The sequence below is a fragment of the Salinispora pacifica CNR114 genome, from assembly GCF_000514775.1.
Taxonomy (GTDB): domain Bacteria; phylum Actinomycetota; class Actinomycetes; order Mycobacteriales; family Micromonosporaceae; genus Micromonospora; species Micromonospora pacifica.
The window spans coordinates 1-57,671 of sequence record NZ_AZWO01000014.1 but is presented as its reverse complement, the minus strand read 5'-3'; the positions used below and the strand labels follow the sequence as shown (position 1 = coordinate 57,671).

General features: G+C 69.4%; 47 protein-coding genes, 2 pseudogenes and 1 riboswitch (1 of these 50 running past the window's edge). Of the genes and pseudogenes, 23 read left to right on the top strand and 26 right to left on the bottom strand.

Translation table 11 applies throughout. The features are described from left to right. The 4 genes in view from B118_RS0110380 to pseB are tightly spaced (at most 22 nt apart) and all read right to left on the bottom strand, a layout consistent with a single transcriptional unit that may run on beyond the window. A protein-coding gene (locus B118_RS0110380) for a class I SAM-dependent methyltransferase (RefSeq protein ID WP_043541164.1) crosses the window boundary here: on the bottom strand, positions 1-501 show its beginning. It extends 1,275 nt beyond the left edge of the window; only the first 501 of its 1,776 coding nucleotides appear in the window; the start codon lies at positions 499-501; its stop codon lies beyond the left edge, outside the window. Positions 502-523: 22 nt separating this feature from the next. Next, positions 524-1,381 (bottom strand): hypothetical protein, encoded by an 858-nt coding sequence (locus B118_RS0110375; protein ID WP_018810252.1) that lies wholly within the window; start codon positions 1,379-1,381, stop codon positions 524-526. A gap of 10 nt (positions 1,382-1,391) precedes the next feature. Beyond that, on the bottom strand, positions 1,392-2,540 hold the full coding sequence (locus B118_RS0110370; protein ID WP_196231339.1) for a DegT/DnrJ/EryC1/StrS family aminotransferase: 1,149 nt from the start codon (positions 2,538-2,540) through the stop codon (positions 1,392-1,394). Between the two features lie 5 nt (positions 2,541-2,545). Beyond that, entirely contained in the window at positions 2,546-3,523 is a 978-nt protein-coding gene (pseB, locus tag B118_RS0110365) for a UDP-N-acetylglucosamine 4,6-dehydratase (inverting) (protein WP_018220343.1), read from the bottom strand. Positions 3,524-3,770: 247 nt separating this feature from the next. Here pseB and B118_RS0110360 point away from each other — a divergent pair, with 247 nt between their 5' ends. Genes B118_RS0110360 through B118_RS0110340 form a run of 5 tightly spaced genes read left to right on the top strand, consistent with a single transcriptional unit; the run spans position 3,771 to position 8,403 of the window. Beyond that, a complete protein-coding gene (locus B118_RS0110360) occupies positions 3,771-4,013 on the top strand; it encodes an acyl carrier protein (protein ID WP_018220342.1) in 243 nt (80 codons plus the stop codon). Then, on the top strand, positions 3,994-4,746 hold the full coding sequence (locus B118_RS0110355) for an SDR family NAD(P)-dependent oxidoreductase (RefSeq protein WP_018220341.1): 753 nt from the start codon (positions 3,994-3,996) through the stop codon (positions 4,744-4,746). The genes B118_RS0110360 and B118_RS0110355 overlap by 20 nt, the downstream gene beginning before the upstream one ends. Beyond that, positions 4,743-6,140, top strand: a complete 1,398-nt coding sequence (locus B118_RS0110350; protein ID WP_028187635.1) for an AMP-binding protein — start codon at positions 4,743-4,745, stop codon at positions 6,138-6,140. Before B118_RS0110355 ends, B118_RS0110350 begins: the two co-directional genes overlap by 4 nt. Next, positions 6,134-7,183 carry a LuxE/PaaK family acyltransferase gene (locus tag B118_RS0110345; protein ID WP_028192733.1) on the top strand — a complete coding sequence of 350 codons (1,050 nt, stop codon included), beginning with the start codon at positions 6,134-6,136 and terminating at the stop codon, positions 7,181-7,183. The genes B118_RS0110350 and B118_RS0110345 overlap by 7 nt, the downstream gene beginning before the upstream one ends. Beyond that, a complete protein-coding gene (locus B118_RS0110340) occupies positions 7,180-8,403 on the top strand; it encodes an acyl-CoA reductase (RefSeq protein WP_028192732.1) in 1,224 nt (407 codons plus the stop codon). The genes B118_RS0110345 and B118_RS0110340 overlap by 4 nt, the downstream gene beginning before the upstream one ends. Before the next feature lie 49 nt (positions 8,404-8,452). On the opposite strand, the gene pseI is transcribed toward B118_RS0110340, so the two are convergent. From pseI to B118_RS0110325, 3 genes are read right to left on the bottom strand one after another with little or no spacing between them, the layout of a single operon-like run. Next, positions 8,453-9,505: a pseudaminic acid synthase gene (gene pseI / locus B118_RS0110335; protein ID WP_018810259.1), complete on the bottom strand. Its 1,053-nt coding sequence runs from the start codon at positions 9,503-9,505 to the stop codon at positions 8,453-8,455. Continuing rightward, on the bottom strand, positions 9,502-10,005 hold the full coding sequence (locus tag B118_RS0110330; RefSeq protein WP_018810260.1) for a GNAT family N-acetyltransferase: 504 nt from the start codon (positions 10,003-10,005) through the stop codon (positions 9,502-9,504). Before B118_RS0110330 ends, pseI begins: the two co-directional genes overlap by 4 nt. Then, entirely contained in the window at positions 10,002-11,105 is a 1,104-nt protein-coding gene (locus B118_RS0110325) for a glycosyltransferase family 2 protein (RefSeq protein WP_018810261.1), read from the bottom strand. Before B118_RS0110325 ends, B118_RS0110330 begins: the two co-directional genes overlap by 4 nt. Positions 11,106-11,908: 803 nt before the next feature. Next, positions 11,909-12,043, top strand: a riboswitch (cyclic di-AMP (ydaO/yuaA leader). Positions 12,044-12,265: 222 nt separating this feature from the next. Here B118_RS0110325 and B118_RS0110320 point away from each other — a divergent pair. Next, on the top strand, positions 12,266-13,135 hold the full coding sequence (locus tag B118_RS0110320; RefSeq protein WP_028192731.1) for a C39 family peptidase: 870 nt from the start codon (positions 12,266-12,268) through the stop codon (positions 13,133-13,135). A 373-nt stretch (positions 13,136-13,508) separates the two neighbouring features. Here the strand turns inward: B118_RS0110320 and B118_RS0110315 are convergent, their stop codons facing one another. Together B118_RS0110315 and B118_RS0110310 are read right to left on the bottom strand one after the other, a co-directional pair. Next, positions 13,509-14,312 (bottom strand): ABC transporter ATP-binding protein, encoded by an 804-nt coding sequence (locus B118_RS0110315; protein WP_018826557.1) that lies wholly within the window; start codon positions 14,310-14,312, stop codon positions 13,509-13,511. Continuing rightward, the gene (locus B118_RS0110310; protein ID WP_018826558.1) at positions 14,299-15,201 is read right to left on the bottom strand and encodes an ABC transporter permease; all 903 of its coding nucleotides are present in this window, start codon (positions 15,199-15,201) and stop codon (positions 14,299-14,301) included. The genes B118_RS0110315 and B118_RS0110310 overlap by 14 nt, the downstream gene beginning before the upstream one ends. A gap of 159 nt (positions 15,202-15,360) precedes the next feature. Here B118_RS0110310 and B118_RS0110305 point away from each other — a divergent pair, with 159 nt between their 5' ends. From B118_RS0110305 to B118_RS0110295, 3 genes are all read left to right on the top strand, one after another. Further along, positions 15,361-15,993: a TetR/AcrR family transcriptional regulator gene (locus B118_RS0110305; RefSeq protein WP_028187638.1), complete on the top strand. Its 633-nt coding sequence runs from the start codon at positions 15,361-15,363 to the stop codon at positions 15,991-15,993. A 73-nt stretch (positions 15,994-16,066) separates the two neighbouring features. Beyond that, positions 16,067-16,756 (top strand): response regulator transcription factor, encoded by a 690-nt coding sequence (locus tag B118_RS0110300; RefSeq protein WP_232430465.1) that lies wholly within the window; start codon positions 16,067-16,069, stop codon positions 16,754-16,756. A gap of 6 nt (positions 16,757-16,762) precedes the next feature. Then, positions 16,763-18,187 (top strand): sensor histidine kinase, encoded by a 1,425-nt coding sequence (locus B118_RS0110295; RefSeq protein WP_028192730.1) that lies wholly within the window; start codon positions 16,763-16,765, stop codon positions 18,185-18,187. A gap of 7 nt (positions 18,188-18,194) precedes the next feature. Here the strand turns inward: B118_RS0110295 and B118_RS0110290 are convergent, their stop codons facing one another. From B118_RS0110290 to B118_RS0110280, 3 genes are all read right to left on the bottom strand, one after another. Continuing rightward, on the bottom strand, positions 18,195-19,151 hold the full coding sequence (locus B118_RS0110290) for a TAXI family TRAP transporter solute-binding subunit (RefSeq protein WP_026274059.1): 957 nt from the start codon (positions 19,149-19,151) through the stop codon (positions 18,195-18,197). A gap of 95 nt (positions 19,152-19,246) precedes the next feature. Continuing rightward, positions 19,247-19,906 carry a hypothetical protein gene (locus B118_RS0110285; RefSeq protein ID WP_018220325.1) on the bottom strand — a complete coding sequence of 220 codons (660 nt, stop codon included), beginning with the start codon at positions 19,904-19,906 and terminating at the stop codon, positions 19,247-19,249. Positions 19,907-20,028: 122 nt separating this feature from the next. Next, positions 20,029-21,636 (bottom strand): hypothetical protein, encoded by a 1,608-nt coding sequence (locus B118_RS0110280; RefSeq protein WP_028192729.1) that lies wholly within the window; start codon positions 21,634-21,636, stop codon positions 20,029-20,031. 217 nt (positions 21,637-21,853) lie between these two features. Here B118_RS0110280 and B118_RS0110275 point away from each other — a divergent pair, with 217 nt between their 5' ends. Further along, positions 21,854-22,840, top strand: a complete 987-nt coding sequence (locus B118_RS0110275; RefSeq protein WP_018220323.1) for an App1 family protein — start codon at positions 21,854-21,856, stop codon at positions 22,838-22,840. Between the two features lie 66 nt (positions 22,841-22,906). Further along, positions 22,907-24,565 carry a phosphoglucomutase (alpha-D-glucose-1,6-bisphosphate-dependent) gene (gene pgm / locus B118_RS0110270; RefSeq protein ID WP_018826564.1) on the top strand — a complete coding sequence of 553 codons (1,659 nt, stop codon included), beginning with the start codon at positions 22,907-22,909 and terminating at the stop codon, positions 24,563-24,565. A gap of 1 nt (position 24,566) precedes the next feature. On the opposite strand, the gene B118_RS0110265 is transcribed toward pgm, so the two are convergent. From B118_RS0110265 to B118_RS0110255, 3 genes are all read right to left on the bottom strand, one after another. Then, positions 24,567-25,499 (bottom strand): NAD(+)/NADH kinase, encoded by a 933-nt coding sequence (locus B118_RS0110265; RefSeq protein WP_027646465.1) that lies wholly within the window; start codon positions 25,497-25,499, stop codon positions 24,567-24,569. Positions 25,500-25,636: 137 nt separating this feature from the next. Next, on the bottom strand, positions 25,637-28,741 hold the full coding sequence (locus tag B118_RS0110260) for a M14 family metallopeptidase (protein ID WP_028192728.1): 3,105 nt from the start codon (positions 28,739-28,741) through the stop codon (positions 25,637-25,639). 152 nt (positions 28,742-28,893) lie between these two features. Continuing rightward, positions 28,894-29,313, bottom strand: a complete 420-nt coding sequence (locus B118_RS0110255) for a hypothetical protein (protein WP_018810273.1) — start codon at positions 29,311-29,313, stop codon at positions 28,894-28,896. Positions 29,314-29,395: 82 nt separating this feature from the next. On the opposite strand from B118_RS0110255, the gene B118_RS0110250 reads away from it, so the two are divergent. Continuing rightward, a complete protein-coding gene (locus B118_RS0110250) occupies positions 29,396-29,953 on the top strand; it encodes a dihydrofolate reductase family protein (RefSeq protein ID WP_028192727.1) in 558 nt (185 codons plus the stop codon). A gap of 232 nt (positions 29,954-30,185) precedes the next feature. Here the strand turns inward: B118_RS0110250 and B118_RS0110245 are convergent, their stop codons facing one another. From B118_RS0110245 to B118_RS0110225, 5 genes are all read right to left on the bottom strand, one after another. Further along, entirely contained in the window at positions 30,186-32,600 is a 2,415-nt protein-coding gene (locus tag B118_RS0110245) for a Tex family protein (RefSeq protein WP_028192726.1), read from the bottom strand. Positions 32,601-32,705: 105 nt separating this feature from the next. Then, the gene (locus B118_RS0110240) at positions 32,706-33,881 is read right to left on the bottom strand and encodes an MBL fold metallo-hydrolase (protein ID WP_043541162.1); all 1,176 of its coding nucleotides are present in this window, start codon (positions 33,879-33,881) and stop codon (positions 32,706-32,708) included. 129 nt (positions 33,882-34,010) lie between these two features. Continuing rightward, the gene (locus B118_RS0110235; RefSeq protein WP_018220314.1) at positions 34,011-34,766 is read right to left on the bottom strand and encodes a succinate dehydrogenase/fumarate reductase iron-sulfur subunit; all 756 of its coding nucleotides are present in this window, start codon (positions 34,764-34,766) and stop codon (positions 34,011-34,013) included. Next, complete coding sequence (locus tag B118_RS0110230) at positions 34,763-36,694, bottom strand: fumarate reductase/succinate dehydrogenase flavoprotein subunit (RefSeq protein WP_018220313.1); 1,932 nt, start codon at positions 36,692-36,694, stop codon at positions 34,763-34,765. The genes B118_RS0110235 and B118_RS0110230 overlap by 4 nt, the downstream gene beginning before the upstream one ends. 2 nt (positions 36,695-36,696) lie before the next feature. Then, a complete protein-coding gene (locus B118_RS0110225; protein ID WP_080635124.1) occupies positions 36,697-37,389 on the bottom strand; it encodes a succinate dehydrogenase cytochrome b subunit in 693 nt (230 codons plus the stop codon). Between the two features lie 71 nt (positions 37,390-37,460). On the opposite strand from B118_RS0110225, the gene B118_RS0110220 reads away from it, so the two are divergent. Then, entirely contained in the window at positions 37,461-38,396 is a 936-nt protein-coding gene (locus B118_RS0110220) for a LysR family transcriptional regulator (RefSeq protein WP_018810277.1), read from the top strand. Here the strand turns inward: B118_RS0110220 and hrpA are convergent. Further along, entirely contained in the window at positions 38,393-42,433 is a 4,041-nt protein-coding gene (gene hrpA, locus B118_RS0110215) for an ATP-dependent RNA helicase HrpA (RefSeq protein WP_028192725.1), read from the bottom strand. The genes B118_RS0110220 and hrpA overlap by 4 nt on opposite strands. Positions 42,434-42,625: 192 nt before the next feature. On the opposite strand from hrpA, the gene B118_RS0110210 reads away from it, so the two are divergent. Then, positions 42,626-43,321 carry a type 1 glutamine amidotransferase domain-containing protein gene (locus B118_RS0110210; RefSeq protein ID WP_018220309.1) on the top strand — a complete coding sequence of 232 codons (696 nt, stop codon included), beginning with the start codon at positions 42,626-42,628 and terminating at the stop codon, positions 43,319-43,321. Between the two features lies 1 nt (position 43,322). Further along, on the top strand, positions 43,323-43,895 hold the full coding sequence (locus B118_RS0110205; RefSeq protein ID WP_018220308.1) for a TetR/AcrR family transcriptional regulator: 573 nt from the start codon (positions 43,323-43,325) through the stop codon (positions 43,893-43,895). Positions 43,896-43,997: 102 nt separating this feature from the next. On the opposite strand, the gene B118_RS0110200 is transcribed toward B118_RS0110205, so the two are convergent. Beyond that, complete coding sequence (locus tag B118_RS0110200; protein WP_026274063.1) at positions 43,998-45,152, bottom strand: glycine amidinotransferase; 1,155 nt, start codon at positions 45,150-45,152, stop codon at positions 43,998-44,000. A gap of 521 nt (positions 45,153-45,673) precedes the next feature. On the opposite strand from B118_RS0110200, the gene B118_RS0110190 reads away from it, so the two are divergent. The 5 genes from B118_RS0110190 to B118_RS0110170 all read left to right on the top strand — a co-directional run bounded on the left by B118_RS0110190 (position 45,674) and on the right by B118_RS0110170 (position 50,806). After that, positions 45,674-47,008, top strand: coding sequence for a preATP grasp domain-containing protein (locus B118_RS0110190; RefSeq protein ID WP_026185269.1), 1,335 nt, complete (start codon positions 45,674-45,676; stop codon positions 47,006-47,008). A gap of 100 nt (positions 47,009-47,108) precedes the next feature. Further along, entirely contained in the window at positions 47,109-48,131 is a 1,023-nt protein-coding gene (locus B118_RS0110185; protein ID WP_028187646.1) for a quinone oxidoreductase family protein, read from the top strand. Next, positions 48,131-48,973 carry an HpcH/HpaI aldolase/citrate lyase family protein gene (locus B118_RS0110180; RefSeq protein ID WP_028187647.1) on the top strand — a complete coding sequence of 281 codons (843 nt, stop codon included), beginning with the start codon at positions 48,131-48,133 and terminating at the stop codon, positions 48,971-48,973. Before B118_RS0110185 ends, B118_RS0110180 begins: the two co-directional genes overlap by 1 nt. Positions 48,974-49,020: 47 nt before the next feature. Beyond that, positions 49,021-50,262, top strand: coding sequence for an 8-amino-7-oxononanoate synthase family protein (locus tag B118_RS0110175; RefSeq protein WP_018220303.1), 1,242 nt, complete (start codon positions 49,021-49,023; stop codon positions 50,260-50,262). Beyond that, complete coding sequence (locus B118_RS0110170) at positions 50,252-50,806, top strand: MaoC family dehydratase (protein ID WP_018826576.1); 555 nt, start codon at positions 50,252-50,254, stop codon at positions 50,804-50,806. Before B118_RS0110175 ends, B118_RS0110170 begins: the two co-directional genes overlap by 11 nt. 21 nt (positions 50,807-50,827) lie before the next feature. On the opposite strand, the gene B118_RS0110165 is transcribed toward B118_RS0110170, so the two are convergent. Continuing rightward, positions 50,828-51,475 carry a hypothetical protein gene (locus B118_RS0110165; RefSeq protein WP_026270463.1) on the bottom strand — a complete coding sequence of 216 codons (648 nt, stop codon included), beginning with the start codon at positions 51,473-51,475 and terminating at the stop codon, positions 50,828-50,830. Between the two features lie 133 nt (positions 51,476-51,608). Between B118_RS0110165 and B118_RS28150 the strand changes: the two genes are divergently transcribed. The 3 genes and pseudogenes from B118_RS28150 (at position 51,609) to B118_RS33630 (ending at position 54,304) form a co-directional block, all read left to right on the top strand. Beyond that, positions 51,609-51,899 (top strand): hypothetical protein, encoded by a 291-nt coding sequence (locus B118_RS28150; RefSeq protein WP_018810283.1) that lies wholly within the window; start codon positions 51,609-51,611, stop codon positions 51,897-51,899. A gap of 566 nt (positions 51,900-52,465) precedes the next feature. Then, positions 52,466-52,978: a hypothetical protein gene (locus B118_RS0110155; protein WP_018588865.1), complete on the top strand. Its 513-nt coding sequence runs from the start codon at positions 52,466-52,468 to the stop codon at positions 52,976-52,978. Between the two features lie 349 nt (positions 52,979-53,327). Then, positions 53,328-54,304: pseudogene (locus tag B118_RS33630) on the top strand (phosphotransferase family protein). Between the two features lie 69 nt (positions 54,305-54,373). Here B118_RS33630 and B118_RS0110145 read toward each other — a convergent pair. The 3 genes and pseudogenes from B118_RS0110145 to B118_RS31650 form a co-directional block, all read right to left on the bottom strand. Next, entirely contained in the window at positions 54,374-55,918 is a 1,545-nt protein-coding gene (locus B118_RS0110145; protein ID WP_018810284.1) for an aminotransferase class I/II-fold pyridoxal phosphate-dependent enzyme, read from the bottom strand. Positions 55,919-55,943: 25 nt separating this feature from the next. Then, entirely contained in the window at positions 55,944-57,272 is a 1,329-nt protein-coding gene (locus B118_RS0110140) for an NAD(P)/FAD-dependent oxidoreductase (RefSeq protein WP_028192724.1), read from the bottom strand. A 235-nt stretch (positions 57,273-57,507) separates the two neighbouring features. Then, a pseudogene (locus B118_RS31650) lies at positions 57,508-57,671 on the bottom strand (IS110 family transposase); the annotation flags it as partial.

The following is a 57,671-nucleotide window of genomic DNA, read 5'->3' as shown; positions in this document are numbered from 1 at the left end:
CACCCCCTCCACGGTCCACCGGTTGTCGTCCCGGGCGGCATACCAAGGGGACACGTCAACGATCCGGTGCAGACCGACGGGGTTGTCCATGCGGAGCAGCAGGGTCCCGCCCGGACGCAGCCGGTCGGCCAGCACGGCCAGCACGCCATCCCAACCGAGACGGGCTCCCTCGATGGATTCCACCGAATCCAGTCCGGACATGGCGATAACCACGTCGTACGTCTCGTCGGCGGGCAACCCGGCCGGGCCGCCGACGATCACTCGTACCGGGAGTTCGGCCGCGTGTTCGGCCAGCGCCACCCCGTCCAGGTGGCTGCGGAGCAGACAGGTCACCTCGGCGTGGGCCAGTCGGTCGAGGAAGCCGGGCGCGTGCGGCCCGGCCAGTAGTACCCGGGCACCGGCCGGCACCACCCGGGCGCCGAGGACGCCGAGGGGTCCGCCGTCGGTCGGCTCCTCGGCAGGTAGGTCGGACCACGCCAGCATCTCGCCGCCGGGCAGCATGATCTGCTGGGCTTGGTCAGTGTCAGTCGTCAAGGTCGTTCTCCTGAAGATGCGCCCAGCCGAGCAGCTCGCGTAGCTCGGCCGGGGCGCAGCGATGGTCGGTGCCCAACTCGGCGCGGGCGATTTCGACGGCGGTGGAGAGCCGGACCGACTCGCCGTGAAGTTCCGGCCACTGTCTGCGGATCCGGGCCGTGCCGCCGAAGGTCGGATCCTCGTCGGCAAGCACCATCGGGTCACCGTAGACCGCCGGTTCGCACCCGGCGGCGATGCCGTAGAAGATGGCGCTGGTCAGCCGGTTGGAGGCGACCCGCTGGTGCCGACGCAGTTCGGTGAGTTGCTTGTCGAGGAAGAGTGGGTCGGTGTCCCGCCACCAGTGGCCGCGGTAGCCGTGGCAGATGACCCGGAAGCCGGCCTTCTCGTAGAGTCTACGTACCCGGCGCATGCCGTATTCGTGCCAGTAGAGGCACACCGTCACCGGGCCGGGCTCGGTGTCCCGGATCCGGGCGATCAGTTCCTTGTGGTCGCCCTTGACATGCTGCCCCTCCCAGCCATGGAACGGGTACCAGATGGTGCCCTCCCGTGCCGTCGGCATGGCCTTCGCCAGTGGGGGATCCTGCGGACGCAGCGCGAGCAGGTAGATGAAGGGCGCCCCGACAACGACGACGTTTCGCCGTCCCACCGCCCAGGCCCGGCGACGGGTCTGGGCGGACCAGAGCAGGCTCGGTGTTCGTTCGACGTACGGATGGCCGGGTGCCAGCCCGTCGCCGATGTTCCAGCCGTGCTGGACATAGCCGTTGATCCGGGGCGGGTGCCGATCGCCGAACCCGCAGTATCGGGCGAGCACGTGGGCGTGGCCGTAGAAGTGGTTGGCGTGATGCATCGGTTCCGTCTCAACAAGCAGTGGTCGGCGCCGGCGCCCGCAGCGCGGTGGTGAGGGCGTCAACGACCCGCTCCTGGTCGGTGTCGCTGAGCGTCGGGTACAACGGAAGGGAGAGCTGCTGGTCGTAGAACGCCTCGGCGACCGGACAGGATCCGCGCCGGTAGCCGAGATCGGCGAAGACCGGGTGCAGGTGCGCCGGAAGGTAGTTGACCTGCACGCCGATGCCGGCGGCCCGCATCCGCTCGTAGACTTCGCGCCGCCGTCCGTCAAGCACCCGGATCGGGTACAGGTGCCAGGCTGGGCGGGCCCAGTAGCGGCGGGTCGGAGGCAGCACACCGGGCAGGTCGGCGAGCGCCTCGTCGTACCGTCGGACGAGCCGTTCCCGGGCGGTGCGGAACTCATCGAGTCGGCGCAGCTGGCTGCGGCCCAGCGCACAGAGGACATCGGGTAGTCGATAGTTGAGACCGAACTCGGACACCTCCTGGTGCCAGCCGCCCTCGTCCGGCCAGCGCTGCTCGGCCCGGTCCCGGACCAGGCCGTGGTTGCGGAACCGGCGGGCACGTTCCAGCACGGCTGGGTCGGTGGCCGCGACCGCGCCGCCCTCCGCCGTGGTGAGGTTCTTCGTGGGGAAGAACGAGAAGGTGGTCAGGTCAGCCAGCGAGCCGACCGGTTGCCCGCGGTAGGCGGCACCGATGGAGTGTGCGGCGTCGGCGAGTAGGAGCGCGTCGCTGCCGGACAGGGCGGGACGGAGGGCGTCGTAGTCGGCCGGATGACCGGCGTAGTCCACTGCCGCCACCACCCGGGTCCGGGACGTGACCGCGGCGGCCGCCGCCGCCGGGTCCAGGGTGAAGGTCTCCTCCTCGACATCGGCGAAGACCACCTTGGCGCCGAGGGCCACCGCGGTGCTCGCGGTGGCCACGAAGGTCATCGGCGGCACGACCACCTCGTCTCCGGGACCGACCTCGGCCGCCGCGTAGGCGGTGTGCAGCGCGGCGGTGCCGTTGGCGACCACCGCGCAGCCGACTCCGCCGGTCCAGCGGGCCAGGTCGTCCTCGAACGCCGACACCTGGGGGCCGGTGGTGAGCCAGTCCCCACGGAGGACGGCGGCGACCGCGGTCACGTCGTCCTCGATGATGGACTGCCGGCCGTACGGGAGCATCGTCGTCACGCGGTGATTCCGAGCATGTCGCGCATCTGGTCCGGGGTGAGCCAGAGGTCGTTGCTGTCCGACTGGTAGGCGAATCCGTCTGGTGCCGGCTCACAGTCACTCGGAGGCTGGTAGCCCCAGGTGGCGATGGTCGGCTGCACGATGTACCGGTCGGCGGCGCGCAGCGTGCGGCGGCTGTCGTCCGGCGCGATCATCTCCTCGTGCAGCTTCTCGCCGGGGCGAATGCCGATCTCGTGCGTGGTGGCCTCTGGGGCGACCGCCTCCACCAGGTCGAGGATGCGCATGCTGGGGATGCGGGGCACGAACAGCTCGCCGCCCTGCATCTGCTCAAACGAGTCCAGGACGAACTGGACCGCCTGCTCCAGCGTGATCCAGAACCGGGTCATTCGCTTGTCGGTGACGGGCAGGCTCCTGCCCTCGGCGGCGAGTCGCCGGAACAGCGGCACCACCGAGCCACGGCTGCCCATCACATTGCCGTAGCGGACCACGGCGAAGCGGGTCGGGTGGCCGGCGGCGTAGTGGTTGGCCGAGATGAAGAGCTTGTCGGCGACGAGCTTTGTCGCCCCGTACAGGTTGATCGGGCTGGATGCCTTGTCCGTGGAGAGTGCGATGACCTTCTGCACGCCGGCCTCGATGGCGGCATCAACGACGTGCTGGGAGCCGGTGACGTTGGTAGCGATGAACTCCGAGGGGTTGTACTCGGCGGTATCGACCTGTTTGAGGGCGGCGGCGTGCACCACGAAGTCGATTCCATGCATTGCCCGGGTGAGTCGGTGTCGGTCCCGGATATCGCCGAGGAACCAGCGTAGCCGCGGGTCGTTGCCGAGTTCCCGACGTAATTCGTACTGCTTGAGCTCGTCTCGGGAGAGCACCACCACCCGAGCTGGTGACGCGTGGGTGAGAATATTTCGGAGAAATGCCTTGCCGAAGGAGCCGGTTCCTCCGGTGATCAGAATGGACGAACCGTCTAACACGCTCAACTTTGGTACTCCGTTCCTGCTCATGCGGCTGCCGCGCGTGGGGGTATGTGGTTAGCGCTGGGGCGTGACCGGTCGGGCGCCGTCGCTTCCCGATGCTGCACTTCGCCGTTGGCCGTGCGAATGCTAGCAGCTTTTCGGGCGGTCGCAGCAGTCCAGTTTGGCGCTCACGTTTGACGCAACTCTCTCAGCTACACTCGGCCGTCGACCCGGCCGGGTGCGTCGGGCGGTTAGGAGTGTCGCGGTGGAACTCGAACGGCTTAGAAGCGTCTTTCGGAATTCCCTGGAAATTCCGAATGAATTTCCGGTAGACGACCTGGAATATCGGGGTAACGCGCAGTGGGACTCGCTCGCGCACATGTCCCTGGTCGCCGCGATCGAGGACGAGTTCGGGGTGATGCTCGACACTGACGAGGTGATCGACCTCAGCTCCTTCAACCGCGCGCAGCAGATTCTGGAGAAGCATGGTGTCGTCCTCGCCATCTGAACTGCCGGACCCGCGGTATGCGCTGATCACTGGATCGACCCGGGGGATCGGTCGGGCCATCGCGACCCGCCTGGCCGCGGCGGGCCACGCTGTCGCCGTTCACGGCCGAACCATCGGCGACGCCGAGCAGGTCGCCGCGGCGCTGCCGGGCGGCCCGCATCTGGCGGTGCACGGTGACGTCGCGGACCCGGAGCAGGTCCGCGCGCTGATCCGGCTCGTGTTCCAGCGCTGGCGGCGGCTGGACGCGCTCGTGGTCAACGCCGGCGTGCACGCGGCGGGTCTACTTGGTTCTGTCGCCGATCCGACAATCGAACGGCTCTTCTCGGTCAACGCGGCCGGTGCCGCGCACACCCTCCAGCAGGGCGTTCGGCTGCTGCGGCGGGGGCAGCGCCCCGCGGCGGTGCTGACCGCCTCAGTGGTTGGTACGGCCGGTGCCGCGGGCCAAGCCGTCTACGCCGCCAGCAAGGCCGCGATCGAAGGGCTGACCCGGTCCGCCGCGAAGGAACTCGGCCCGGCGGGGATCCGGGTCAACGCGGTGGCGCCCGGCTTCATCCGTACCGACCTCCTCGCTGACCTGGACGCCGAAGGCCGCGCGGCCCGGGTCGCGGCCACCCCGCTGGGGCGGCTGGGGGAGCCGGAGGAGGTCGCCGAGGTGGTGGCCTTCCTGCTGGATCCGGCGGCGAGCTTCGTGACCGGTCAGGTGGTCGGAGTGGACGGCGGTCTCACCCCGTGACCGGCCTGCTGCACCCCGACGCTCGCCTGGTGGATGCGGCCAACGGTGCCATGCTCGCCGGCGTCGACCTGCAGGACCGGGTTGCCGAGCTGGCCGCCGGGTTGGACCGGGAGCCGCCCGGAACAGTGCTGGCCGCCATGCCCACCACGGTCCCCGCGGTGCTGCGGTTCCTCGCGGCGCTGCACGCGGGTCGCCCGATCGCCCTGGTCGATCCGCGAATCGACGAGGAGCGGCTGGCCGAGTTGGCCGGTCGGTTCCGCCCGGCGGTGCTGTTCAGCGATGCCGAACTGCTGCCCGGGTATCGCCCCGGGCCGGACCAGCGGCTGGGCGGCTACCAGCGCCGCACCGGGGAGGTCGGGCCGGCCCCGCACCCGGAGCTGGCGCTGTTGCTGACCACCTCCGGCTCGACCGGCAGCCCCAAGCTGGTCCGGCTCTCTCAGGCGGCGGTGCTGGCCAACGCCGCGGCCATCAGCGCGGCGCTGGGGATCGATGGTGCCGAGGTCGCGTCGACCAGCCTGCCGCTGCACTACACCTTTGGGCTGTCGGTGCTCACCAGCCACCTCTACGCTGGCGCCACCGTGGTGGTCGAGGAGAACGCCCTCACCACGCGGGACTTCTGGTCCAGCCTGGACCGGTATCACGTCACCTCGCTGGCCGCGGTGCCATACCAGTACGAGATGCTGCGCCGGCTTCGCTTCGACCCCGTCCGCCACCCCCGGCTACGGACGCTCACCCAGGCCGGTGGACGGCTGAATCCCGACCTGGTCGAGGACTTCCATCGCCGGATGGCCGCGGTTGGTGGCCGGTTCTTCGTCATGTACGGGCAGACCGAGGCCACCGCGCGAATGACCGTGCTGCCCGCGGACCGACTGCCCGCGAAGCTCGGCTCGGTGGGTGTTCCGGTGCACGGTGGTGCGATCACTGTCAACCCTGGCGACGGAACCGAGACGACCGATCCGGGGCGCACTGGCGAGATCGTCTACCGGGGCGCCAACGTCATGATGGGGTACGCCGAGACCGCCGCGGACCTGGCCCGGGGCGATGATCTGGGCGGGGTGCTGCGTACCGGCGACCTCGGCCGGCTGGACGACGAGGGATTCCTGTACCTCACCGGCAGGATCAAGCGGATCGCCAAGATCTTTGGGGTGCGGGTAAACCTCGACGACGTCGAGCGGTCCCTCGCGCAGCATGGCCCGGTCGCCGCCGTGGCCGGCCCAGACCGCTTGGTGTTGGTCGCTGAGGGCGCCGACGACGACCGACTGGCCCGGATTCGGACCGAGGCCGCCGCGGGGCTTGGCACCCACTCCTCCGGCATCCTGGTCCGCAGCGTTGCCGCGCTGCCGCTGACCGCCACCGGAAAGCCTGACTACCGAGCCCTGGAGGACCAGTGCTGACCGACGTGTTCACGCTGCCCCAGCCCGACAAGGAGAAGCAACTACGTGACGAGCTGAACGCCCTGGTGTCGCACCATCGGCGGTCCTGCCCGCCGTACGCCCGGATCCTGGAGGCACTCGATCTGCGCGGCGAGGCGGCGACTGTGGCCGAACTGCCCTGGCTGCCGGTCCGGCTGTTCAAGACCAGGAAGCTGGTGAGTGTTCCGGAAGATCAGGTGATCCGGGTGCTCACCTCCAGCGGAACGACCGGCGAGGTGAGCCGGATCCACCTCGATCGCGCGGCGGCGGCCACCCAGTCCCGGATGCTCGCCCGGACCCTCGCGACGGTGCTCGGCCCGCGCCGGCTGCCAATGCTGGTGGTGGAGGGTCGGGGCGTGGTCGGCGACCGCCGCTCCTACTCTGCGCGGGGCGCGGGTGCCCTCGGCATGGTGAACTTCGGTCGGGACCACCACTGGCTGCTTGACGCCGACGATCGACCGGACGTCGAGGCGCTGCGGGCCTTCCTGGACCGGCACGGTCGTACGCCCTTCCTGATCTTCGGGTTCACCTTCATGGTCTGGACCTACCTCTACGAGGTGGCCCGCGAGCACGGACTGGACCTTTCCCAGGGCATCCTGGTGCACTCCGGCGGCTGGAAGAAGCTCGCCGACCGGGCGGTCGACAACGCCGAGTTCCGTCGCCGCTTCGGCGTGGACACCGGTCTGACCCGGATCCACAACTTCTACGGGATGGTCGAGCAGATCGGCACCGTCTTCCTGGAGGGGCCGGAGGGCGGCTCGCTCTACTGCCCGGACTTCGCCGATGTGATCATCCGGGACCCGGTGACCTGGCAGGAGGCGCCGGTGGGCACGCCAGGGATCATCGAGGTGCTGAGTACCCTGCCCACCTCGTACCCCGGGCAGGTGCTGCTCACCGAGGACCTTGGCGTGGTGCATGGAATCGACGACGGGCACTGGCCCGGTAAGCGCTTCGGCGTGCTCGGCCGGTTGCCCCGCGCTGAGGCGCGTGGCTGCAGCGACACCTATCCGGGAGGTACGCCATGACGCTACGGATGCGTTTCCCCGTCGGCGAGACCATCTCCGTGTCGGACCTGCTGGCACCGGACGAGGCGGAGCCGTTGGCCGTCGGAGATCCGCGGATGGTGGACTTCCTGGCCACGGTCGCCAACCGGCTACTCACTCCGGCGCTGGCCCGGCGGCACCCCGAGCTGGGGTCCCTCGGCTTCTTCCTCCGCCGTCGGGAATTGCTGGGCGCGATCGAGCGGCTGCACTCCACGCTTGGGCCGGACACGCTCGTGTTCCCCCGCGGGCGGGTGTTCCACGTCCCACCGGCCAATGTAGACACCATCTTCGTCTACTCGTGGGCGCTCTCCGCGCTGGCGGGTAACACCAACGTGGTCCGGGTGTCGCCGCGGTCCGCGGCGGCCGCCGAGACGGTACTCGAGGTGCTCAACGCCAGCCTCGCCGAGGCTGACCCGGTGGTGGCGCGTACCCAGCACATGGTCACCTACGGCCACGATGACGCGGTGACCGCCGAGCTGAGCGCCACCAGCGACCTGCGCGTCCTCTGGGGCGGGGACCGGGCGGTGGAGAACCTTCGACGGCATCCACTCGCGCCGGCAGCCCGGGACCTCACCTTCCCTGACCGGTCCTCCTTCGCCATGCTGTCGGTGTCCGGCTGGGCGGCGGCGTCGGCGCAACGGCGGCGGGACGCGGCCAACGCGTTCGCCAACGACGCGTACTGGTTTGATCAGGCGGCCTGCGCCTCGCCACGTACCGTCTTCCTGGTCGGCGCGGCGGAGCAGGCTGAGGAGGTCCGCGCCGAGTTCGTCGCCCTGCTGGACGGCGTGGTCCGGGAGCGCGGCTGGGACGTGGACGCGGCGATGGCGGTGGAGCAGCGGGTCGGTGCGTACGGGCTGGCTGCCGACGGGGGCGTGCGGCGGATGGTCTTCCACCGCAATGCCCTGGCAACCCTGGAACTGGCCGAGGTCTCCGCCACCCCGCGGCACTGGCTGGGCGCCGGCACCTTCCCCTTCGTCACAGTGTCGGACCTGACGGAGCTGGTGCCGTTCGTGCGTCGCCGCGACCAGACCCTCACCCACTTCGGCTTTGCTCGGGACGAGCTGACGGCGCTGGCCCGGAGCCTGGGGGGACGAGGAATAGACCGGATCGTGCCGTTCGGCGCGGCGTTGACCTTCGCTCCGGTGTGGGACGGCCACGATTTGCTGCGGGAGTTCGTGCGGCTGGTCACGGTCAACTGCTGAGGACAGCTGGGGCCCGGGTGATCATAACCTCGGGCCCCTTCGAGTCCGATCAGATCTGCTCCCAGCCCAACGGGGTGCCGCGTTCCACGTCCCGGGTGAAGGTGCGCCCGAGTACCCGGTCCAACTCGTCCGGGTGCAGCCCCCCGGCCGGTCGGATGGACCGGATGTTCGCGCGGGTAACCGGCTCTCCGGCCCGCACCTCGGCGACCACGTGCAGCGAGCGGCGGAAGCGCAGGCCCTCACGTTCGGTGGGGGTGGGGCCGACCACCGCACTGCCCATCGCCGTCCAGGCGCGCTCGGTCTCCACCCGCAGCGCCGCCAGCTCGGCCGGTTCCAGCGAGAAGTCCGAGTCCACGCCCCCGTCGGCCCGGGCCAGCGTGACATGCTTCTCGACCAGGCAGGCCCCCAACGCCACCGAGGCCACTGGTACCCCGATCCCGGGTGTGTGGTCGGAGAGGCCGACCGGCAAGCCGAAGGCGTCGGCCAGCACCGGTATGCGGCGCAGGTTACTGTCCTGCGGAGGCGCCGGGTAGGAGGCGGTACAGGCGAGGAGCACCACGCCATCGGCACCCCCCTCGTGGGCCGCCCGGACCGCGGCGTCGATCTCCGCCATCGTGGCCATCCCCGTGGAGATGACCAGTGGTTTGCCGGTACTCGCGACCAGCCGGATCAACGGCAGGTCGACCAGTTCCGACGAGGCGATCTTGTACGCCGGAGCGTTCAGCTCCTCCAGCAGCTCCACCGCGGTGTGGTCGAACGGCGAGGAGAAGACCGTCAGTCCGTGCTGGCGGGCCCGCTCGAAGAGCGGCCCATGCCACTCGTACGGCGTGTGCGCCCGCTGAAAGAGCTGGTAGAGGTTCTCGCCGCCCCACAGGTCATGCCCGTCGGAGATACGAAAGGCCGGGCTGTCGTGGTCGATGGTGATGGTGTCCGGTGTGTACGTCTGCAGCTTGAGTGCCTGGGCGCCGCTCGCCGCCACCGCGTCCACGATCTCCAGTGCCCGGTCCAGGCTGCCGTTGTGGTTACCGGAAACCTCGGCAACCACGAGTGGCGGCTCGCCGGGCCCGACCAGGTGTGGCCCGATCTTTACTGTGCTGCTCATGCTCTCCTGCTCAGTTCTGTCCACACCACCTGGTGCGGTCTACCGTCAATGTCCCGTTCATAGCGCCGGATGACCCGGAACCCGAAGCGGCGGTGTAGCGCCAGTACTGGTTGGTTGTCGGCCAGGGTCTCGCCGCCGAGGGTTTGGGCCGCGAGTGACCCGAAGGCGTGCTCGATCGCGGCCTGCTGCAGCCCGATCCAGGCGGGTAGCAGCTCACCGCGTTCCTCAAGGCCCACAATGTCCAGGTAGAACCCCCAGGTCAGGGCCTTGTCCTGGGAGGCGACACCGGTGAAGGTCACGACGCCGGCCGACCTCTCACCGTGCAGATAGATGAGCACCCGGCGGTCGGGCTCGTCCCGCACCGCCGACCACCAGGCCAGGTGTTCCTCCGGAGCGATCTCGTGCTGGGTCAGGCTCGTGCCGCGTACCTGGGGGTGGTTGCGCCAGCGCCGCATCCGGTCGAGGTCTCCGGAGTCGGCCGGACGCAGGGTGGCGGTCATCGGGAAGCCGTCAGTGGGTCAGGCTGCTGCTCGGCGGAGACCGCCGTACGGCCGGCAGGCGGGACGGTGCTGGCCTTCGACGGAGGCCGCCTGGCGAGCCGATGCGCGGTGCGCAGCGCGGTGTAGAGCAGGTAGCTGTTCGCCGCAAGGAGGCGATGCTTGAGGCCCCGCACCCCGCCGGGGCGAGGATAGCCGCCGGCCGGCCGGTAGCGCTGGTACTGGGTGGCCGCCTCACGGAAGAAGGGGCGACGCAGCTTCGCGGGCATTCGATGGTCGTTGCCCACCACCACGAGCAGGTGACTGACCATCAACCCGAACAGGTCGGCGTGCAGTTTGGTCTCCTGGGGGTAGGCGGTAGACAACCATTCGAATAGTCGATTGTATTGGTTGAACGCGTCGAAGTGTCGTTCGCTGGGGGTGGCGGTGATCGCGCCGGGTCGGCCCAGTCGGTAGTAGTAGCAGACCCGATTGAGCACCGTGATCCGCTCCGCCGAGATAAGCAGCGGGTGGCTGAATGGGATGTCCTCGTACCAGCCGGGGAAGAAAAGCAGGCCCAGGTTGTCGAGGAAGGTGCGGCGGACCACCTTGTTCCAGGCGGTGTGCTGGACTCGGAGCAGCTCCGGGCGCTCGGTCAGCCGGACGCAGCGGTCCACCCCCCGGAGTAGCGGGCTGCTGGCGTCGGGCTCTTCGCGGCCGTCGTGGTGTACGCGGAGATGGTCCAGTAGCAGCACGTCCGGTCGATCGGCGCGCAGTCGCTCCAACACCGCTGAGACCGAGCCTGGCGGCAGCCAGTCGTCGCTGTCCACGAACCAGACGTATCGGCCGGTCGACGCCTTCAGCCCAGCGTTGCGGGCCAGGCCGAGCCCCACGTTGTTCGGCAGGGTGACCGTACGCGTCGCCGGTCGGCGGGTGGCGTAGGCGTGCAGCAAATCGCCGCATCGGTCGGGAGAGGCGTCATCAACCGCGACCACCTCTACGTCGGCGGCGTCGGCGTCGTTCAGCCCACCAAGGATCGAGTCGAGGCAATCATATAAATATTCCTCAACGCGATATACGGGGACGATCACGCTCAGCAGTGGCTGTCGAGTATTGGTGACCACCCGGAGAGGTTAGCGGGAACGAGTGGCGGACTGTTGGTGCACGGGATGAGATTTCCTTGAACGGTTTTGGAGCGCTAGGTTAAGAAAAAGGTTCTTCGCGACTCGGCCCGTCCTACCCGATAGGGACAACATGAGATCCCCTCCCTTTGGGGCAAGGGCAGGGGTGTCGCCCGGCCAGGGCCCACCCGTGTTCCCGGACGACCTGGAGTGCGTGGTCCTGATCGCGAGGAGAGACTGTCGAGCCGGGGCTGACCCCGCCACGCGCCGCCTTCCTGATCGCGGGGCAACGCCACCGGTGGGGAGATCCGGCCAGCCAGAAGCGCTGTTCGACGGCTTGGTTCAGGAATCCTTCGGCTTCTCGATGGCTTCGTGCTGGTCCGGCCCGGCCGGAGGGCGAACCGAAGGGTGCCCTGCTGCGTTGGTAGGTCGGCCAGTCCTGGCCGGTCGGCGACCTGGGGGTATGTCCAGGGGCTGGATTCGGCGAAGGTGCCGCCGGTACTGCGGTCGCCTTGCGGCTCGCGTGGACCCGACTCTATGAGGTCGATCATAGTTTGACCGAACCGGTCAAGCGCCTCAGACTGTTCGACCAACGCAGTAATCCTGTCGCAGATTTCGGTGAACCGTCCTGTTCCTGACCAGAAGTGCCGTGACCGCTCACCGTCCCATTGATTCGGAGCCGGAGACACTGTCCGAAAATTTTTGCCATGATCAATGTTTTAGTAGGTCAGGGAGGGTTGGCAGTGTTGTGGCTGGCCAGTAGTGTCGGCGCGTCCGGTGCGGTCAACGTTCGCAGGAGGCGACGCCGTGCCGACCCGCTCAATTGCCGAAAGGCGAACCGGGGACCCGTTCTACCTGGGGTGAATCCGCGAGTTTCGCGGTAGGGCGCACTTCCCGTCCGAATCCGTCAGCTAACCCGGTCGGCGGTATCGGAAGGAGTCTTTTAGTGCAGCATTATTCCGCTCAGTGGGCATTACGCCGATACGGTGCTGCGGTGTCCGTGCCCGTCCGGCCTACCGCCGGGCGCTGACCCATCCCGCACAGCCCGGCGACTGACCGGGCGTACTCCCCTCGTGGCCACCGGCGCACGAATTTCGGATCCGTGCGGCCCACCTCTGCCTGCCCACCCAACGGCGCGGTGCGCCACAGCCCCCCGACAGCCTGTGGAGGAACCCGTGAAACATCGCCTGAAACGACAGCTCCGCCGTCTGACCCCGGAGCGCCCGTACCAGTTGGCCGCCGCTTCGGCTGCCGTCCTCGTACTGGCCACCGGTGCCGGCGCCCTCGCCGTTGGCGGCGACGAGGACTCCATCTCGCCGGTGCCCGTCACCGCCGCCTCCGAGGCCGGCAGCGACCTCGCTGACTCGGGCCCAGAGGCGGTCGCGGTCAACGCCGCGCCTCCGAGTGCTGAGCCGTCGACTGCTGAGCCGTCGACTGCTGAGCCGAGTGCTGAGCCGTTGAGTGCTGAGCCGAGTGCGCCAACGGCAGACCCGGACCTGACCGAGGAGGCGGCACCGGAGCCACCGACGTCCAAGGTGCTGGAGTATGACTACCAAGCGCAGATCAACTTCTACTACTGCGGCCCCGCCGCCGTCCGGAACGCCCTCAGCGCTACCGGCGTTGCGCGGACGCAGGATGAACTCGCTGGCCCGCTCGGCACCGACCAGTTCGGCACCGACTCGGCCGAGGACACCACGCGGGTGCTCAATGCCGAGGTGGCAGGGGAGCCCTACCAGACCCGGATGATTTCGGGCGGCTCGGCCACCCCGGCGCAGATGGACCAGCTTCAGGCCGACGTGGTCAAGGCCATCTCCGAGGACCGGAGCGTGGTGGTGAACATCGCCGGCTCCGCCACCGACACCGCCGGCGGATGGCACTCCTTCCCGGGCGGTCACTACGTCGCTGTGGTCGGATACGACGACGATGGTCGTCTGGTGCAGATCGCCGACTCGGCGAATCCAGCGACCAGCTCGTACTGGATGACCACGATCGCCCTGGCGAACTGGGCCGCGACGCGCGGCTACTCCGCCTGACCGACCGCGCCTGGCGGGCACCGAACCCCCACAGGTTCGGTGCCCGCCGCCGTGCCGTGTCGCCGGTGCGAAGGCCGGGGCCCACCACGACCGGCGGCAGGTTGCCGCGGGAGCGCCCGCGCCGAGAGCCCGGAACCCGGCTTGCTTGACGACCCGGGTTCACCGTAAGCGAATTATCGATGCGATAGCTCAGGGTGGGCAGCACCCATAGGCTGATGCCTGTCTTCGACGTACGGGGTGAACCTGAGGGCGTAGCCACCGGTCCTGGGGTGTGCCAGCTGGTGGCCGGGGCCGCCGCCCGAAACCGGCCGGTGAAGAGTAGGTCGGAGTGCGCCGTCAACCAATCGACTGATGACGCACTTCGCCAGGGTGGCTACCTTCCTTCGTACGCCCGGCAGACCTCGTCGGTCGGGCCGTCCATCTTCAGCACGCCGCCCTCAAGCCAGATGGTTCGTTCGCAGGTGTCCCTGATGGAGCTGAGTGAATGGCTGACCAGAAAGACCGTGCCCGCATTTGCGCGTAGCTCGCGGACGCGCTGTTCACTACGGACCCGGAACTTCCGGTCTCCGGTGGCCAGCGCCTCGTCGATGAGCAGCACGTCGTGCTCCTTCGCGGCGGCAATGGCGAAGCGCAGCCGTGCCCCCATCCCGGAGGAGTAGGTGCGCATCGGCAGGGACGCGAAATCCCCCCGCTCGTTGATGCCGGAGAATTCGATGATCTCTGGAGTGATGCGCTTGACCCGCTCCGGAGACATTCCCATCGCCAGGCAGCCCAGCGCTACGTTTCGTTCGCCAGAGAGGTCATTGAGCAGGGCCGCGTTCACGCCGAGTAGTGAGGGCTGTCCCAGCGTGTAGACCGCACCCCGGGCCGGCGGGAGTAGTCCGGCGATGGTTCGCAGCAGGCTCGACTTGCCGGATCCGTTGCTACCGATCAGACCGATGGCCTCGCCCTGGTAGGCAGTAAAACTGACTCCCTTGATCGCGTGTACCTCGCGAATGTTCGGAGTGCTGGTGCGAGACACGATGCGTTTGAGGGCGGCGGTGGCGCCGGTGTTGGCCGCGGCGCCCTTGTGAATTCGATAGATCACATGGACGTCATCCGCGATGACGGTGGGAACGCGCTGCGAGTCCACCGTGCTGGGGTCCGTTGGGGCCTGGGTCTGCTCAGCCACGTCCATACTCCTTCTCCCCGCGCCAGAAGTAGACGAATCCGCCGATGCCGACGACGAGTGTCCAGGCCAGGGCCGTCCCCCAGAGCTGCATGGGTGCGGCGACCAGGTTATCTCGGTTCGACTCCAGTAGGGCGTACCGGGCCAGCTCGATGTAGATCAGTGCCGGATTGGCCTCCATCAGGGTCGCGGCCCAGTCTGGTAGGTGATCGCGGAGCAGCGATACCGGGTAGAGCACGCCGGAGGCGTAGAGCCAGGTACGGAGCACGAACGGCATGATCTGCTTGAGGTCGGTGACCTTGGAGCCGAATCGTGCCATCACCATGGTGAGGCCGATGTTGAAGATTGTCTGCAGGAACAGAATCGGGGCGAGCAGTAGCCAACGGAGGGTGATCGGCTCGCCGGTGAGCAGCACGATGGCGGCCAGGACCACCATCGACATGAGTAGCTGCTGGAGCTGCACCAGGGTGACCGTGATGGGTAGGGCGGCTCGCGGGAAGTGCAGGGCCCGGATCAGCCCGAGATTGGCGTTGATCGCACTGGTGCCGTTCGCCACCGCGGTTTGGGTGAAGATGAAGACGAACACACCGGTGCAGAGGTAGGCGATGAAGTTATCTATACCGCGTCCCTGGGACAGGATCACGCCGAAAATCAGGTAGTAGACCGCCGCGTTGGTGATCGGGGTCAGTACCTGCCACAGTTGGCCGAGCCGGGTGTTGCTGAGCGACGAGGTTACCTTCGCTCGGGAATACGCGGTGATGAAGTGCCGGTATGCCCAGACCTGGCGGGTGTACTCGCGCAGGGGTGGTCTGTCGTTCGCGACCTTCAGCCCGTGCCGCTGCGCGAGCTCGGCGGGGGTCAGCCTGGGGTCGAGGTTGGCCACCGCGGTGTTGGCCATGGTCGAGCGCTCCGATCTTCTGTGCCATTGGGGAGCAGGTGGTTCGCGTCACAGCGACGGGCGGGCGTTGTTGGCCTGGGAGGCGCCGTGCTGCTGCCTGGAAGTTAGTGTACGACGCGTCGCGACGCAACCGTACCGTCGTTACGGTACCTTGTTGACGTGGTGGTCGAGAAGAAGCGCTCCCCGGTCGGTGCCGCGGTGCTGCGGGATGACATCACCGTGGCCATCCGTGGTGCGGTCGTGGCGGAGCTGGCCGAGGTGGGCTATGGGCGGCTGTCAATCGAGGCGGTAGCCCGGCGGGCTGGGGTGAGCAAGGCCGCTGTCTATCGCCGTTGGCGTTCGAAGCTCGATTTGGTGCTGGATCTGGTCTCCGCAACGGCTGGCCGCAACCTGCCGCTGCTCGACACCGGCAGCCTCCTGGGTGACCTGGAGCTTCTGCTTCAGGTAATGGCTCGTGCGCTGCAGCACCGGATGGCCCTGCAGATCATCCCGGACCTGCTCGCCGAGGCGGCGCGCACCCCACAGATCGCCGAGAAGCTCCACCAGACGCTCGAGGACTACCAGCGGACGATAGGTCTCGTGGTGATCGGCCGGGCGGTCGAGCGCGGCGAGCTGTCGGCCGCCACCGACCAGCGTCTCGCGGTGGACCTGATCGTCGGGCCGATCTACTGGCGGCTGGCGATCACCCGGACCCCGTTGGGAACCGCGGAGGTGCGCCGGGCAGCGGAAATGATTGTGGCCGCGCTGCAGGTGGCAGGCGCGGGGCCCGACGCCCCCGAGGCGGAGGTATGAGGTTGGTGCCCCAGCGCGGGCGCGTCAACCAAGGCTGCGCTCTCCCCCGAACCGGCGCCATCTGCGACCATTCGTGGTCAACGAAGGCGAGAGTTGGGGGCACCGGGTGCGGATCCTGCTTGTCGAGGACGACCACCGGGTGGCCGCCGCGCTCACGGCGGCTCTGACCCGGCGCGGTTACCAGGTGGAGCACGCGGCGACGGTCGCCGCCGCGCTCCGCGCAGCCCCATGCGACCTGGCCCTGCTGGATCTCACCCTGCCCGACGGGGACGGCACCGACCTGTGTCGGGAACTGCGGCGGCGCAGCAACCAACTCGGGATTATCGCGGTGACCGCGCGGGGGGAGGAGCGAGACCGGGTGCTGGGGCTGCGGATCGGTGCGGACGACTACGTGGTCAAGCCGTTCTCGATGGTGGAGTTGCAGGCCCGGATCGAGGCGGTGCTGCGCCGCGCCGCCCAGGCCGCGCCAGAGCGCAACCTGATCGAGGTCGGTCCGCTCCAGATCGATGTGGCGGCCCGGACGGTCCGCATCCACGCCCAGGAGGTGGCGCTGACCCGTAAGGAGTTCGACGTGCTCCTCTCTCTGGCCCGCCAGCCCGGGTCCGCCGTGCCCCGCGATCGGATTCTGCTCGACGCCTGGGGCACCACCTTCGCCGACCGGCACACCGTCGAGGTGCACGTCGGCTCGCTCCGCGGCAAGCTGGGCGATCCCGGCCTGGTGGAGACCGTACGCGGGATCGGCTACCGGCTGCGGAACGGGTGAGGCGCGGTGCGCCGCCGCCTGGTGATCAGCTATCTGCTGCTGATGGTGCTGGTCCTGGTTGCCCTGGAGACCCCGCTCGCGGCCACGCTGGCCAGTCGGGAGACCGAGCGGGTCCGCGCCGACCGGCTCGCCGATGCCACCCGCTTCGCGTCGTTGGCCGACGCGGCGCTGCGCGGCGGCAGCACCGGCCCGATCGGCAGTGAGTTGGACCGCTACGACGAGCTGTACGGCATCGGGGCCGCGGTCGTCGACCGGGACCGGCGGACGGTGGTCGCGTCGTCGAGCTGGCGACCCGCCTCGGGCACCCGGGGGGCGCTCGACGTGGCCCTCTCCGGCCAGCAGGCCAGCGGGCCCGACTCGGTGCTGCCCTGGGTGGACGCCCCGATCGTCGTCGCGGTGCCGATCAACGACGGCGGCGAGGTCCTCGGCGCGGTGGTCACCACCACCCCCACCGATCGGATCCGGGAGGCCGTCACCACCTGGTGGCTGCTGCTCGCCGGTGCCGGCCTGCTCGCGGTGCTGGCCTGTGTCTCGACCGCGTTCGCCCTGGCCGGATGGGTACTGCGACCAGTCACCGAGCTGGACGCGGTGACCCACGAGATCGCCGAGGGCGACCGGAACGCCCGCGTGCAGCATCGGCAGGGCCCACCCGAACTGCGCCGCCTGGCGGCGAGCTTCAACCACATGGCCGACGCCGTATCCGACGTGATGGATCGGCAGCGGGCGTTCGTGGCGCATGCCAGCCACCAACTCCGCAATCCGTTGACGGCACTGCGGTTGCGGGTCGAGGAGCTGGGGCCCAGCCTGGGTGACCCGCAGGGCGAGGCCGAGCACCAGCTTGCCCTGGCCGAGACCGACCGGCTGGCGCTGGTGCTGGATGCTCTGCTTACCCTGGCTCGGGCCGAGCGGACGGAGAACCTGCGCGTGACCGTTGACGCGGCAGCGGTCGCCGCGAGCCGGGTGGCGGCGTGGGAGCCACTCGCGCGCCGCCGGGGGATCTCCCTGCGGCTGGACCCCGATGCTGCTCCGGCGTATGCGACAACCGTGCCGACCGCCGTTGACCAGGCGCTTGACGCGTTGATCGACAACGCGGTGAAGTTCAGCGCCGCGGGGGGTGAGGTGACGGTGGCGGTTCGGGGCCGGGAGGACGGGACGACCCTGCAGGTACGCGACACCGGCCCGGGTATGACGGCCAGCCAGCTCGACCAGGCGACCGAACGGTTCTGGCGGGCGCCGGAGGCGCAGAACATCGACGGTGCCGGGCTGGGCCTGGCCATCGTCGCCGTCCTGGTGGACGCCTCCGCGGGGCGGCTCAGTATGCGTCCGAACCAGCCTCATGGCCTGATCGCTGCCCTCTGGTTTCCCGCGTCGCTGCCCATCGCCGCCGACGACGGGGAACAGGAAGCGTCCCGCCCCGCGGCTCGGTGCTGACCGGTGGCTACGGTTTGACCGCGTTGTACCAGACCACCGCCCCGGGGTGCAGTGGTAGGGGCGTGGTGTTGATGGCTGAGCGCGGACTCATCCGGCCGGCTGCGGGGTGCGCCGACGCCAGTTCCTCGCGTCGCTCCATCAGGAGCCGGGTCAGGTCCCGGACCAGTCCCGCTGGCAGGTCGGCCCGGACGATCAGGTAGTTCGGGTTGGCGACGGTGGTCACCGGGTCCACCCCGTACACCGAGCGGGGAACGTCCCGGGAGACGTAGAAGCCGGGGTGCTGGGCGCGCAGCGGCGTGCTCCACTCGCCCAGGTCGACCAGTTGGACGCCCCGTTGTGCGGCCAGCGTCGCTACCGCCCCCACCGGTAGGCCGCCGGAGAAGAAGAACGCGTCAATCTGGCCTGCCCGCAGCGCCGTCACCGAGTCGTCCAGGCCGAGCCGTTCCCGGCGTACCGCATCCCCGCCGAGCTGGGCGACATCGAGCAGTCGGGACGTGGTGATCTCGGTGCCGGAGCCGGGTGCCCCCACCGAGACCTGCCGGCCCCGCAGGTCGGTGAGGGTGCGGATGCCGCTGGTCGGGGTGGTGATGAGATGTAGGAGGTCGTCGTAGACGCGGGCCACGGCGGCCATCGTCGGCGGCGTGGCCGCGACGGTGGGGAGCGCGTCGGCCTGGGTGAAGCCGAGTTCCGCCGCGCCAGCACTCACCAGCTGGATGTTCTCCGCCGACGCGGCGGTCACCAGCACCTCAGCCTCAACGTTCGGTAGCTCCCGATTGAGGATGGTGGCCAGTGACTGACCGAAGGCGTAGTAGACGGCGGTGGGACTGCCGGTGGCGATGCGGATCTGCACGGTTGGTGGCGGGCCGTGCTGGCATCCGGTGAGCCCCGGCAGCGCCATCGCCAGAAGCAGTACGGATAGCACCGCGTCGCGTCGGCGACCTGGGATTCTGATCACGCGCTGCACTGTGCGTCGGACGCGTGGTCGGACGCAACCCGGATGGTCCGCCGATCCGGTCCCGGTGCTCGATCCGCCCACCCACCGATAAGATCAGCTGTTCGCTAGCTCGGGGGCGGTGGCCCCAGCTCCGTGGCCTGCATGATGCGTACGCGGGCCGGTCCGTGCGGCACGCTCACCAGATAGCAGCCGGTGCCAGGGCGCAGTATCGCCGGTGCGTCCAGCAGGGCGGCGCTCCGGACGAGGATCGCCGCCAGGTCCCGGTCGGTCACCCGGATCCCGAGGATGTGCCGGCGGATGTGCCGGCCACCGGCCAACAGCGCGGCTCGCCAGGCCGCTGCGGCCAGCTGGGTCCGCCCCACTCGTCGGGGGAGGGACGCGTCGCGCACCGGCGCACCGATGAGTTCCCCACGTCCCCGGCGCCAGCTGGCACCCAGGATGGCGGCGTACCCGGGTTGTTGGGCCGGGGCGATGGTCAGCCGGTGCAGCTCGTAGCGGCGACGCAGCCCGCCGACGGCAGTTTCGTGCGTGACCGGAACCTCGAGCTGGTGGAGCAGGTGGCGGAGCCGCTGCGCCGCGTCCTCGCGGTTGAACTCCACCCGCGCGGGCGTGTGGACGGGGGCGCCGCGCTGGCGTCGGGCCGCCGTCGGCGCGGTCACGCAGCGCAGGAGACAGGCGGCCTCGAACGCGGCGGTCAGGGTCCGCCAGTCCAGCGGCGGCGGGGTCGACGCTGACCGGGGGCGGTCCAGCAGGGTCGGGTTCACCGTGGGACTCCTTAGCGGCGTCGGATTTCCCCTACGGTGGCGGCTGTCACAAGCGTAGGGAACCGATTGGGCCAAGCCTTGAGGAAATCTTGCGGGTGTGGCGGCGGTTGTCGACGGTCGCGCTACTGCCAGGGCCGGAGCGGTGTCTCCGGGTGATACACCCGATACTCATCGACGTCGGCGAGGAGGGCGGCGTCAGCTCGTTCGCCCAGCAGTTGGCGCAGGCGTTGCTCCTGGCGCGATCCGGTCTCCACCACGTATCCGGGCCGGCTCGCCACCGCCACCCGGTCCCAGTAGGCGGGGCGGCGGTTATTTCCCGGGTTGAGCTCGTCGTCAAGGACTCCGCAGGCCACCTCCTCGTCCGTGTTGAAGATCAGCCGGTTGCAGGTCCAGTAGGTCCCGTAGACCTCGTGGGGACCGGACACCCGCAGGGTGTTCGCCAACTCCCGGGCGGCGCGTTCGTTGGCCCGAGAAGCGGCGGTGCCGGTGGTGATGAACAAGACCGTGACCAGCGAGGCGGTGACGGCGAGGGCGGCGAGGAACGCCGCGGCGAGCGTGCCCGCCAGCCGACCAAACACACCGGTGGTGCCCTGTAGGGCCGCGACCGCCGCCTGCCAGAGCGGCCACAGCACCGCGGGTAGGGACAGGTGCAGCAGTGCCAGGTAGCGGGCGTTAGCGAGGGGATCCGTGGCGGCGACCGAAGTGCGGGTGTACGACAGGAGGGTCAACGCCGCGCCGACGACCAGCGCGAGGTGCACGACCGGGGCGACCCGCGCGGCCCGTCCGGTGGCCCGCCGATACGCGACGACCGCGACCACGGCCGCGATCACCAGCAGCGCCGGGTAGAGCAGGCCGAACCCCTCCAGCCAGCGGCTGCACCCGTTGACGGGGCAGAGCCCGGTGGCCAGCGGCACCCCCTCCAATACGGCACCGGAGAACCGTTGGGCCAGCGGTGGGTCCGAATCGTCGTGGACCTGACTGAGCACCGACAGCGGGTCCGTACCCGGGCCGGCGGTGCGGTAGTACGCGATCATCGGTGCGACGCCGAGCGCGAATCCGGCGACCAGCAGCGCGCCCGCCCAGCCGAGCAGGTCGCGGCGGGCCGCCCACAGCAGCGCCAGAGTGGCGGCCCCGACGTAGGGCAGGAGCAGCCAGTCGGACCAGACGGCCACCCCGGCGAGCAGGCCGAACAGGCCGACAGCCAGCCGGCGGAGCCGGAGCGTCCCCCGGGCCAGCCCCACCACGACCAGCAGCATCAGCAGCACCGCCACCTTCCCCTCCGGGCGCCCGCCCACCGCGGTCAGCTGGTCCCGGATCACCCGCTCTGAACCGAGCGCGAGCAGGCCGACGATCAGGGTGGCGAACCAGGGGGAGCCGATTCGGCGGGTCAGCCGATGGATCAGCCAGAGGAAGAGCGCGTAGAGGGCCAGCAGCGGCAGCCGGAGCGCCGGCCAGCTCGGCCCGAAGAGCGCGAACAGGGGCGCGGCGAGGTACGACTCCAGCACCCCCATGTAGTGCTGCCCGTACAGGAACACGGGCCGCTCCTGGCCAGCGGCGATGTGTAGGGCGGCGAGTCCGAACGTCGCCTCGTCGCTGTTTGCCGGCGGGATCGTGGCGAGCGTGAGGAGGAGCCGGTACCCGGTACCAGCCACCCCGAGCACCAGCGCGACGAGCGCCGGCGGGTCCAGCCGCCGGCGCCACCGCCCACGGCGCGGTAGAGGTTGCGACACGACCAAGCCCCCGTCATCCCCTCACCGGAGTCTGTCACAGGCGCCCGGCGGGCCGGAGCGGTTCGCTGCCGACCCATTCGCCCGGCGTGGTCGCGGCTGGGCGGGGCCCGCCCGTTCGCCTGGCGTGGTCGCGGTAGGTCGGTTGTGGCAGGGTGGCCGTGTGCCACCGACTTCCGCCGGCCAACTGGCCGTACCTCAACTACACCGGGCTGCGCGGATGGAGGACGCGGTACACCGTCTGGTCGAGCGGCGGCTCCGGCGCACCGGTTGGCGGATCCACACCGTGGCCTACCCGGGCTACGGGGCCCCGGGCTGGGTCCGGGTGATGTGTCGGGTGCTGTTGCGGCGGCCGGACAACCGACAGCGAGGCCGGCCGGAGAAGGTTCGGGGCTGGCGTAGCTTCGCCACCCTGCCGGCCAAGCACGTCCAGGTGGACATCGAGTCGGGGGGCGAGCGGCATGAGACGCGAACCGACCGCAGCGGCTTCGTGGACACGACTGTGCCGGTGGACCTGCCCCCGGGTTGGGGATCGGTGCGGATCCGAGTCCCGGAGGCCGAGCCGGTCCAGGCGCCGGTGCGGATTCTTGACCCCCGGGTGCGCTTCGGGGTGATCTCCGACGTTGACGACACGGTCATGGTCACCACGCTGCCCCGGCCCCTGCTGGCCGCCTGGAACACGTTCGTCCTGGACGAGCATGCCCGGGCTGCGGTGCCCGGGATGGCCGTGCTGTACGAGCGGCTGGTCACCGCCCACCCCGGCGCTCCGGTGTTCTACCTGTCCACCGGCGCCTGGAATGTAGCGCCGACCCTGACCCGGTTTCTGTCTCGGCACCTCTATCCGGCCGGGCCGTTGCTGCTCACCGACTGGGGCCCGACGGCGGACCGGTGGTTCCGCAGCGGCCGGGAGCACAAGCGGGCCACCCTGACCCGGCTCGCCACGGAGTTCCCGGACGTGCGATGGCTGCTGGTCGGCGACGACGGTCAGCACGACCAGGAGATCTACCGGGAGTTCGCGGTGTCCCACCCGGACAACGTCGCCGGGATCGCGATTCGCCGGCTCTCCCCGACCCAGGCGATGCTCGCCGGCGCGCTGCCGTACTCAGCCAGCGACCGCGTCTCGACTCCGCCGGTGGGGCAGGAGTGGCTCTCGGCGCCGGACGGGGCCGGGCTGTGGCACCTGCTGCGGGAGGCGGGCCTGGTCTGAGCCGCGGGTCCACCGGATCTTGATAGCGTCGAGGCACGGCTGATGTGGCCGGGACGAGGAGGTCACGTGGTGAGCACGCACCCCCGCGCGGGCCAGCCGGCCCAGCCAGCCGACCTGGTGGACGTGGCGATGCTGGTCACCGCGTACTACGCGGAGCACCCGGACCCGGCGGACCCGGAGCAGCAGGTCTCCTTCGGTACCTCCGGGCACCGGGGGTCCGCACTGCGGAACGCGTTCAACTCCGATCACATCGTCGCGATCACCCAGGCGCTCTGTGACTACCGGCGGGAGTGCGGCCTGGACGGCCCGCTCTTCCTCGGCCGGGACACCCACGCGCTATCCGCCCCGGCGGCGGTCGACGCGCTGGAGGTGCTCGCCGCCAATGAGGTCCCGGTCCTGTTGGACCGCCGGGACGGATACGTTCCGACGCCGGCGGTCTCCCACGCCATCCTGGCCCACAACCGGGGGCGGAGCAGCGGGCTCGCCGACGGCATCGTGATCACCCCGTCGCACAACCCGCCGGAGGACGGCGGGTTCAAGTACAACCCGACCCACGGGGGCCCGGCGGACACCGATGTCACGACGCGGATTCAGGAGCGTGCGAACGCGATCCTCGCCGCCGGGCTCAAGGAGGTGCGCCGCATCCCGTACGCGCGGGCGCGCACCGCCGACACCACCGGCCGGTACGACTTCCTCGGCCACTACGTGACCGACCTGCCGTCCGTGCTCGACCTTGACGCGGTCCGGTCAGCCGGCGTCCGGATCGGTGCTGATCCGCTCGGTGGGGCCAGTGTCGCCTACTGGGGCGAGATCGCGGACCGGCATCGGCTGGACCTCACCGTGGTCACCCCGACCGTCGATCCGACGTGGCGGTTCATGACCCTGGACGGGGACGGCCGGATCCGAATGGACTGTTCGTCTCCGAACGCGATGGCGTCGCTGATCGCCGCCCGGGACCGATTCGCGGTCTCCACCGGTAACGACGCCGATGCCGACCGGCACGGCATCGTCACCCCGGACGCCGGTCTGCTGAACCCGAACCACTACCTGACGGTGGCCATCGCCCACCTGTTCCGGACCCGGACGCGGTGGGCGCCGGACGCCGCCGTCGGCAAGACCCTGGTCTCCTCGTCGATGATCGACCGGGTCGCCGCCGACCTGGGGCGCCCGCTGTTGGAGGTGCCGGTCGGCTTCAAGTGGTTCGTGCCGGGCCTGCTCGACGGCGCGGTCGGCTTCGGTGGCGAGGAGAGCGCCGGTGCCTCCTTCCTGCGTCGCGACGGCAGCACCTGGACCACCGACAAGGACGGCATCCTGCTCTGCCTGCTGGCGTCCGAGATCATCGCCACCACCGGCCGGAGCCCGAGCGAGCACTGGGCGGAGCTGGCTGGGCGGTTCGGCGCACCCGCGTACGCCCGGATCGACGCTCCCGCCAGCCGGGCGGAGAAGGCGGTGCTCGGTCGACTCTCGCCAGAACAGGTGACGGCTACCGAGCTGGCCGGTGAACCGATCACGGCCACGCTCACCCGCGCACCGGGTAACGGGGCCCCGATCGGTGGCCTGAAGGTCACCACCGAGAGCGGTTGGTTCGCCGCCCGCCCTTCCGGCACGGAGGATGTCTACAAGATCTACGCCGAGTCGTTCCGGGGGCCCGAGCAGCTGGCGCGAATCCAGGCGGAGGCGAAGGAACTGGTCTCGTCGGTGCTGGCGGCGGCCTCGGGCCGGTGAGTCAACGGTGCGGCGGGGGGTGCCACCGTCGGCTCATCTCCCCGCGGAGGCTCTCGGGGAGGAGCTCGCGCAGCTGCTCGGGCAGGAGCGGCAGGTCCAGCAGGCCCAGCTTGAGCTGGTTGCGCTCTCGGTAGCGACGTGGGTCGAGGCGCACCACCAGGCCGGCGTCGCGGTGGTATCTCACCTCCACCGCGCCCTCGGTCACCGCGTCCTGGATCACCTGCCCGTCCATCTCCACCGCCATCGGCGCGGAGCCCGGGGCAAGCTCCAGCCGGATCTGCTCGTCGGGGGAGAGGACCACCGAGCGGGAGATCCCCGCCATCGACGCGGACGGGGTCACCACCACCACGTCGCTCGCCGGGGAGACCAGCGGTCCGCCGGCGGCGTAGCCGTACGCCGTTGACCCGGTCGGTGTGCTCACCACCAGCGCGTCGCACCGGTAGTAGCCGTACCGCTGCCCATCCACGGCGAGGGTGGCGGTGACGAAGCCCGCGCCGGGCCGGCGAACCAACGCCACATCGTTGAACGCGACCACATCATCACCGCAGACCGCGCAGGCCAGGCAGCTGTGCCGCTCCACGGTGAAGTCCCGGTTGGCCAGCCGGGCCAACGCGGTCGGCAGGTCCGGTGGCTCGACCTCGACCAGGAAGCCAAACTGGCCCAGATGCACCCCGAGCACCGGTTTCGGGTCGCGGACCGTCGAGCGCAACGCGCCGAGCATGGTGCCGTCGCCGCCGATGCTGATCAGCACGTCGCTGGTCGGGGCCACCTGCTCGGTGGGCAGCGCCTCCACCGTCGCCGGTACCCGGTGCCGGTCCGGCCCCCGCACCGCCAGCGTTATCCGGTGCCTTGTCGCCCAATCGACGATGACGTCGACCACCTCGGATACGTCCCGGGTCGGGTGCAGCACCAGTCCGAGCCGGATCTGATCCATCTGCCCAGCTCACCACATTCGGGCTGGCCCGGCGGGACTTCGTCGGCCGCCGACGGTGCGGTTGGCCCGGACACCCCGCCCGTAGCCACGCGGGCGCCGGCGGTCGCTGCGGACCGCCGGCGCCGCACCACGAGCCGTCAGCGGCGATCCGCCGCGAACAGATGGTCTATCGTCCGCTGGACCAGGTCAGCCCGGGCTTCCGGAGCCAACCCCTCCAGGCCGAAGCCGAGGTAGACGGTGTCCGCGGTGACCACCGCCGACCCCTCCGCGAAGGCCTGCTGGCTGCGCCCCCAGTTCTCCGTCGTCTCGGCCGAGCCGGGCGGCGGGCCGGCCAGCGCCCAGTCACCCAGGTCCGTCTCGAACGAGGTGTCGCTGACCGCGGCGCCGTCCACGATCACCCGGGCGTCGTCAAGGAAGACCCCCAGACCCTGCGTGCTCCAGTCCGAGATGTATGAGATCGACAGCTCGACCTCCGTACCGGCGTACCCGGAGAGGTCGACCACGAGCTCCTGCCAGCCGCTGGAGGCACCGGTGATGGCGTTCCAACTGCCGGTGGTGCCCGTCGGCGAGCAGTCCTCGCCCTGGTATCGGGCGAGCCACGGGTGTAGCGCCTCGACCCAGCCCGACTCGCAGCTGTCCCCGGTGTCGGTGCTGGTCCGGCCGTTGGCGTCCGGCAGGGTCGTCCAGCTGTCGCTGCCCACCTCGTGCGCCTCGACGATCAGGTAGTCCCAGTTCGTCTCGATGTCGTACGAGGTGAAGAGGCGCAGCTCGGCGGCGTTGGCGCCGGTGAGGTCAACGGTCTGGGTGAGCCGCTTGTACGAGTTGTTGGTCTGGCCGCTCCACAGATACCAGTCACCGGTACGCGGGTCGAACGGCGCACCCCCCGGTCGCTCCCAGCCGAGCGGCGCCGCGCTGTCGAACTGCGGGAACTGCTCCGGTGGCAGGAAGCCCGACGTGGTCAGGAACGACGCCGTGTGCTCCTGGTTCTCCGCCGAGCCCGGTGCGTTGAGTGCGCCGGTGAAGCCGGTGAACCGGTCGTCGGTGCCGGTCACCGGGTACGGCCCGGCCTCGCCGGTGCCACCGTCACTCACGTAGGTGAAGGCCCCCAGCCAGTACTGCTGGAAGTCGTTGAGCACCGGCAGGCACGTCTCGTCGTTGGAGTCGGTGCACTCCGCCGGCCCGTTCGGCTGGTAGCTGTAGCCGCCGTTGGCGGCCTGGGCGTAGAGCGCGTACTCCCCGCTGAGCAGGAGCTTGCCCCCCTCGTTCAGGTAGTCCCGGACGGACAACTCGGTCTCCACCGCCGCCCGGGCGATGGTGCCCGGTACCTGTCCCGGAGAACGCGGGATGATGTCGTCACCGGTCTCCCAGAGCACCATCTGGTAGTGCGACAGCACACCCAGGTGGTGCGGAGCCTGGCGACCCATCGTGTCAAAGTCGTACACGTCGCTGGTGCGCCCGGCCGCGGTCAGCGCGTCGGCCATCTCGTCGGCGTACTTCGCGCTGGTGGCGTCCTGGTCCGGGACCGGCCCGGTGACATCCTCCACCGCCAGCACCAGGACGTCGCCGCCGATGTCGTCGTGCACCTGGTAGGTGAAGCGCTCGCTGGTCACCTTCCCCGCTTTGGGCTTCTTGCCGCTGAACCAGACCTCGACCTGGTCGCCGGGTTTGGCCCCCCGCACCGTGCCCCGCAGCTCGGCGTAGTAGTCGTCGTGGGTGTCGCCGTAGCGCTCACCGCCCTGCCACTCGCGGACGCGGACCGTCTTGGTCCGGCCGTCGTTGATCGTGTAGTGCATCCGTACGTTGCGTAGCGCCCGTCGGGTGATCGAGGCGACCTGCTGGTCGCGGCCGTACGACGTGTCGAAGGCGTCCACCACGAAGTCCGGGGTGCTGCGGCCGACCACCGACACCGGCTCGTCCGGTTCGTGGGCCGACTGCGCCACGGCCAGGGCGAACGGCAGGTTCTTCGCCACCTCCGCGGAGATCAGTTTCTCGTCGTCGGGGAAGATGAAGCCGCTGACGCAGTCCTCCGGTAGCCATTCGTCGTCCGGGTCGGAGGCCGCCGCGGCCTGACAGGTAGACATCTCCGGGGTGAAGCCGAGGGTGCCGTAGCGGACCGTGGCGTGCGTGTCGGTGTCGCCGTTGGTGGTGTACAGCTCGGCCGAGATGTCCGGGTCGTAGCCGGGTACGGCCGGGTTCTCGTCGTCGCCGACCATCGCCTCATAGATGATGTCGTCCGGGGTGGGGGTGGCTACCTGCCAGCCCACGCCGTAGAGCAGCAGTTGGGCGGCGGAGTGGTAGTTCACGAAGAACTCGAAGCCGACCCGTCGGAACAGCTGGTCCAGCGCCTGGGTCTCGGGCTCCGAGTGCGGGCTGGGGCCCCGGTAGGTGTTGCTGTTCGGGTCGGGGGAGGAGCCTTCGTTGTCGTATCCCCACTTGTAGCCCCAGTTGCGGTTCAGGTCGACGCCGTCGGCGGTGCTGATCTGTCCGTCGCCGTCGTTGTCCCGTAGGTTCTTGCGCCAGAGCCGGTTGCCGGGCGTGAAGGTGTGGTCGTAGCCGTCCGGGTTGGCGACGGGCAGGAACCACAGCTCGGTGGTGTCCACCAGCCGGGTGATCTCCTGGTCCGTGCCGTAGTTGTCAAGGACGTGGTGCATCAGCCGCCGGGTCATCTCCGGCGTGATCCACTCTCGGGCGTGCTGCGCGCTGGCGTACAGGACCGCCGGGCGTTTGCCGTCGCGGGTCCGGTCCGCGTTCTTGGTCACCTTGACGGCGAGGATCGGCTGGCCCTGGTGGCTGCGGCCGATCGTCGTCACCTTCGTCAGCTCTGGGTAGCGGGCGGCGGTGGCGGTGATCTCGTCTCGGATGCCGCCCGGCTCGCTGTAGGACCGGAAGGCGGACCAACCGGTGGCGGCCTGCTCCCGCAGCGCCTCGCTGGCCGGCTTGCCCCGTACCTTCTTGACCTCCAGCTGCACGCCCTGGCTCGCCAATCGGGCCGCCTGCCGCTTACTCAGAACCGTCTCGACGCGGACGTCGCCGGACCGGTCGGTCTCGGTGTGCTCGTGGCCGAGGTCGGCCCCGGCCTGCCGCAGCTTTTCCAGCTGCTCCGGGCCAACCGTGCCGACATACACCTCCAGACTGTCCCGGCTGCCCGGTTCGGACCCCGGTTGTGCGGTTGCCGGTGCGGTCAGCGCCAACGCGCCGACCAGGGTAAACACGCCGGCAATCGCCAGCCGTGTGCGCCTCATCGCGCCTCCTGGGATGGAAGGGCCTGTGCCGCGAGCTTTCGCCATCCGTCAACGGCTGTCAATCAAACGTCTGGGTGGCTCTTCGCGATGGAGCGGGAACACTGAGGCGCGTCACCGCCGGGGTGGCGCCTCGCTGCTCAGCTCGCCCAGGGTCAGCCGGCGTCGTCCAACCGCCGGCGCAGCAGCAACCGCAGTGGCACCGACTCGCCGTCACGGCCGCCCGCGCCGACGACCAGCGGCGCCGGGCTGGGCTGCGGGTTCGCGCCGAAGAGCCGGGCGCGAAGGCCGCCGGGCACGACCAGGAGGTGGAATCGGCCGTCCACGTCCACCGCGCGGCTGCGGGCCCGATCCACGTACCAGCCCCGCAGCCGGGTCCGGTAACGCCCCCGGCCCCCGTGCCCGGTCGCCGTGAGCCGCTCGGGTGGCAGGTCGCGACGGCGGGCCTCGGCCACGAACTCCGCGACCAACTCGGCGGCCTCCGCCTGCTCGGCGAGTCGTCGGTGCTCCTCGGCCGCGGCGTGCGCCGCTACCGCCCGTCGTCGCTGCTCCCGCCAGTCCCGGCTCTCCTCCACTCCCACGTCTGTGACGCTACGCCCCCACCCGCCGCGCTCGCCTGGGGCGGTGTTGCGGTGGTGGCGGTTAGGCTGGCTGGCCATGGGAGTGCTCACCTTCACCCTCAACCTCACCCTGGACGGGTGTGTTGACCACCAGGAGGGGATCGCCGACGACGAGACGCACGCCTTCTTCACCCGCCTCATGGACGCGGCCGGGGCGATGCTGTGGGGGCGCGTCACCTACGAGATGTTGGAGAGCTACTGGCCGGCCGTGGCCCGTGGCGAGCAGGAGGCGCCGTCGGCCATGCGCGAGTGGGCGGTCAAGCTGGAGGCCAAACCCAAGTACGTGGTGTCGTCGACCCGCACGGACTTCCCGTGGACCAACAGTCACCACATCGCCGGCGATCTGCGCGAGGGCGTGCAGAAGCTCAAGGACGCGACGGCCGCGGGGGTTCTCCTCGGAAGTGGCAAGCTCGCGACCGAGCTCGACCGGCTGGACCTGATCGACGAGTACAAGCTACTCGTCCATCCCAGGATCGCCGGCCACGGCCCGGCGCTCTACCAGGGCGGGCTGCCCGACCCGCGCCAGCTCGAACTGCTCTCGGCGGAGCCGCTCCGCAACGGCGTGGTGGCCGTGCACTACCGCCGCGCGCACTGAGTCAAGGAGTCCGTCGCCGCCAACGCATCGGCGGGATCGCGTCCTCCTCGCGCTCGCCGCGCAGCGCCCCCAGGAGGCCCTCACGCTGATGTGCGCGGGTGCTGTTCGACCCGGCCGACAGCCGCGTCGAACAGCACCCGCGCTCACACCACCGGGCGGAAGCCCGGAAGCTCGAATCGTTGCATCAGCTGCAACGCGGCCCTTGGTGGGCCTGGCGTCGCGCGGGGTGCGCTCAGGCGAGACCCGCGCGGCGTAGGGCATCCGCCATCGCATCATTGGCCGGGGCCCCGCCCCCACGTCCCGATCGTGGCTGCCCGCCGCGACCGCCCTGCCCGCCGCGGCCCTGGGAGCGATCGCGCTGCCCGCCGCGATCGCCCTGCCCGCCGCGGCCCTGGGGGCGGCCGCCGGCTTCCCGGTCGCCGGCGCGGCCCCCCTGCTGCCCCCGCCCGCCGCGGCCGGCCTCGGTGTCGTCCAGACGCAGGGTCAGCGAGATGCGCTTGCGCGGTACGTCCACGTCGAGGACCCTGACCTTCACCACGTCACCGGACTTCACCACCTCGTGTGGGTCCCGGACGAAAGCGCGGGACATCGCCGAGACGTGCACCAGACCGTCCTGGTGCACGCCGACGTCCACGAATGCGCCGAAGGCGGCCACGTTGGTGACCACCCCCTCCAGGATCAGGCCGGGCACCAGATCGGCGATCGTCTCCACGCCCTCGGCGAAGGTGGCGGTGCGGAACTCCGGCCGCGGGTCCCGGCCGGGCTTCTCCAACTCGGCGAGGATGTCGGTGACCGTCGGTAGCCCGAAGGTGTCATCGACGAAATCGGTGGCCCGCAGCCCGCGCAGGATCGCACTCCGGCCGATCACCGTCGGTAGCTCCTGCTGGACGGCGGCGAGGATCCGCCGCACCACCGGGTACGCCTCCGGATGCACGCTGGACGAGTCCAGCGGGTCGTCACCGCCGGGGATGCGGAGGAAGCCGGCGCACTGTTCGAACGCCTTCGGGCCGAGCCGAGGGACCTGCCGCAGGTCGCGTCGGCTCCGGAACGGCCCGTTGGCGTCTCGGTGTAGCACGATGTTCTCCGCCAGCCCGGCGCCGATGCCGGAGACTCGGGTCAGCAGCGGTGCGGAGGCGGTGTTGACATCGACCCCGACCGCGTTGACGCAGTCCTCGACGACCGCATCGAGGGACCGGGACAAGGCCACCTCGGACAGGTCGTGCTGGTACTGCCCGACCCCGATCGAGCGCGGGTCGATCTTGACCAGTTCGGCGAGCGGGTCCTGGAGGCGGCGGGCGATCGAGACTGCTCCCCGCAGCGACACGTCCAGGCCCGGCAGCTCCTGCGCCGCGTACGCGGACGCCGAGTAGACCGAGGCCCCGGCCTCGGAGACGACGAGCTTGGTGAGGTTCAGCTGGGGGTGGCGCCGGATCAGCTCTCCGGCGAGCCGGTCGGTCTCCCGACTCGCGGTGCCGTTACCGATCGCCACCAACTCCACCTGGTGTGCGGCGGCCAGCCGGGCGAGGGTCTCGATCGAGGCGTCCCACTGCCGGCGTGGTTCGTGCGGGTAGATGGTGTCGGTGGCGACCACCTTGCCGGTGGCGTCAACGACGGCGACCTTCACTCCGGTGCGCAGGCCGGGGTCCAGCCCGATCGTCGCCCGGGTGCCGGCCGGGGCGGCCAGCAGCAGGTCCCGCAGGTTCGTGGCGAAGACTCGTACCGCCTCCGCCTCGGCGGTCTGCCACAACCGCAGGCGTAGGTCCGCGCCGAGGTGGATGAGGATTCGGGTACGCCAGGCCCAGCGAACCGTGTCGCAGAGCCAGCGGTCGGCCGGTCGTCCCTGGTCACTCACCCCGAACCGGGCGGCGATGGCCGTCTCGTACCGGGTCGGGCCGGTGACCGCCGGATCCGGGGCCTCCTCCGACTCCGGCTCCATCGTCAGGTCGAGCACGCCCTCCTTCTCGCCGCGGAACACGGCGAGGATCCGGTGTGCGGGCAGTTTCGGGTACGGCTCGGCGAAGTCGAAGTAGTCGGCGAACTTGGCGCCCGCCGTGGCCTGGCCGTCGCGGACCCGGGACACCAGGCGGCCCCGTGACCACATCTGCTCGCGCAGCGTACCGATCAGGTCGGCGTCCTCGGCGAACCGTTCGACGAGGATGGCTCGGGCGCCGTCGAGCGCGGCGGCGGCGTCGGCGATGCCCCGGTCCGGGTCAACGAACCCGGCGGCCGTCGCCCGCGGCTCCTGGGCTGGCGCGTCGAGCAGGGTGTCGGCGAGGGGCTCCAGGCCGGCCTCCCGGGCGATCTGCGCGCGGGTTCGCCGCTTGGGCTTGTACGGCAGGTAGATGTCCTCCAGCCGAGACTTCGAGTCGGCGGCCATGATCTGTGCCGTCAGGGCTTCGTCGAGCTTGCCCTGGCTGCGGATCGACTCCAGGATGGCGTCCCGCCGTTGGGTCAACTCGCGCAGGTAGCGCAGTCTCTCCTCGAGGGTGCGCAGTTGGGTGTCGTCGAGCAGGCCGGTGGCCTCCTTGCGGTACCGGGCGATGAACGGCACGGTCGCGCCGCCGTCGAGTAGTTCCACGGCTGCGTGCACCTGGCGCTCGGCGACGCCGAGCTCCTCGGCGATCCGCTGAGAAACTGAGAGGGTCACGATCTCGATCCGCCTTCGGGAGTGGTTTCCCGTGCATTCTGCCGGGCGACCGAAGCGGTGGTGGAGTCACCGTCCCGATACGGCGGTTCGGGCTGTCCCCCTCGTTCAGGCGACCGCCTGCCACCAGCCGTCCACCGGCGGTGGATCGTCAACCACCACCCGCTGGCCTGGCCGGGGCACCGCCAGCCGCACGTCCCGGGCCTTCGTCTCGGTCCAGAGCCGGTCCACCGGCTCCGACCAGTCGTGCACGGCGAGGTTGAAGGTCGCCCAGTGCACCGGGATAAGCAGTCCGCCGCGCAGGTCGAGGTGGGCGGTGACCGCCTCCTCCGGGAACATGTGGATATCCCGCCAGGCCCGGTCGTAGGCGCCAATCTGCATCAGGGTCACATCAAAAGGCCCATATCCGGCACCAATGGCAGCGTATCCAGCGAAATACCCGGAATCGCCGGTGTAGAAGACACTGCGGTGCGCCCCGGCGATCACCCAGGAACTCCAGAGGGTGGCGTCCCGGCGCAGGCCGCGTCCGGAGAAGTGCTGGGCCGGGGTCGCGGTGAGCCGTAACCCGGCGATGTCGTGACTCTCCGACCAGTCCAGCTCCACGATCCGGTGCTCCGGAACCCCCCACCGCTGAAGGTGGGCACCGATTCCGAGCGGCACCACGAACGGTGCGTTCTGTCCTGCTGTCAGCCCCTGTACGGTCGCGAGGTCGAGGTGGTCGTAGTGGTCGTGCGAGATCAGGATCGCGTCGACCGCGGGCAACTCGTCGAGGCCGACCGGTGGCGGGTGGAGCCGCCGGGGCCCGACCCGGGTCGACGGGGAACAGCGCTGACTCCACACCGGATCGATCAGCACCCGGCGGGCCTCGATCTCGACCAGCGTGGAGGCGTGGCCGTACCAGACCACGTTCAACTCGGGCGAGTGCGGGGATGACTCCGGTGCAGGCGCTGGGCGCACCAACGGCACCGGCAGCCGCGGGTGACGCTGCTGCTTGCCGAAGAGGAGCTCGCGGAGCAGGTTCCGGTCCGTGGAGCCCGTCGTGGGGCTGGCGGCGGGACGGCTGCTGGCCGGGTTCCGGAAGGCACCGGCCCGGAACTGCGGCGAGTGGCGGGCGCGCTCGGCCCGCGCGCCGGTCAGCCGGCCGCCGAGGGCCAGCGGAACATCCCGTACCGCCCAGGCGAGGCCGGCCAGTGCGGCCATCCCGACCACCCCGCCCAGTCGCCGCCCACCTCTCCCGCGCGGACGGCCCCGCTGCGGACGGCCCCGCTCTGTTGGTGCCCCCATCGCCGTCCCTCCGACTGGATTCCGCCGTACCCGCCGGCCCTACCGCGTCAGCGCCGTCGGCTCCGCCCCCCTCTCGCTTTCGAGAAGGGGGCTACCCGCAACGGAGGGGTTGAACCGACGGTGCCGCGGTCAGGAGCGCCCGGTGTGCTTGGCGGTGGCCGCGAGGTAGTCGCGGTTGAGCCGACCGATGGTGTGCAGCGGGATGCCCTTGGGGCAGACCACGGTGCACTCCCCGGCGTTGGTGCAGCCGCCGAAGCCGGCGTCGTCGTGCGAGTCCACCATGCCGATCACCCGGGTGTACCGCTCCGGCTGGCCCTGCGGCAGCAGCGAGAGCTGGGTGACCTTGGCGGCGGTGAAGAGCATGCCAGAGCCGTTCGGGCAGGCCGCGACGCAGGCGCCGCAGCCGATGCAGGCGGCCGACTCGAAGGCGGCGTCCGCGTCGGCCTTCGCCACCGGTGCCGCGTGCGCCTCGGGCGCACTGCCGGTCGGAGCGGTGACGAAGCCACCCCCCGCGATGATCTGGTCGAAGGCGTTGCGGTTGACCACCAGGTCCTTGACGACCGGGAACGCCCGGGCCCGCCACGGCTCGATATCGATCGTCTCACCGTCGGTGAACTGCCGCATGTGCAGCTGGCAGGCGGTGGTGCCGCGCTGCGGCCCGTGCGCGTTGCCGTTGATCATCATGCCGCACATGCCGCAGATGCCCTCACGGCAGTCATGGTCGAACGCCACCGGCTCCTCACCGGCGAGGGTCAGGCGTTCGTTGAGCACGTCGAGCATCTCCAGGAACGACATGTCTGGAGAAATGTCCTCGACCGGGTAGGTCACCATCCGACCCTTGTCCTCGGGGCCCGTTTGGCGCCAAATGCGTAGGGTCAGGTTCACTTGTAACTCCGCTGCGTGGGGTGGACGTACTCGAACGTGAGGTCTTCCTTGTGTAGCACCGGCTGCTCGGAGCCGTACTCCCAGGCCGCCACGTACGCGAACCGCTCGTCGTCGCGCTGGGCCTCGCCGTCCGGGCTCTGGTGCTCGGCGCGGAAGTGGCCACCGCAGGACTCCTCGCGGTGCAGGGCGTCGATGCACATCAGCTCGGCCAGCTCGAAGAAGTCGGCCACCCGGCCGGCCTTCTCCAGCGACTGGTTGAGCCCGTCGGCGTCGCCGACGATCCGGACCCGCTGCCAGAACTCCTCCCGCAGCGCGCGGATCTCGTCAACCGCCTTGCGCAGACCGGCGGCGGAGCGCTCCATGCCGCAGTGCTCCCACATGATCTGGCCCAGCTCCCGGTGGAACGAGTCCACCGTCCGGTCGCCGTCCACGGAGAGGAGCCGGTGGATCCGATCCTCGACGGTGCGCCGGGCCTCGACCGCCGCCGGGTGGCTCGGTTCGAGCTTCTCGAACGGGCCGGCCGCGAGGTAGTTGGCGATGGTGTTCGGCAGCACGAAGTAGCCGTCGGCGAGCCCCTGCATGAGTGCGGAGGCGCCCAGTCGGTTCGCGCCGTGGTCGGAGAAGTTCGCCTCGCCGATCACGAAGAGGCCGGGGATGGTCGCCTGCAGGTCGTAGTCGACCCAGAGCCCACCCATCGTGTAGTGCACGGCCGGGTAGATCCGCATCGGAACCTCGTACGGGTCCTCGCCGGTGATCCGCTCGTACATCTCGAAGAGGTTGCCGTACTTGGCCTCGATGGACTTGCGGCCCAGCCGCTGGATCGCGTCGGCGAAGTCCAGGTAGACGCCGAGCCGGGTCGGGCCGACGCCGCGCCCCTCGTCGCAGACGTTCTTCGCGGCGCGGGAGGCGATGTCCCGGGGCACCAGGTTGCCGAACGAGGGGTAGATCCGCTCCAGGTAGTAGTCCCGCTCGTCCTCGGGGATCTCGCGGGGATCGCGGTCGTCACCCTCGGCCTTGGGCACCCAGACCCGGCCGTCGTTGCGCAGCGACTCACTCATCAGCGTCAGCTTCGACTGGTGGTCGCCGGAGACCGGAATGCAGGTCGGGTGGATCTGTGTGTAGCAGGGGTTGGCGAAGTACGCCCCCTGGCGGTGCGCCCGCCAGGTGGCGGTGACGTTGCAGCCCTTGGCGTTGGTGGAGAGGTAGAAGACGTTGCCGTAACCGCCGGAGGCGAGCACGACCGCGTCGGCGAACTCGGTGGTGATCTCGCCGGTCACCAGGTCCCGGACGACGATCCCCCGGGCCCGGCCGTCAACGACGATCAGCTCCAGCATCTCGTGCCGGGTGTTCATCTCCACGTTGCCGAGGCCGACCTGACGTTCCAGCGCCTGGTACGCCCCGAGCAGCAGCTGCTGACCCGTCTGGCCCCGGGCGTAGAAGGTGCGCTGTACCTGCGCGCCGCCGAAGGAGCGGGTGTCGAGCAGGCCGCCGTACTCGCGGGCGAACGGGACGCCCTGGGCGACGCACTGGTCAATGATGTTGACCGACACCTCGGCCAGTCGGTGCACGTTCGACTCGCGGGAGCGGAAGTCGCCGCCCTTGACGGTGTCGTAGAAGAGGCGGTGTACCGAGTCGCCGTCGTTGCGGTAGTTCTTCGCCGCGTTGATGCCGCCCTGTGCGGCGATCGAGTGGGCCCGGCGCGGGCTGTCCTGGTAGCAGTAGGACCGGACCCGGTAGCCCTGCTCGGCGAGGGTGGCGGCGGCCGAACCACCGGCCAGGCCGGTGCCGACGACGATCACCGTCAGCTTGCGACGGTTGGCCGGGTTGACCAGCTTGGCGTTGAACCGGCGACTGTCCCAGCGGCCCTCGATCGGTCCGTCCGGGGCCCGGGTGTCGGTGACCGGGTTACCTTCGGTGTAGAGATCCATGGTCAACGCACCAATCCGAGGAGTACGGCGAACGGGACCACCAGGTAGCCGACGCTGAGCGCGACGGCGAAGAGCAGCGCGAGGCCCCGGGCGCGGCGTTCGCCCTGCGGCGTCTGCTGACCGAGGCTGCGGAGCGCGCTGTAGGCGCCGTGCCGTAGGTGGAAGCCGAGCGCGACGATCGCGAGCGTGTAGAACAGCGTCACGTACCAGCGTTCCGGGGCGAAGTCGGCGACCACGTTGGCCTGTGGCCGGGTCGGGTCGCCGACCGGGTTCAGGTGCCCGGTGGTGAGGTCCAGGATGTGGTAGATCACGAAGAGGGCGATGATCACGCCACCCCAGCGCATGGTGCGGGCGGCGTAGCTGCCCTGGACCTTGTTGCGGTGGGCATACTTGACCGGGCGGGCGGAGCGGGCGCGCAGCGCCAGCATGGTCGCGGCCCAGATGTGGCCGGCCAGCGCGACCAGGAGCGCGCCCCGCTGCAACCACAGGTACCAGCCGTAGGGGAGTAGCGGCGTACCGAGCTCACGCAGCCAGTGCGCGTAGTGGTCGAAATCCTCGGCACCGGTGAAGATCTTCAGGTTGCCGAGCATGTGCGCGACGAGGAACAGCACCAAGACAAGGCCCGTCACCGCCATGACGGCTTTGAGGCCGACAGTGGAGCGGATGGGCGACCGAGTTCGTGACGTGACTACCACATGGCTGACGCTAGGAGCAGTCGGACCAGTCGTCCAATGCATCGACTCCGCAGTCTTCATAGCCTTAGGCTATGAAGATGCAACTCCATCAGCTTCGGTACTTCGCAGCGGTCGCAGAAGTACGACATTTCACCCAAGCGGCCGACCTTGTCGGCATCACGCAGCCCTCGTTGAGTAAGCAAATTCACGCTCTGGAGACGGAACTCGGCACCCCGCTCTTTGAACGGGTAAGGGGAAAGATCGCGCTCACCGCCGCGGGTGAGGTGCTGCTGCCGTTCGCCGAACGGATCCTCACCGACGTGGAGATCGCCACCCGGGAGGTCCAGGAACTGGTCGGCCTGCGACGGGGCCGGGTACGCCTCGGTGCGACCCCCAGCCTGGCCACCGCACTGGCCCCACCCGTGCTGCGCCGCTTCCGCGACGCCCACCCGACCGTTGACCTGTGGGTCGAGGAGGGCGGCTCCCAGGACCTGGTCCGGCACCTGCTCCGCGGCGACCTGGACCTGGCGTTGATCATAGCGCCGGCCCAGGGCACCGACCCCGGGCTGCGCACCGACGCGATCCTCACCGAGAGCCTGGTGGTCGCCAGCGTCGGGCCCCTGCCGGACGCCCCGCCGACGTACCCGATGCGCGTCGCCGACCTGCGCGGTCACCCGCTGGTGATGTTTCGGGAGGGGTACGACCTGCGGGACGCCACCCTGCAGGCGTGCCGGGAGGCCGGCTTCGAGCCCTGGATCTCGGTCGACGGCGGGGAGATGGACTCCGTGCTCAGCTTCGTCGCCGCCGGGCTGGGGGTCGCCCTGGTGCCCGGCAGCGTCGTCGCCAGCCGGCCCGGAATCCACGTCACCCGACTCGCCGCGCCCGGCGTCCGCCGGACCATCGCGGTCGCCCGCCGCCGGGATGTCGTCCCCACCCACGCCGGCCGGGAGCTGCGTCGCATCCTGCTCGAGTACGTTGACGACGCGATCGCCACCGCCGCCCTGCCATCCGGCCTCGAGCCCCGCTAGGCCACCTCGGCGGCGTCCATGGCCTTGTAGATGCGCTGCTCGCTGACCGGGTACGGGGTCCCCAGCGCCTGGGCGAAGACGTTTACCCGCAGCTCCTCGATCATCCACCGAATCTGCCGGACGGCCGCCGTCCGCCGCTTCGCCGGCGGCAGCGCGGCGAGCAGGTCCGCGTACTCCCGCTGCACGACGGCGATCCGGTCCTGCTGCTGCTTGTCCCGGGCCGGGTTGCCGGGGAGCCGGTCCAACCGGCGTTCGATCGCGGTCAGGTAGCGCCGCAGATCCGGTAGTCGTGCGTAGCCGGCCTCGGTGATGAAGCCCGGGTGAATCAGGCCGGTGAGCTGGCCGCGGATATCGGCGAGCGCGGCCACCACCGCCAGGTTTCGGGTCGCGCCGAGGCGTTGCTCGATCGCGTAGCCGGCGGCGAGCACCCCGCGCACCCGCTCCATCACCTCGACGACGGTCTCCACCAGACCGGCGCGGACCGTACCCCGCAGCGCGGCGAAACCGTCGGCGTCCCAGGCCGGGCCGCCCGCGTCGGCGATCAGCTTGTCGAGTGCCGCGCCGGCCGCGTCCTCGATCAGCGCCGGCACACCGCCGTGCGGGTTGCGGCTGAGCGCCAGCTTCGCCTCGTTGGAGAGCCGCCCCTGGAGAAACTTCGCCGGCGCCGGCGCGGCCAGCCGGAGCAGGCGTCGGGTCCCCGCCCAGTGCGCGGCCTCCTGCTCGGCGGGAGAGTCGAAGACCCGTACCCCGACCGTGGCGCCCTCGTCCACCAGCGCCGGGTACGCGGTGACCGCGTACCCGGCCCGGACCTGCTCGACCGTGCGGGGCAGGGTGCCGATCTCCCAGTCGGTCAGCCCGGTGCGGGCCACGTCCGGCGCGGCGGCGGCCACCACCTGACGTACCTCCGCGGTGAGCTGGCGTTGCAGCGCCGGCAGGTCCTTGCTCTCGGCGACCGGGCGGTCGTCCTCGCCGAGAACCCGGAAGGTGACCCGCAGGTGCGGCGGTAGCTTCGCCGGATCCCAGGCGTCCCGGGGGACGGTGATCCCGGTCATCCGGCGCAGCTGCCGGGTGAGGGCGTCCAGCAGGTCCTCCTCGCCGGCCGGAAGCTCGGCGAGCACGGCCCGGGCGTAGTCGGGCACCGGGACGAAGTTGCGCCGGACCGCCTTGGGCAGCGAGCGGATCAGCGCGATGACCAGCTCCTCGCGGAGCCCCGGCACCTGCCACTGGAAGCTCTCCGCCGGCACCTGGTTGAGCAGCGGCAGCGGGATGTCCACCGTGACCCCGTCGGTGGAGGTGCCGGGGTCGAATCGGTACGTCAGTGGCAGGAGCACCCCGTCGGTTCGCCACTCGTCGGGGAAACCGTCCCCGTCCACGCCACCGCGGCCGGCGTTGACCAGCAGCTCCCGGGTGAAGGTCAGCAGCTCCGGTCGCTGCCGGCGCTCCCGCTTCCACCAGGTGTCGAAGTGCCGCCCGGAGACCACCTCGGCCGGGATCCGCTCGTCGTAGAACTGGAAGATCGTCTCGTCGTCGACCAGGATGTCCCGCCGTCGGACCCGGTTCTCCAGCTCGGTCACCTCGTCAAGGAGGCGCTGGTTGTCCCGCCAGAACTGGTGGTGGGTCTGCCAGTCCCCCTCGACCAGCGCGTGCCGGATGAACAGCTCGCGGCTGGTCACCGGGTCGATCCGGCCAAAATTGACCTTACGGGAGGTGACGATCGGAACGCCGTACAGCGTCACCTTCTCGACGGCCATGACCGCCGCCTGCCGCTTCTCCCAGTGCGGCTCGCTGTAGCTGCGTTTCACCAGGTGTTGGGCGAGTGGCTCGACCCACTCCGGTTCGATCCGACCGTTCACCCGGCCCCAGAGCCGGCTGGTCTCGACCAGCTCGGCGACCATCACCCAGCGCGGCGGCTTCTTCGCCAGCGCGGAGCCGGGGAAGAGGGCGAACTTCGCTCCCCGCGCACCCAGGTACTCGTACCGCTGGGTGTCCTTCAGGCCGACGTGGGAGAGGAGGCCGGCGAGCAGGGACTGGTGCACCTTCGGGGTGTCGATCTCCTCCGGCAGGTCCGCCCCGCCGCCGCGTCGCCCACCGCCGTCGCCGGCTGGCCCACCGCCGTCGCCGGCCGGCCCGCCCCGCCGCCGGCTTCGCTCCGGAGTCCGCAGTGCCTGTCGGAGCTGGCTGACGATGTCCTGCCACTCCCGCACCCGCAGGTAGTTCAGGTACTCGGACCGACACATCCGTCGGAATCCACTGGACGACCGGGCCCGCTGCTGCTCGCGCAGGTAACGCCACAGGTTGAGGTACGCCACGAAGTCCGACTCCTGGTCGGCGAAGCGGGCGTGCGCCTGGTCGGCCTGGGCCTGCTTGTCAACCGGCCGTTCGCGGGGGTCCTGGATCGACAGCGCCGCCGCGATGACGACCACCTCGGTGGCGGTGCCGTTGCGCTCCCCCTCAAGCACCATCCGGGCCAGCCGGGGGTCGACCGGCAGCTGAGCGAGCCGCCGGCCGAGCGGGGTGAGCCGCTTCGCCGGGTTGGTCTCGGCCGGGTTCAGCGCGCCCAACTCGTGCAGCAGGTTGACGCCGTCGGTGATGGTGCGCCGGTCCGGGGGGTCGATGAAGGGGAACGCGGCGATGTCGCCGAGCCCGATCGCGGTCATCTGGAGGATGACCGAGGCGAGGTTGGTCCGCAGGATCTCCGGGTCGGTGAACTCGGGTCGGGACTGGAAGTCCGGCTCGTCGTAGAGGCGGATGCAGATGCCGTCCGAGGTGCGCCCGCACCGGCCCTTGCGCTGGTTGGCCGAGGCCTGCGAGACCGGCTCGATGGGCAGCCGCTGCACCTTGAGCCGGTTCGAGTAGCGGGAGATGCGCGCCGTGCCGGGGTCCACCACATACCGGATGCCGGGCACGGTGAGCGACGTCTCCGCGACGTTGGTGGCCAGCACCACCCGCCGACCGGTGTGTGGGGCGAAGACGCGGTGCTGTTCGGCGGTGCTCAGCCGGGCGTACAGCGGCAGGATCTCGGTGTTGCGTAACGCTGGTCGGTGTGTGACGAGCTTGCCGAGCGCGTCGGCGGTATCTCGGATCTCCCGTTCGCCGGAGAGGAAGACCAGGATGTCGCCGGGGCCCTCGGCCGCCAGTTCCTGCACCGCGTCCCCGATCGCCTGGACCTGGTCGCGAACCTGCTCCTCGTCGGTGTCGTCCTCGTCCTCGCCCACCTCGACCAGCGGTCGGTACCGTACCTCGACCGGGTAGGTCCGCCCCGACACCTCGACGACCGGCGCCGGGTTGCCGTCGGCGTCGGCGAAGTGCCGTGCGAACCGGTCGGTCTCGATGGTGGCCGAAGTGATGATCACTTTGAGGTCCCGGCGGCGGGGGAGGAGCTGCCGTAGGTAGCCGAGGATGAAGTCGATGTTGAGGCTTCGCTCGTGCGCCTCGTCGACGATGATCGTGTCGTACTGGCGAAGCATCCGGTCGTGCTGTAGCTCGGCGAGCAGGATGCCGTCGGTCATCAACTTGACCAGGCTTCGGTCGCTCACCTGGTCGGCGAAGCGCACCTGGTAGCCGACCACCTCGCCCAACTCGGTGCCGAGCTCTTCGGCGATGCGGTCGGCGACCGTCCGGGCGGCGAGCCGACGGGGCTGGGTGTGCCCGATCAGCCCGTGGACGCCGCGGCCCAGCTCCAGGCAGATCTTCGGTAGCTGGGTGGTCTTGCCGGAGCCGGTCTCGCCGGCGACGATCACGACCTGGTGGTCGCGGATCGCCGCGGCGATCTCGTCCCGGCGCTCGCTGACCGGGAGCATCGCCGGATAGGTGATTTTGGGTACGGCGGCTTGCCGGCCCGCCAGCCGGGTCTCGGCTCGGATCACATCCGTCGTGATTTCGGCCAGGGCTGTTTCCCGACGCTGGGGGTCGGGTATTCGTTGTGCGCCGTCCAGCCGCCGTCGGAGACGGTGCTGGTCACGGAGCATCAGCGGGCGTAGCCGGCGGTGCAGCTCGCGGGTGTCGTCGGGCGGGGTGGAGGCGACTTCGTTCGGCATGTCGTCGCCAAGGATAGGCAGCCGGGTGATTATCCGCCCGGAGTTACCTCCGCTGGGCCGCTGGTGCCCGATCTCGCCCGTGGAGCCGGCACGACATAAGCCGGACTGTCATTTTGCGTGCAGAACGTCAGTCTGTATAGTTGGTCTCGGGGCGGACTGCTGGGGTCCGCCCAGCTACGGAGGGTTTGATCAATGTCAAAGATCCTGTTCGTGGTAACCGGCGCTCACCACTGGGAGCTCGCCGACGGCACCAAGCACCCCACCGGTCTCTGGGCCGAGGAGCTCGTGGTGCCCCACGAGATGTTGACCAGCGCCGGCCACGAGGTCAGCATCGCCACCCCGGGGGGAGTGGTGCCGCGGGTGGACCGGAGCAGCCTGCAGCCGGAGGCCACCGGCGGTCCCGAGGGGGCCGCCCGGATGACCAAGGCCGTGGAGAGCATCGAAGATCTGCGCAAGCCGCTCACCCTGTCGGAGGTCAACCTCGACGACTATCAGGCTGTCTTCTACCCGGGTGGTCACGGGCCGATGGAGGACCTGGCGGTCGACCAGGACTCCGGCCAGCTGCTGGTGGCCGCCATGCGGGAGAAGAAGCCGGTCGGCATCGTCTGCCACGGTCCGGCCGCGATGCTCGCCGCGGTGAACGCCGATGGCAGCAACGCCTTCACCGGACGCCGGGCGGCTGCCTTCACCAACGCGGAGGAGGCCCAGGCCGGCTTGGCCGACAAGGCCAAGTGGCTGCTCCAGGACCGCCTGGTCGACATCGGCGTGCAGGTCCAGGAAGGTGAGCCGTGGGCGCCGAACGTCGTCGTCGACGGCAACCTGGTCACCGGGCAGAACCCGGCGTCCTCCGCCCAGGTCGCCACGGAGCTGCTGGGTAAACTGAGCTGACATGGACAATAGTCGGCTCTCCGATGTCCTCGACGCCACCTACACCTGCTTGACCAGGTATGGCGTACGGCGGACGACGATGGATGACATCGCCGCCGCGATGGGGGTCTCTCGGTCCGCCGTCTACCAGTACGTCCGTGGTAAGGATGACGCGTTCCGGCAACTCGCCGGGCGCCTGCACACCCAGGCGCTGGCCCGTGCCCGGCAAGCCGCCGATCAGGACGCCCCCTATGCCCAGCGCATTCGGGGCGTCCTGGCCGCCAAACTCGACCTGTCCCTGAACCTGATTGGGGACTCGCCGCACACCGCCGAGCTCATGGACAGCAAGGCCCGGCTGTTCGGTGAGATCTGCACCGAGTTCACCGTGGAGTTGCGGAAGCTGCTGTCGGGTCTCTTCACCGAGGCGGGTGCGGCGGATGCGGACGCGGCCGCCGAGATCTGCGTCGCCCTGGTCTCCGGCCTGGAGACAGCCCCGGACGGTCGGCTTCTGCTGGGGCGTGCCGTGGACGCGCTCGTCCCCGGTTTGCTGCACCCGGTCGAGCAGGTCGGTCAGGTCAGTGGTACCACTGGTTAGGATCCCTCCGTCGGCCCCGACGACAAGCCGCAGGGGTCGGTAGGTCGAGCCGGCAAGATCGGTGTTGCTACCAGCTGGGGCTGGTTGGTGCGACAAGCTCCATCAGGAGAAGTAGTCCTCGAGTGTGCCGTCGCGCACGGTGTCCAGGGTGAAGCAGTGGAGGCCGCCGCCGAACAGGCGCCGATGGCGATGACGTACCGGTACGACGTCGAAGCCGTGCTTTTCCAGTGCACGGCTCAGCTCCGGGCAGGAATCGTTGACCATGATGGTGTGCTCATCAATTGACAACACGTTCAGGTCGATGAACGGGCTCGTGAGGATGACGTCATCGTCGTCGTACTGGGGGAAGTTCTGTGCTTTCGGCTCGGGCGCCTCGATGACATCCCACTTCTGGAGAGCTTTGGGCAGGTAGTCAAGGAACCGTCGGGAGCGGATCAACAACGTACCCGGTCGCAGGGGGAGCACCATGCTGTCGATGTGGCTGTCGGCCAGCCGGTCGATCCGGTGGATGGTGTAGCGGCCCGCCAGATGGCGCTCCAACCATTCACACGCGAGGAGGTGGTTCGCCGTCGCGATGTTGACCAGGATGTCCCGACCGAATCGCAGGCACTGGGCGGCGTCGAAGAGCATCTCGATGCCCACGTCATAGGGGGAGTCGTTGATGGCGGGCACCGTCTCCATCGTGACGATCTGTTCGGCCTGGGCGAGGTCGAAGGAGCGGTCGGTCATCCACGGCCGGGGCATCACCGTCCACCGGGCACCGTGTTTGAAGTACTCCATGAAAACGGGCTTCAGAAACTGCGTCTCGAAGTAGCGCGAGCGCATCATTGGTGGCGTTTCGATGATCTCGTCACCCAGGATCAACGTGTTGTCCCGGACGTTCAGGGGCGGCAGCGCGGTGGCGGACCACGCGGGCGTGGCGAAGTGTGCGGCGCCCTCGCGGAGGTTCATCGGTCGGTGAACGCGTACGCCAAGGGACTTGAGCGTCCCAGCTATTCCTTCCACGTCCTCGTGTAACTCGTCCACATAGCGCTGCTTGATATCCAGGGTTTTCGAGGTCAATGACCCCGGCGTCGGCTGACCGTGGGCCATGAACCGTGGATAGTAGATAGGGTGGGTCTTTGGGTTGTCGTGGATGAGGTTGTCGTAGAAGAAGAGATCGAAGGAGAGGTCGCGGGCCTGTTGTCGGTAGCCCGAGGCTGATCCCACGACGATTTCGCGTAACGGCGACCATTCATCGAAACTGTGCAGCCTCATGTGGCCCCCCAGGAGACGTATTGTGGTGCGCTCACCCGCAGCGGCGAGGAGCGTGACGTTCTTGTTACCTGCAGTGGCGGCTTGGAGCTATGTCCGTCACTCATGCAACCAGTGATCGATACTTTCGGCAATGATGATCTAGGCCGGCGGCGCGTTGGGGGCCGGCCGGCCGGATGGGGTGGGTCGGCTGTGACCAGCGGTGATCGTAACGTCGGTAAGCTGCTTAAATCTCATGTGGATGAATGATGCGACCGGGCATGGGTGAGGTGGCGTCGCTGATGATCTTTCACGGCGTGACCTCGGGAGGCCGATCGCCGCTACACTCGGTGCTAGCAAGATCACTCCTTGCTCTCGACAGTGTCAATTGATAGCGTGTCGATCAGCAAATCAGAGATCCCTTCACACGTTGACACACGGTTCGTAAACGATGCCCCGTTCTGTCTCATTTCGCAGCTCAACAGTCGGTTGATCCGGCTGGGCGGGGCCGTGTCCGAAAATCCCGCCGAACTGATGGGGCGGTAATGAGAACCTTGATTATCGGTAATAGTCGAACCTGGGAGATGGTCGGCGATCTGGCGGCGCTGACCGCCGACCAACTGCGCGGTGGTGGCTGTGCCGCGCAGCGCCTACTCTGGTTCGCCCGGGACGGCGACGTGCTGGTGTTGCCGTTTGCCCCGCCGGCGGACTACCTGAGCTACATCACTGACCTCACCGGAACCCGCGCCTCGACCCTGACCACTGTGATCCCGCCACCGGGCAGTCTCGGCTCGGACATCCTCACCCCAGATCGGCTCACCGATCCGAGCTTTTTGGACGAGCTACGCGGCGCGCTCGGCAACCGGCCTCCGGCCAAGATCTTGGCCGTCTACAAAGACCTCTCCATCACCCGGATCGCCCGGACACTCGGCGCCGAGGCGGCCCTCCCCGGCTACCCGTTCAGCAACCAGGCCGGTGACGCGCTGGTAAACAGCAAGGCCGGGTTCCGGGCCCTGGCCGCCGGAGCCGGGGTGCCGATCGCCCCGGGCACCGTGGTCGCCCGGCCGGAGCAGGCACTGGAGGCGATAGCTGACCTCTTCGACCAGGGACACGACGCGATCGTGAAGATGGAGTTCAACGGCGGTGGTCTCGGCAACGAGGTCCTCAGCCGTACCGATGGCGTCGCGCCGACCGGCGCGACCCGGGCGGTGGTGTTGCCGGACCGTCCCGCGCTGCTGGCCTACGTACAGCAGCGATGGGAAGGGCTCACCGCAGGCCAGACACACCGGCTGGTGGTGGAGCAGTTCTTCCCCAGGTCCGCCACCAGCTACGCGGAGTACATCGTCACCGACGAGGCGGCGCAGCTGATCGGGGTGGGAGATCTGCTGATGGCGCCAAGGGCGATCGGCCAGGTGCTGCCGGCGCAGACGATCGACGCGGAGACCAGGGCAGAGTTGCTGGACGGCGCCCACCGGCTGGTCGAGTCCCTCCGTGTACTCGGCTACCGGGGCGTGGTCTGTGCGGACGCTATCGCTACTCCGGACAAGCAGGTGCTCTTCACCGAGACCAACTGTCGCCTAACTGGCTCCACCCACCTCCACCTGGCCCTCTACGGTCGGGTGGTCGATCCCGGATACCGAGAGAAGCGGGTCTTCCTGGAACGCTTCGGTTGGGCCGTGCCGTCGTTCACGGCGGCTGTCGAGCGGCTCGCGACGGCCGGCTTGGCGTACGACCCCACCAGCCGTACCGGGGTCGTGATCACCTCCGACGACGTTGCCGCGGACGGTACCGTCGCCTGTTGCGCCATCGCGGATGACCTTCAGGCAGCGGAGGAGCTGCACCGCCGGCGGGGGGAACTCTTCGTGGACCAGTCGGCATGACCTGCTCCGCATCGTCGGGACGCACCCATAGCGGTGGCTGGGGACCGGTACTCGTCGGTTCGCGCCGCAGCGGCCGTCGGCGGCCGCGATGACCCGGTCCATGCGTGCGGTGGTTCTGCGCCGACCAGGTGGTCCGAAAGCACTACGCGTCGAGCGGATACCCGAGCCATCGCCGGGGATTGGGGAAAACCTGATCGACGTGACGTTGACCGGGGTCAACTTCGATGACCTGGAGCGCTGCGCCGGTGCTCACCCCGAGCTGCCGCTGCCGGCGGTGCTCGGCGTGGAGGCGGTCGGGCGTCGACGGGCCGACGGACGACGGGTCGTCGCGCTCCTACGCCAGGGCGGTGGCTACGCCGAGGTGGTGGCGGCCCCGGAGGCGCACACAGTGGAGATTCCGGCGGGCATCGATGACGCGCAGGCGCTCGGTCTGTTCGAGCAGGGCAGCACCGCGTATGGGGCGTTGTCGTTGGCCGGTCGGCTGCGGGCCGGGGAGAGTGTCGCGGTCTCCGCCGCGGCCGGCGGGGTTGGACACCTCGCGGTGCAGCTCGCGGTGGCGCTTGGCGCCTCGCCGGTGATCGGCCTGGCGTCGACCGCGGCGAAGCGACAGTTCGTCACCGGGCTCGGCGCAGATGTGGTGCTGGACCCGGCAGATCCAGAGCTGGCCGACCGGGTGCGGGAGGCGGCCGGCGGAACCGGCGTGGACCTGTTCGTCGACTCGGTGGGCGGCGCGGTGGCGCGGGCCGCCCTGGTCGGCCTGGCGCCGTTTGGACGGTTGGTCTGCCTCGGCTGGCGGCCCGGCAACTCGAGCGATCCCGGAACCGGCGTTGCTGGTGACGTGCCCATCGGTCCGGTGGACCCCACCGGTGTCGTCGCGGTGACCACCGCACAACTGGCCGAGCGATCCATCGGTTGTGCCGGCTTCTGGATGCGGCACGTGGTGGACGACCGTGAGCTGCTGTGCGGGATCGTCGACCGGCTCTTCGAGCTGGCGGCCCAGGGCCAGCTCACGGTCCACGTCGACCGGACCGTCGCGCTGCACGAGGTCGGCGCCGCCCACACGGCGGTCGCCGCCCGCGCCACTTCGGGCAAGGTTCTCATCGACGTACGGCGGGAGGTGTGATGTACGCCCGGTACTGCCGGTCCATGTTGTGTACGCCGGCGACCGCGGTCGGCAGGTACGCAACCTGCCACCGATCGGGAGCCGACATTTGCCTGGTCGACCTGGAAGACTCGGTGCCGCCGCAGGACAAGGCCGAGGCCCGGAACCGGGGGAGCGCGTTCTTCAGTGGGGAGAGCGCGTCCGGTCGCCGTTGCGCCGTTCGGATGAACACAATTACCGAATCCGAGGGCATGCGGGATCTGCTCGCCTTGCGCGAGTATCCGATCCGGCCCTCCATCGTGCTGGTCCCCAAGGTCGAATCGCCACGCGACATTGAGATAGTCGCGCGACTACTCCGGCCGGTCCGTCCGGACCTCGAGCTGTGCGCGGTGATTGAGACACCACGAGGGGTGGAGGCCGCCGCGGCGATCGCGGCGACGTCGCCGCACCTGCGTGCGCTGATCTTCGGGTCGGCGGACTACGCGTCCGCTATCGGTGCCCAACTGCGCTGGGAGCCGCTGGAGCAGGCCCGGACCCGGGTGGTGAACGCCGCCAGGGCAGCTGAGGTGGAGGCGATCGACTCGCCGACCTTCCACGTGCAGGACCTGACCGCGTTACGGCGGGAGGCGATTCTGGCACGGGACCTCGGGTTCAGCGGCAAGATCGCCCTGCATCCACGCCAGGTGGCGGTCATAAACCAGGTGTTTTCCCCCGACGCCGCATCCCTGGAGGCGGCCCGGCGAGTGGTGGCCGCCGGCCAGCGCAGCGGCCAGGGCATCACCACCGTCGACGGGGTGATGGTGGGCCGGCCCTTCTTCGAGGCGTCCCAGCGGCTGCTTGACGAATTCGACTCATCCGGCTGACCCATGGCCGGGACACCAGCGGTCAGTCTCACTGGTAGGGAGAGGAAATGACGAGCACAGCGGAACACCAGAGCTTCGTCGGTCCGCACCGGTACCGCCACGCGGAGAAGATGATCCGGACGGCCGACCCGGTCTGGCAGGCAGCGGCCGACCACGGTTTGACCGGGATCAGTGTCGACACGCCCTCGGGCGACTCCAACAACCGGCTCGTTGACCGGGCGACCGGCCACGAGTTCGTCAACATGTGCTCCTGCGCCTACCTCGGCCTCAACCACCATCCGGCAGTGATTGAGGGGGCGGTGTCGGCGCTACGCGAGGCCGGCACCACCTGGCTGGTCACCTCCACCACCCGCATCCGGCACCAACTGCTGGCCCGGTTGGAGGAGGAACTGGGAGAACTGTTCGGTGCCCAGATCCTCCCCGGTACCACCTGTAGCGCGCTCACCGCCGGCATCTTGCCCCTGGTGGCCTCCGGGCACCTCGCTCCGGGCGGCCCCAGGGTGATGGTCTTTGACCGGCACTGCCACTTCTGCATGTCGTACGTGAAGCCCATCTGCGCAGAGGAAAGTCTGGTCCTCACCTGCGACCACAACGACCTGAACTACCTGGAGGACATCTGCCGGCAGTACCCCAGCGTGGCCTACGTCGCCGACGGCGCGTACTCGATGGGCGGCGCCGCTGCCCTGGACGGTCTGTTGGAACTCCAGGACCGGTACGGTCTGTTCCTCTTCATCGACGACTCGCACTCGTTGTCGCTGGTCGGCGAGCGGGGTGAGGGCTTCGTCCGATCCCGACTGGTCATGAATCCGCTCACCGTCATCGTCACCAGCCTGGGCAAGGGCTTCGGCACCGGCGGTGGTGTGGCCATGCTCGGCGACCCGGCGATGTCCCGCTTCCTGACCCGGCACGCCGGGCCGGTGGGGTGGTCGCAGAACATGGCCCTGCCACTGGTCGGGGCCTCGTTGGCGAGCGCCGCCATTCACCGTTCACCCGAGCTGGGCCAGTTGCAGCGCCGACTGGACGAGAACGTCGCGTACTTCGATGAGCTGCTACCCACCTCCTTTGCCGGAAACGGACTGCCGGTACGTCGAATCACCGTGGGCGACGCCGACCGGGCGGTCCAACTCTCCGCGGAGTTGTACCGGCGTGGCTTCTACAGCTCGGCGGTGTTCTTTCCGATCGTGCCGCAGGGCCAGGCCGGGTTGCGGATCATGATCCGTGCCGACCTTGACCGGTCGGTCCTGGCCACCTTCGCCGACCACGTACGGGAGCTCACCGATGCGGCCTGAGCAGGCCGGGAAGCCGACCGGCTCCGGTCCGGTCGGCTTCCGGAGGGTAGGCGAGAACCGATACCGCGAACAGGTCGGCTTCTACTATGACGAGATCGTCGTCGGCACGGTGATCGAGCATCGGCCCGGCCGCACCGTGACCGAGATGGACAACGTGTTGATGAGCATGTTGAGCATGAACGCGTCACCGCTGCACATCGACGGCGCATACGCCGAGGCGGGCCGGTGGGGCCAGCCCCTGGTCTCCAGTCTGGTGACCCTGAGCATCGTCGGCGGGATGACTGCCCGCAGTACCAGCGGCCGGGCCATCGCGAACCTCGGCTGGGAGCGGATCCGCCTTCCCCAGCCGGTCTTCGTGGGCGACACGCTGTACGCCGAGAGCGAGGTGACCGCGAAACGGCTCTCCGCCAGCCGGCCGGGCGAGGGCATCGTGAGCTGCCGCACCATCGGCCGCAAAGCCACCGGCGAGGTGGTCCTCACCTTCGAGCGGAGCTTCCTGGTGCCGACCGCGCGAGCCAGCATCGACGATACGACGGGCTACTGACCCTCCACCCACCCCGCGCGGTCAGGCCGCAGTGCTCCACAGCGCCTGAAAGGCGATAGCCTCGCCGGTCAGCCAGCGTTCGATCTCCGCGGGTTTCGCGGTCGCGGGCGTGCGGTGCGTCCGGCCGCGCCGGACATCGACCAGGACGGGTTCGGCGTGCGGCAGAATCGCCTCCATCTGTCGGCCCATCAGGTGCAGCATGGCCAGCGCTGCCTCGTCGGTCGGCGGAGCCTCGTCGAAGTGCAGGCGGACGGCCTCGGCCCGCCCGTCGGCGTACCGGATTCCGAAGTGTGGGTTGATCTTCACGGGTAGGTCGCCCAGCAGGGCGAGTGCGTCGCGGGTCTGGGCCAGGTCGACCGACCTGGGTGCGCCGAGGGACAGTAGCCAGGCCATCGCCCCTGGCACCAGCGCTCGGTAGAGCGGGCGCCACCGGGGTTTGACGGCGGCAACCACCCGGTCGAGGTGGGTGCCGCTGGTGTGGAAGGCGATGTCGGCCTTGAGTGCCTTGACGAACTGGCCATGTGGGTTGAAGCCGGAGCGGCTGGCCCGCTGCCGGCGTAGGCCGCCGACGAAGGTGGCCTTGGTCGGACCGGTGCGGTCGACGTAACGAGTGAAGCCAAGGAGCGTGGTGTAGGGGGCGAGGGGAGCGGCGGGGGTGGGCGCGGTCACGGGCATCCTCCCAGCTCAACAGCGAGATTAGTACATACATTCTAATCGACGGAGCTGACATCGCCCAGGACAAATCATCCACGCATGGTGTCGCGTCCGCGCGAATCCTGCGAGTGTCCGGGTAAGTCTGCGAGTGATCTTGCGAGCCGTCCGGAACGGGTTGCGAGTCACCCGTACGCGCCGATTCGGCCCCGGTGAGAACGGCGAGCATCACGACCAGCACCTGGTCGCCGCGTGGGAGACCGCAGCGATCGGCGGGGTTGCCGAGCTTCAGCCGCCGACGGTTGGTGGCGGCTTCTCGGTCGCCCGGCTTGCCATGCTCCTGGAACAGCCGGTCCTTGCTGGTAACAACCCGCCGGACAAGCCCGTGTGGCATTGCTCGATCCACAATCACCGCGACGATCCGCTGCTGCCGGACCAGTAGTGGGCGCAGATCGCCGTCGCGTTCGCCGACGGGGTCGGGCTCGCGCCGGCCGGTGATCGGGCGTCGGTGCGGTGGGTAGCGGTGCGCCACGCCGATGACCGAGCATCGGCGCCGGACGACCGGATCGCTACCTTCGTCGGCATGCCGCTTCGTGATCAGCCAGCCCAAGAGCCCTTCGAGAGCAGAGACCTCGAACTCGGCGCAGCCCTTGGCGCATGGAGCGAGGCCCAGACGCTCTTTCAGCTTGAACTTCTCGGGCCGCTGGACGCTCCAGGCATGGATCCGACCTGGCTACTTCGTGTCGTGGGGCATGTCCTCCAAGCCGAGCTGGTTCTCTTTACGGGCCGCACGTCGATGTCTCGGCGTTCCGATCCACCCGGCCCGAGGATGGTCTTTATGTCGGCGGTGAGACTGACATCACGCCCAGCAGGCTCACCGAGATGCTCGACGAGCTTGCCGCAGTGGAGGAAGGCGACGCGATGCCGAACTGGCTACGTCCCGCGCCGGACTACTGACTCGCCTGGCGCCAGGCGGCACCCGGCGGGTCGCGATGGCAGAATGATCATGTGTTTGACTTCGGCATCGCCGGCTACCGACCGCACTGGCTGCATGGCCTGAAGACGGTCAGTGCCGCCCACGGTCGTCGCCTTGCTGGTCTTGCCGGCCGAACCTTGCGCCACGTCTGGCTGGTCTGGGACCTCGGCGCCGACGAATGGTTCGCCGACTGCCCTGTCCTGCTTGACTTTGGAAGTGAGCAGGTCGAGATTAACCATCAGAAGACCGACGACCTGTCGATCACCTTCAACAGCATCGACCCGCATCAGCCCCTCACCTGGCCGACCTCCGACGACTTCCAACTTGCCTGGCGGCCGGAACCGATCGCGAAGCTCGAAGAACTCCGCGGACAAGAGCTGCGCCACGCCAGCCTTCTCGAATGGGCCGGCGGCACCATGGCCGACGGCAGCGTCGCCCTCGGTTTCGCTTTCCCAGCAGGACACCTGACGATCTACAACGCGCTCGACGAGAACGGCTTCCTCTTCAGCGCACCAGGCCGGGACTGGCGCGAGCACGTCCTCTGAACGGCGAGAAGGCCGAGTCAGGGGACCTACCTTCGCGTGCATGGTCGCCTCGAGTCAGATTTTCGCAAGGTGGGCCCGGACGCTTCGGCACGATGTCGTCTGGACCTACCTTGCGAGTTGCTGGTCAGCGCCTCGGTCACCCGCAATCTTCCGGCGGACCCGACACATGGTCGACCCCTTGTCGGGCCCGCCGGCCGCGCCTCGCACCAAGCCTGGCTGCTCTGAGGAGGTCGCGGTTGCTGCTGAGAATCTGGCTGGTCCGGCTCCTCCGGCTACGGCAGCATCTCTGCTGTGCTGCAGAGGGAAGCCGCTGCGAACCATCGCTGAGCAGCAGGAGAAGAGGCGACCTATGATCCGGGTAGTCCTACAGCCGGACGACCTGCACGACCTGGTGGTGGACCAGTTCGGCGCAGATCGTAGACCTGCCGCCCTGGACCGGCTGACCGGTGGCAGCAAGAAGGGCGTCTACCGGCTCAGGTTGGACGACCAGTCGACAGCGATCCTCTATGTCTGGGCAGCAGGCGAGAACTACTGGCCGCCGGCACCAGCCGTCCCCGACGATCCCTTCACCGACGCGTCGGGCGTCGAGTTGTTCGCCACCAACTACGCCGCCCTCAGCGCCGTGGACGTGCGGACGCCACGGCTGTTGATGCTCGACCGCGCCGGCCGCTACCACCGGCCGACCTTGCACTGGTCGAGGACGTCGGTGCGGTGACGCTCGAGGCGCTCATGAAACATGACCCGGCCGCAGCCGTGCCGCCGCTGTCCACACTTGGTGGTGCCCTGCGCCGCATGCACACCACCCGCAGCACCCACTACGGCAAGCTCGCCGCCATCGCCCGCGGAGAGGCCCCACAGACCCGCAGCACCGAGGACATCATCCAGGACCGGGCGCGTGGTCACCTCGACGCGGCGGCCGCCCGTGACGCCCGGCTCGCCGATGCCCACGACCGAATCACCGACCATCTCCGGCGCCTGCGCAACGCGGTCACCGTTCGCCACGACTACCGGCTGATACATGGCGAACTCGGACCGGACCACGTGCTGGTCCCGCCTTCCGGTGCACCCGCCATCATCGACATCGAGGGGATGACGTTCTTCGACGTGGAGTGGGAGCACGCCTGGCTGCAGTTGCGCTTCGGCGACGCGTACCCCACGCTGCAGCCCGTCAAACTCGACCCCAACCGGCTGGAGTTCTACCGATTCGCCCAGGTCCTGTCTCTGATCGAGGGTCCCCTTCGGATCGCCGACACCGACTTCCCGGACCGCCAGTGGATGCTGGCTTTGGCCGAGCGGAACGTCACCAAGGCCCTGGCCGTGATCTGACTCCTCCCGCAGCGCCGTCCGGCGGGACGACTGGGCCAGCCGGGGTCGGCTGATGAGGCGTGGCGATGGCTACCGCTCCGTACTCCCGAAGGCGCTGGACAGGTAGGTGCGGGCGTCGGCGATCGCGTCCGCGATGATCCTCGCTGCGGCGCGTGCCTCCTCCGGCTCATGGTTCGCCTGCACCTGAAGCCGGAACCGCGACGAGCCGGTGGGAGTCACCGGGAACTCCACCATGAACGCGAGCACCCCACGGTCGAACAGCAGGCGGTTCGCGATCCGCGCCAGCTTCTCGTTTCCGATCAGGAGCGGCACGATCGGCGACGGCTCACCCATACAGGTCAGCCCGTGCCCGGTCAGCTCCTCGCGAAGCGCGGTGACGGCGGTGCGCAGCCGGGAACGGAGGAGGTCGCCCTCCGCGGAGCGGATGATCTTCGAGGCTTCCAGGACCACGGCGGTCTGCACGGGCGACAGTGCGTTGGAGAAGAAGTGCGACCCACCGAACATCTTGAGGTACTGCTTGAGCGCCGGGGAGGCCGAGGCGACAAAGCCGCCGTTGGAGCAGAACGTCTTGGAGAAGGCGCCCATCACGATGTCGATGTCGCCGAGCACCTCCTGCAACCCGAGGACACCGGTGCCACCCGGACCCATCGAACCCAGGTCGTGCGCCACGTCGACGAGCAGCGTCGCGTCGTGCTCCCGGCACACCCGCTGCAGGGTCACCAGGTCCGGCCAGTCAGCGTCCACCGAGAAGAGGCCATCCGTGACGACGAGGATGCCGTTGCGGCTGTCGCGCCGACGGATGTCGACCAGGTGGCGACGGACCGCCTCCACGTTGAGGTGTTCGTAGCGCACCACGTTGCGGGTGGTCGCCCGGGCCCCCTGTTGGAGGCAGGAGTGCGCCAGCCGGTCGATCAGAACGTGGTCCTCCTGGCGGACCAGGCCCGCCATCGCCCCGAAGCCGGCGGCCCACCCGGTCGGGAAGAGCGTCACCTGCTCGGCCCGGACCAACTCGCCGAGTGACGCCTCCAGTTCGTCGGAGATCCGGGTGTTCCCGAGCACCATCGGTGACCCGGCGCTGTGCGGACCGTAGTCCCGCATCGCCTTGGTCGCCGCCTCCCGGATCGCCGGGTGCGTGTTGAACGACAGATAGTCCTGCGAGTTGAAGTTGATCCCGCGGGTACGCCGGCCGATGTCGTTGGTGATCTGGGCGATGCTGTTCGGCGCGGCTTCCAGCGTCCTGGAGTACTGCCACGTCTCGGTCCGCCGCCGCGCCTCGACCCACCCGTGGAATTCCTCGGTACGGGTCATCAGGTTACGGCCGGCCGGCCGGTAGAAGTCATAGGCGTTCTTGTCGAGCGCGTACTCCTCGTCGGCGTCAACCTGCAGGTCGACGGGTTCCCACATCTGGGTCAGGTCGGCGACCACCTCGTTCAGGGCGGTCTCGTCCAACGAGTCGAACTCGTCCCACGGGATGTGGGTGGCCCAGTTGCGGGTCATCTCGGAGACCTCGGCCGCGGCTGCCGCCATCGCCTCCAGATCCTGCCGGCCGGCGGCCGCGAGGATGGTCCCGATCAGTTCGTCGTCGTCGCGTTGGTCAAGCTCAGGAAGGGACACAGTCGATCTCCGGGCGGGGTACGGGTCAGGCGAACAGGTTCTGCTGGTACATCCGAGCGGTCGCCGGGTAGTCCTCGAACACCGGGTACCCGGCCGAGGTCTCCTTCGCGGCGTCGTTGAGCAGGAGGAGGTTCGACGCCTGGAAGAACTCCGAGACCGGCGCGACGTCGGCGTGGGTGGCGACGAACCGGTCGATCTCCTGCTGGTTTCCCCGCAACGCCACGAACAACTGCAGTTCGTCGTGGCGGTACGGTCGCATCTCCGCGAGCGTGCAGACGTAGTCGTAGTAGGCGGCGGCGTTCTGGCTGCGGCGGCGGCCTTCATAGCTGGCCATCGCCGCCTCCAGAGACACGTCCCCGGAGAACCACCGGCCCAGCGCGTCGGCGACCAGCTCCGCGCCCCGGAACGCGTGGGTCATCCCGATCGCGGTGCACTGGTCCTTGGCCGACTCGGCATCCCCGACCAGCACCCAGCCCGGTCCGGCCAGGGGCCGGAGGAACGCGGACTGATCCAACGTCCCGTAGACGCGCTCCGCCCGCACGCCCCGCGTCCGGACCACCTCGCCCAACTCCGGGCTGACGAAATCCAGCGCCCGCTGGAAGTTGCCGGGCACATCACGACGGAACTCGCGGGACCACTCGCTCGGTCCCCAGACCAACACCATGTTCTGGTCGTGGTTGGTGGGTGCGACGGCGCAGGCCAGCCGACCACGTCGGTGCAGCTGCGCCGGACCGAGGTCGAAGCCGGAGTAGTAGCTCCAGTAGGCGAAGGTACACCGGGGCCGCTCGTCGAACTTCGGCAGGCCGAGGGTGCGGGCGACGAACGAGTTGCGACCGTCGGCACCGATCACGATCCGGGCGCGCTCCTCGACCAACTGCCCGTCGGAGTCGCGTCCCCGTACCCCGACGACCTGGTCGCCCTCGGTGATGAGCTCCCGCACCGTGAAGTTCGTCCGCACCTCGGCGCCGGCCTTGCTCGCCGCCTCGACCAACATCTGGTCGAGCACGTGCCGGCGCACCGAGGCGTACGTGCGCACCACGCCCGAGTCGTCGCCATGCCAGTCGCGGAAGTACGCGCGCAGCAGCTCGTCCGGCACCGAGCCGGTGAGCGGAATGCCGTCGTTGACGAAGGTGACCTCGGTGTGCGACGGGGTGACCGCCAGCACCTGATCCAGCAGGCCCCACCGGTTCAGGTAGGAGGTCCCGTGCGGCCAGAGGAAGTGGGTCGAGATGACGTCGCTGGGAAAGCTCGATCGGTCTAATACCAGCACCCGGTGCCCCTGTCGGGCCAGGAGCATGCCGGTGGACGCGCCCGCGCAGCGGGCTCCGATGACAATCGCGTCGTACCTGGACATGCGGATTCCCTTCCGAGGAGCGGATAGCTCGACGATCTCGGCGGCCTCAGTGTGCTCGTTACCACTGTGTCTGTCTAACTAGGCCAGTGCTACCACCACAACGGCACTGACCAGACCGGGGCCACCAGCGTCGCCGGATGTTAGCACCATCGCAAAGCGGCTACGCAGAGTGAAGTTCTCACCAAGCGTCTGAGGTTGGGGCCGTGCTCGGGGGGGGGTGTCCCTATGGGTTTGGTCAAGCCGGGATGGGGCTTGTTGGCCGTGGTTGGTAGGGGATCTTGTCGCGGAGCATGGCGAACAGGACGTCGCAGCGGCGTCGGGCGAGGCAGATGAGGGCGGCGTTGTGGCGTTTGCCTTCGGCGCGTTTGCGGTCGTAGTAGGCGCGGCTGACGGGGTCGG

Coding starts and splice junctions, on each gene's coding strand:
- B118_RS0110220 (WP_018810277.1), top strand. CDS start 37,461: ATGAAGATGCAACTCCATCAGCTTCGGTACTTCGCAGCGGTCGCAGAA.
- B118_RS0110210 (WP_018220309.1), top strand. CDS start 42,626: ATGTCAAAGATCCTGTTCGTGGTAACCGGCGCTCACCACTGGGAGCTC.
- B118_RS0110200 (WP_026274063.1), bottom strand. CDS start 45,152: ATGAGGCTGCACAGTTTCGATGAATGGTCGCCGTTACGCGAAATCGTC.
- pseI (WP_018810259.1), bottom strand. CDS start 9,505: ATGAGCAGCACAGTAAAGATCGGGCCACACCTGGTCGGGCCCGGCGAG.
- B118_RS0110330 (WP_018810260.1), bottom strand. CDS start 10,005: ATGACCGCCACCCTGCGTCCGGCCGACTCCGGAGACCTCGACCGGATG.
- B118_RS0110185 (WP_028187646.1), top strand. CDS start 47,109: ATGCGTGCGGTGGTTCTGCGCCGACCAGGTGGTCCGAAAGCACTACGC.
- B118_RS0110375 (WP_018810252.1), bottom strand. CDS start 1,381: ATGCATCACGCCAACCACTTCTACGGCCACGCCCACGTGCTCGCCCGA.
- B118_RS0110190 (WP_026185269.1), top strand. CDS start 45,674: ATGAGAACCTTGATTATCGGTAATAGTCGAACCTGGGAGATGGTCGGC.
- B118_RS0110140 (WP_028192724.1), bottom strand. CDS start 57,272: ATGTCCAGGTACGACGCGATTGTCATCGGAGCCCGCTGCGCGGGCGCG.
- B118_RS0110310 (WP_018826558.1), bottom strand. CDS start 15,201: ATGGCCAACACCGCGGTGGCCAACCTCGACCCCAGGCTGACCCCCGCC.
- B118_RS0110315 (WP_018826557.1), bottom strand. CDS start 14,312: ATGGACGTGGCTGAGCAGACCCAGGCCCCAACGGACCCCAGCACGGTG.
- B118_RS0110230 (WP_018220313.1), bottom strand. CDS start 36,694: ATGGATCTCTACACCGAAGGTAACCCGGTCACCGACACCCGGGCCCCG.
- B118_RS0110370 (WP_196231339.1), bottom strand. CDS start 2,540: ATGCTCCCGTACGGCCGGCAGTCCATCATCGAGGACGACGTGACCGCG.
- B118_RS0110170 (WP_018826576.1), top strand. CDS start 50,252: ATGCGGCCTGAGCAGGCCGGGAAGCCGACCGGCTCCGGTCCGGTCGGC.
- B118_RS0110175 (WP_018220303.1), top strand. CDS start 49,021: ATGACGAGCACAGCGGAACACCAGAGCTTCGTCGGTCCGCACCGGTAC.
- B118_RS0110250 (WP_028192727.1), top strand. CDS start 29,396: ATGGGAGTGCTCACCTTCACCCTCAACCTCACCCTGGACGGGTGTGTT.
- hrpA (WP_028192725.1), bottom strand. CDS start 42,433: ATGCCGAACGAAGTCGCCTCCACCCCGCCCGACGACACCCGCGAGCTG.
- B118_RS0110260 (WP_028192728.1), bottom strand. CDS start 28,741: ATGAGGCGCACACGGCTGGCGATTGCCGGCGTGTTTACCCTGGTCGGC.
- B118_RS0110240 (WP_043541162.1), bottom strand. CDS start 33,881: ATGGGGGCACCAACAGAGCGGGGCCGTCCGCAGCGGGGCCGTCCGCGC.
- B118_RS0110205 (WP_018220308.1), top strand. CDS start 43,323: ATGGACAATAGTCGGCTCTCCGATGTCCTCGACGCCACCTACACCTGC.
- B118_RS0110275 (WP_018220323.1), top strand. CDS start 21,854: ATGGAGGACGCGGTACACCGTCTGGTCGAGCGGCGGCTCCGGCGCACC.
- B118_RS0110340 (WP_028192732.1), top strand. CDS start 7,180: ATGACGCTACGGATGCGTTTCCCCGTCGGCGAGACCATCTCCGTGTCG.
- B118_RS0110265 (WP_027646465.1), bottom strand. CDS start 25,499: ATGGATCAGATCCGGCTCGGACTGGTGCTGCACCCGACCCGGGACGTA.
- B118_RS0110180 (WP_028187647.1), top strand. CDS start 48,131: ATGTACGCCCGGTACTGCCGGTCCATGTTGTGTACGCCGGCGACCGCG.